This window comes from Reichenbachiella ulvae, from assembly GCF_025833875.1.
Taxonomy (GTDB): Bacteria; Bacteroidota; Bacteroidia; order Cytophagales; family Cyclobacteriaceae; genus Reichenbachiella; species Reichenbachiella ulvae.
This window is the reverse complement of sequence record NZ_JAOYOD010000001.1, coordinates 3,287,274-3,344,944: the sequence shown is the minus strand read 5'-3', so window position 1 is coordinate 3,344,944 and position 57,671 is coordinate 3,287,274. Positions and strand designations below refer to the sequence as shown.

47 protein-coding genes and 1 pseudogene (2 of these 48 cut by a window edge) are annotated in these 57,671 nt (G+C 43.4%); 32 read left to right on the top strand and 16 right to left on the bottom strand.

Annotated elements, in window-relative coordinates; translation table 11 throughout:
* Positions 1-347, top strand: partial view of a carbohydrate-binding protein gene (locus N7U62_RS13290; protein ID WP_264138469.1) — the end only. It extends 2,602 nt beyond the left edge of the window; 347 of the gene's 2,949 nt are visible here — the last part of the coding sequence; its start codon lies beyond the left edge, outside the window; its stop codon occupies positions 345-347.
* Here N7U62_RS13290 and N7U62_RS13285 read toward each other — a convergent pair whose 3' ends face one another.
* Together N7U62_RS13285 and N7U62_RS13280 are read right to left on the bottom strand one after the other, a co-directional pair.
* Positions 348-836: a DinB family protein gene (locus N7U62_RS13285; protein ID WP_264138468.1), complete on the bottom strand. Its 489-nt coding sequence runs from the start codon at positions 834-836 to the stop codon at positions 348-350.
* Between the two features lie 301 nt (positions 837-1,137).
* Positions 1,138-2,148 carry an LLM class flavin-dependent oxidoreductase gene (locus tag N7U62_RS13280; protein WP_264138467.1) on the bottom strand — a complete coding sequence of 337 codons (1,011 nt, stop codon included), beginning with the start codon at positions 2,146-2,148 and terminating at the stop codon, positions 1,138-1,140.
* 218 nt (positions 2,149-2,366) lie between these two features.
* On the opposite strand from N7U62_RS13280, the gene N7U62_RS13275 reads away from it, so the two are divergent.
* The gene (locus N7U62_RS13275; protein WP_264138466.1) at positions 2,367-3,833 is read left to right on the top strand and encodes a sensor histidine kinase; all 1,467 of its coding nucleotides are present in this window, start codon (positions 2,367-2,369) and stop codon (positions 3,831-3,833) included.
* A gap of 485 nt (positions 3,834-4,318) precedes the next feature.
* Here N7U62_RS13275 and N7U62_RS23240 read toward each other — a convergent pair.
* Positions 4,319-5,411 (bottom strand): annotated as a pseudogene (locus N7U62_RS23240) (ISAs1 family transposase).
* A 352-nt stretch (positions 5,412-5,763) separates the two neighbouring features.
* Positions 5,764-7,107, bottom strand: a complete 1,344-nt coding sequence (locus N7U62_RS13260; protein ID WP_264138463.1) for a DEAD/DEAH box helicase — start codon at positions 7,105-7,107, stop codon at positions 5,764-5,766.
* Between the two features lie 305 nt (positions 7,108-7,412).
* On the opposite strand from N7U62_RS13260, the gene N7U62_RS13255 reads away from it, so the two are divergent.
* The 11 genes from N7U62_RS13255 to N7U62_RS13200 all read left to right on the top strand — a co-directional run bounded on the left by N7U62_RS13255 (position 7,413) and on the right by N7U62_RS13200 (position 17,450).
* Positions 7,413-8,063, top strand: coding sequence for a hypothetical protein (locus N7U62_RS13255; RefSeq protein WP_264138462.1), 651 nt, complete (start codon positions 7,413-7,415; stop codon positions 8,061-8,063).
* A 691-nt stretch (positions 8,064-8,754) separates the two neighbouring features.
* Complete coding sequence (locus N7U62_RS13245) at positions 8,755-10,233, top strand: serine hydrolase domain-containing protein (protein WP_264138461.1); 1,479 nt, start codon at positions 8,755-8,757, stop codon at positions 10,231-10,233.
* A 145-nt stretch (positions 10,234-10,378) separates the two neighbouring features.
* Positions 10,379-11,170, top strand: a complete 792-nt coding sequence (locus N7U62_RS13240) for a helix-turn-helix domain-containing protein (RefSeq protein WP_264138460.1) — start codon at positions 10,379-10,381, stop codon at positions 11,168-11,170.
* 166 nt (positions 11,171-11,336) lie between these two features.
* Positions 11,337-11,540 (top strand): hypothetical protein, encoded by a 204-nt coding sequence (locus N7U62_RS13235; RefSeq protein ID WP_264138459.1) that lies wholly within the window; start codon positions 11,337-11,339, stop codon positions 11,538-11,540.
* 7 nt (positions 11,541-11,547) lie between these two features.
* A complete protein-coding gene (locus tag N7U62_RS13230; RefSeq protein WP_264138458.1) occupies positions 11,548-12,183 on the top strand; it encodes an NAD(P)-dependent oxidoreductase in 636 nt (211 codons plus the stop codon).
* Positions 12,184-12,196: 13 nt separating this feature from the next.
* A complete protein-coding gene (locus N7U62_RS13225) occupies positions 12,197-12,679 on the top strand; it encodes an anthrone oxygenase family protein (RefSeq protein ID WP_264138457.1) in 483 nt (160 codons plus the stop codon).
* 91 nt (positions 12,680-12,770) lie between these two features.
* Positions 12,771-14,567 (top strand): helix-turn-helix domain-containing protein, encoded by a 1,797-nt coding sequence (locus N7U62_RS13220; RefSeq protein WP_264138456.1) that lies wholly within the window; start codon positions 12,771-12,773, stop codon positions 14,565-14,567.
* A 103-nt stretch (positions 14,568-14,670) separates the two neighbouring features.
* Positions 14,671-15,660 (top strand): NAD(P)-dependent alcohol dehydrogenase, encoded by a 990-nt coding sequence (locus tag N7U62_RS13215; protein ID WP_264138455.1) that lies wholly within the window; start codon positions 14,671-14,673, stop codon positions 15,658-15,660.
* A gap of 64 nt (positions 15,661-15,724) precedes the next feature.
* On the top strand, positions 15,725-15,892 hold the full coding sequence (locus tag N7U62_RS13210) for a glycine zipper domain-containing protein (protein WP_264138454.1): 168 nt from the start codon (positions 15,725-15,727) through the stop codon (positions 15,890-15,892).
* Positions 15,889-16,230 (top strand): hypothetical protein, encoded by a 342-nt coding sequence (locus N7U62_RS13205; protein WP_264138453.1) that lies wholly within the window; start codon positions 15,889-15,891, stop codon positions 16,228-16,230. Before N7U62_RS13210 ends, N7U62_RS13205 begins: the two co-directional genes overlap by 4 nt.
* A 440-nt stretch (positions 16,231-16,670) precedes the next feature.
* Positions 16,671-17,450 (top strand): ABC transporter substrate-binding protein, encoded by a 780-nt coding sequence (locus N7U62_RS13200; RefSeq protein ID WP_264138452.1) that lies wholly within the window; start codon positions 16,671-16,673, stop codon positions 17,448-17,450.
* Here N7U62_RS13200 and N7U62_RS13195 read toward each other — a convergent pair whose 3' ends face one another.
* From N7U62_RS13195 to N7U62_RS13175, 5 genes are all read right to left on the bottom strand, one after another.
* A complete protein-coding gene (locus N7U62_RS13195) occupies positions 17,451-18,554 on the bottom strand; it encodes a fatty acid desaturase family protein (RefSeq protein WP_264138451.1) in 1,104 nt (367 codons plus the stop codon).
* Between the two features lie 214 nt (positions 18,555-18,768).
* Positions 18,769-19,521 (bottom strand): sulfite exporter TauE/SafE family protein, encoded by a 753-nt coding sequence (locus N7U62_RS13190; protein ID WP_264138450.1) that lies wholly within the window; start codon positions 19,519-19,521, stop codon positions 18,769-18,771.
* Between the two features lie 55 nt (positions 19,522-19,576).
* A complete protein-coding gene (locus tag N7U62_RS13185) occupies positions 19,577-22,822 on the bottom strand; it encodes a ligand-binding sensor domain-containing protein (RefSeq protein WP_264138449.1) in 3,246 nt (1,081 codons plus the stop codon).
* Between the two features lie 137 nt (positions 22,823-22,959).
* On the bottom strand, positions 22,960-24,591 hold the full coding sequence (gene pruA, locus N7U62_RS13180) for an L-glutamate gamma-semialdehyde dehydrogenase (protein WP_264138448.1): 1,632 nt from the start codon (positions 24,589-24,591) through the stop codon (positions 22,960-22,962).
* Between the two features lie 250 nt (positions 24,592-24,841).
* On the bottom strand, positions 24,842-25,603 hold the full coding sequence (locus tag N7U62_RS13175) for an SDR family NAD(P)-dependent oxidoreductase (protein ID WP_264138447.1): 762 nt from the start codon (positions 25,601-25,603) through the stop codon (positions 24,842-24,844).
* Positions 25,604-25,741: 138 nt separating this feature from the next.
* Here N7U62_RS13175 and N7U62_RS13170 point away from each other — a divergent pair, with 138 nt between their 5' ends.
* Positions 25,742-26,170 carry a thioredoxin family protein gene (locus tag N7U62_RS13170; protein WP_264138446.1) on the top strand — a complete coding sequence of 143 codons (429 nt, stop codon included), beginning with the start codon at positions 25,742-25,744 and terminating at the stop codon, positions 26,168-26,170.
* A 7-nt stretch (positions 26,171-26,177) separates the two neighbouring features.
* Here N7U62_RS13170 and N7U62_RS13165 read toward each other — a convergent pair whose 3' ends face one another.
* Both N7U62_RS13165 and N7U62_RS13160 read right to left on the bottom strand, forming a co-directional pair.
* On the bottom strand, positions 26,178-26,576 hold the full coding sequence (locus tag N7U62_RS13165; RefSeq protein WP_264138445.1) for a hypothetical protein: 399 nt from the start codon (positions 26,574-26,576) through the stop codon (positions 26,178-26,180).
* A gap of 55 nt (positions 26,577-26,631) precedes the next feature.
* Positions 26,632-27,327 (bottom strand): Lipl32 family lipoprotein, encoded by a 696-nt coding sequence (locus N7U62_RS13160; protein WP_264138444.1) that lies wholly within the window; start codon positions 27,325-27,327, stop codon positions 26,632-26,634.
* Positions 27,328-27,476: 149 nt separating this feature from the next.
* Between N7U62_RS13160 and N7U62_RS13155 the strand changes: the two genes are divergently transcribed.
* Entirely contained in the window at positions 27,477-29,462 is a 1,986-nt protein-coding gene (locus N7U62_RS13155; RefSeq protein WP_264138443.1) for a tetratricopeptide repeat-containing sensor histidine kinase, read from the top strand.
* Positions 29,459-30,103 (top strand): response regulator transcription factor, encoded by a 645-nt coding sequence (locus N7U62_RS13150; protein WP_264138442.1) that lies wholly within the window; start codon positions 29,459-29,461, stop codon positions 30,101-30,103. The genes N7U62_RS13155 and N7U62_RS13150 overlap by 4 nt, the downstream gene beginning before the upstream one ends.
* A 49-nt stretch (positions 30,104-30,152) precedes the next feature.
* On the opposite strand, the gene N7U62_RS13145 is transcribed toward N7U62_RS13150, so the two are convergent.
* The 3 genes from N7U62_RS13145 to N7U62_RS13135 form a co-directional block, all read right to left on the bottom strand.
* Positions 30,153-30,596 (bottom strand): Dps family protein, encoded by a 444-nt coding sequence (locus N7U62_RS13145; RefSeq protein ID WP_264138441.1) that lies wholly within the window; start codon positions 30,594-30,596, stop codon positions 30,153-30,155.
* Positions 30,597-30,824: 228 nt separating this feature from the next.
* The gene (locus N7U62_RS13140) at positions 30,825-31,553 is read right to left on the bottom strand and encodes a polyprenol monophosphomannose synthase (protein WP_264138440.1); all 729 of its coding nucleotides are present in this window, start codon (positions 31,551-31,553) and stop codon (positions 30,825-30,827) included.
* A 66-nt stretch (positions 31,554-31,619) separates the two neighbouring features.
* Positions 31,620-33,008 (bottom strand): type III PLP-dependent enzyme domain-containing protein, encoded by a 1,389-nt coding sequence (locus N7U62_RS13135; protein ID WP_264138439.1) that lies wholly within the window; start codon positions 33,006-33,008, stop codon positions 31,620-31,622.
* A 161-nt stretch (positions 33,009-33,169) separates the two neighbouring features.
* Between N7U62_RS13135 and N7U62_RS13130 the strand changes: the two genes are divergently transcribed.
* From N7U62_RS13130 to N7U62_RS13075, 12 genes are all read left to right on the top strand, one after another.
* Positions 33,170-34,087, top strand: coding sequence for a dimethylarginine dimethylaminohydrolase family protein (locus tag N7U62_RS13130; RefSeq protein WP_264138438.1), 918 nt, complete (start codon positions 33,170-33,172; stop codon positions 34,085-34,087).
* 1 nt (position 34,088) lies between these two features.
* Positions 34,089-35,030 (top strand): citrulline utilization hydrolase CtlX, encoded by a 942-nt coding sequence (gene ctlX, locus N7U62_RS13125; protein WP_264138437.1) that lies wholly within the window; start codon positions 34,089-34,091, stop codon positions 35,028-35,030.
* A gap of 6 nt (positions 35,031-35,036) precedes the next feature.
* Complete coding sequence (argS, locus tag N7U62_RS13120; protein ID WP_264138436.1) at positions 35,037-36,824, top strand: arginine--tRNA ligase; 1,788 nt, start codon at positions 35,037-35,039, stop codon at positions 36,822-36,824.
* Positions 36,825-36,829: 5 nt separating this feature from the next.
* A complete protein-coding gene (locus N7U62_RS13115; protein ID WP_264138435.1) occupies positions 36,830-37,726 on the top strand; it encodes a 1,4-dihydroxy-2-naphthoate polyprenyltransferase in 897 nt (298 codons plus the stop codon).
* A gap of 198 nt (positions 37,727-37,924) precedes the next feature.
* Positions 37,925-38,329, top strand: a complete 405-nt coding sequence (locus N7U62_RS13110) for a hypothetical protein (RefSeq protein WP_264138434.1) — start codon at positions 37,925-37,927, stop codon at positions 38,327-38,329.
* A 166-nt stretch (positions 38,330-38,495) separates the two neighbouring features.
* On the top strand, positions 38,496-39,362 hold the full coding sequence (locus N7U62_RS13105) for a universal stress protein (protein WP_264138433.1): 867 nt from the start codon (positions 38,496-38,498) through the stop codon (positions 39,360-39,362).
* Positions 39,346-39,696: a translation initiation factor gene (locus N7U62_RS13100; RefSeq protein ID WP_264138432.1), complete on the top strand. Its 351-nt coding sequence runs from the start codon at positions 39,346-39,348 to the stop codon at positions 39,694-39,696. The genes N7U62_RS13105 and N7U62_RS13100 overlap by 17 nt, the downstream gene beginning before the upstream one ends.
* A 104-nt stretch (positions 39,697-39,800) precedes the next feature.
* Entirely contained in the window at positions 39,801-40,040 is a 240-nt protein-coding gene (gene rpmB / locus N7U62_RS13095) for a 50S ribosomal protein L28 (RefSeq protein WP_264138431.1), read from the top strand.
* 11 nt (positions 40,041-40,051) lie between these two features.
* Positions 40,052-40,234 carry a 50S ribosomal protein L33 gene (gene rpmG, locus N7U62_RS13090; protein WP_264138430.1) on the top strand — a complete coding sequence of 61 codons (183 nt, stop codon included), beginning with the start codon at positions 40,052-40,054 and terminating at the stop codon, positions 40,232-40,234.
* Positions 40,235-40,236: 2 nt separating this feature from the next.
* Positions 40,237-40,389: a DUF4295 family protein gene (locus N7U62_RS13085; RefSeq protein ID WP_264138429.1), complete on the top strand. Its 153-nt coding sequence runs from the start codon at positions 40,237-40,239 to the stop codon at positions 40,387-40,389.
* A gap of 142 nt (positions 40,390-40,531) precedes the next feature.
* Positions 40,532-41,488, top strand: a complete 957-nt coding sequence (gene ftsY / locus N7U62_RS13080; RefSeq protein WP_264138428.1) for a signal recognition particle-docking protein FtsY — start codon at positions 40,532-40,534, stop codon at positions 41,486-41,488.
* 82 nt (positions 41,489-41,570) lie between these two features.
* Positions 41,571-43,595: an alpha-amylase family glycosyl hydrolase gene (locus N7U62_RS13075; RefSeq protein WP_264138427.1), complete on the top strand. Its 2,025-nt coding sequence runs from the start codon at positions 41,571-41,573 to the stop codon at positions 43,593-43,595.
* Here N7U62_RS13075 and N7U62_RS13070 read toward each other — a convergent pair.
* Both N7U62_RS13070 and N7U62_RS13065 read right to left on the bottom strand, forming a co-directional pair.
* Complete coding sequence (locus N7U62_RS13070) at positions 43,592-44,290, bottom strand: potassium channel family protein (protein WP_264138426.1); 699 nt, start codon at positions 44,288-44,290, stop codon at positions 43,592-43,594. The genes N7U62_RS13075 and N7U62_RS13070 overlap by 4 nt on opposite strands.
* A gap of 4 nt (positions 44,291-44,294) precedes the next feature.
* Positions 44,295-46,064 carry a TrkH family potassium uptake protein gene (locus N7U62_RS13065; protein WP_264138425.1) on the bottom strand — a complete coding sequence of 590 codons (1,770 nt, stop codon included), beginning with the start codon at positions 46,062-46,064 and terminating at the stop codon, positions 44,295-44,297.
* Between the two features lie 315 nt (positions 46,065-46,379).
* Here N7U62_RS13065 and N7U62_RS13060 point away from each other — a divergent pair, with 315 nt between their 5' ends.
* The 4 genes from N7U62_RS13060 to N7U62_RS13045 form a co-directional block, all read left to right on the top strand.
* Positions 46,380-48,380, top strand: coding sequence for a histidine kinase (locus tag N7U62_RS13060; protein WP_264138424.1), 2,001 nt, complete (start codon positions 46,380-46,382; stop codon positions 48,378-48,380).
* Between the two features lie 70 nt (positions 48,381-48,450).
* On the top strand, positions 48,451-50,355 hold the full coding sequence (locus N7U62_RS13055) for a tetratricopeptide repeat-containing sensor histidine kinase (RefSeq protein ID WP_264138423.1): 1,905 nt from the start codon (positions 48,451-48,453) through the stop codon (positions 50,353-50,355).
* 6 nt (positions 50,356-50,361) lie between these two features.
* Positions 50,362-51,114, top strand: a complete 753-nt coding sequence (locus N7U62_RS13050; RefSeq protein ID WP_264138422.1) for a LytR/AlgR family response regulator transcription factor — start codon at positions 50,362-50,364, stop codon at positions 51,112-51,114.
* Positions 51,115-51,416: 302 nt separating this feature from the next.
* Positions 51,417-57,671: the 5' portion of a LamG-like jellyroll fold domain-containing protein gene (locus N7U62_RS13045; protein ID WP_264138421.1), read on the top strand. It continues 39 nt past the right edge of the window; 6,255 of the gene's 6,294 nt are visible here — the first part of the coding sequence; its start codon is at positions 51,417-51,419; its stop codon lies beyond the right edge, outside the window.

Sequence of the window (57,671 nt, the reverse complement as noted above, 5' to 3'; positions counted from 1 at the left end):
TGAATGCAGGTGTGCAAGACATTGCACTCGCTTTTGCTTCCGGAGGATTTAACCTCAACTGGTTCGAAATCAGCAATAGCAGCGGAGCAAGGATTGCAGGCTCGACTGTTGTAAGCCATGAATTGCAATTGGCCGCCTATCCAAACCCCGCCAATCACCTTTTGAATATCGAAGGGGTTGACGAAAGCAGTAAACACATGGCCATATTCGGAATAGATGGTAGGTTGAAATATCGTCAGCAGCTGGCGGGAGAAAAGCGATTGGTGCTGGATGTTTCTTCCCTGGATCGAGGGGTGTACCTCCTTAGGTTCGATGGAGGTCAGAGCCTTCGCTTTGTCAAGAATTAATCATACATAGTTTAGAGTACCGGGCTGTCTCATTGTTGGGGCAGCCTTTTTTTTAATCTGCCTGAGATGATGCTCGAAGTGATCGACATAGTCCTGATTCCAGAAACGAAGGTCTTCGGTCTGGCCTTTTTCGATTTCAATCTCATAAGCTAGCATCTCTTCTGTTTGCTGATCCATCACTCGGATGATGCGGGTGTTCAAAGCGATCAAGAGCTGTAATATTTCCCTGGTATCCGCATGTTGATAGTCGTTGGCTCGCACCAGGTCATCCTGTGCATATTTTCGAATCACGTAAGGTCTGGGCGTGAACTGGATCTCAGTGAAGCGCTGCAGATTGTTGAGTGCTGAGTCGACCAGATGTCCCAGTATTTCTTTATTAGACCATTTGTCTGGAGCGGGTTTCTGAGATAGCTTTTCCTCTGGAATTTGTTGAATGTAGTTTTCAAGTTCACTGAGTAATTGGATGAGTTTAGATTGAGCAGACAACATTATTTAAAATAGATTTATGAACAATTAAAGTTAACCTGAATGCATTTGTCGCAATAAATTATAAAAATGCAGGTGTATAATTAATTGTTTCTTACTTTCTTCCTTGATGAAGAAAGTAAGCAAAGAAATCATGGCTACTATTCATTTTTCAACGCTTTTAGTGTCGTAATATCAGGAAATAAAAGAAACTCGTCCATTTGGATCTTTCACTATATTCTAAATTGTCGGGACTCAAACAGCCTTTTATTTCTTTTCTGATTTTTCACCTCTAAAAACTAAAATGAATAAAGGCCAGCAGCACCTATACTAAACAGTTGAGTTCTAAAGCTTCAGCTAGTAGATCGAAGGATTTGAGTCGGGCCTCCTGATCGTAGATGTAGTTGGTGGTGATCAGCTCGTCGGCTCCTGTTTGTTCCAGAAATTCATTGATCTTCAGTCTTATAGTTTCTTTTGATCCATCGAAGGTAAAGGTGCTCAGTCGGCCCAGTGCTTGCTGCACTTCGGGGTGATAAAATATCTCTGGCATCTCATCTACCGGAGGAGAAAGCTTGCCTCTCTTGCCGGTGACCATGCCTAGTGCCATCAAGTCGAGGCTAGTGCGAAGGTGGGCCGCTTCTTCGTCAGTATCTGCAGCGATCACATTAACGGCCGCCATCACGTAGGGCTCCTTTAGAACCTCCGAAGGTTTGAAATTCTGCCTATAGATCTCCAGTGCTGGAAACAACTGAGTGGGAGCGAAATGTGAAGCAAAAGCATAGGGCAGTCCCAGCTCAGCTGCGAGATAGGCACTATCCGTGCTCGATCCTAATATATACAAAGGCACCTTTCGTCCCTCTCCGGGGAATGCTCGGACGTTGGACTGGCTGTTGTCGGAGCTGAAGAACTGCTGCAAGGCCTGAATGTCGCGAGGGAAGTCGTTTTGACTGGCGAGATTGCCTCTGCGAAGCGCGGCAGCTGTAGGCTGATCTGTACCCGGTGCACGTCCCAGACCCAGATCGATGCGGCCAGGGTAGAGGGTGTCCAAAGTCCCGAACTCCTCAGTCACGGATAGCGGACTATGATTGGGCAGCATGATGCCGCCCGCTCCTACGCGGATGCGTGAGGTCCGACCAGCGATATGACCTATCAATACTGCGGTGGCAGCTGTGGATACAGTCGGCATGTTGTGGTGCTCGGCGAGCCATATGCGATGAAAGCCCAGCTCCTCTACTTTCTGGGCATTGGTGGTGATGTCTGCCAGCGCGTCTGCAATTTCTTTTCCCTGCTTCACTACTCCCAGATCCAATAGGGAGACTTTTATTTCTTTGTTCATTCCTTTCGTCCTCTTGTTATCATTTGGGGATGGGGTTTATTACGGGGAGAAAGACCAAGAGTTCAAGGTTGTAGCTGCAAAGTTTAGGGTTTAAGTCCCTGGCCGTCCTATTCTCAAAAAAAGAGCAAAGCCCTCCTCGTTTCTATGCGCTACATATTACCATCTGCCTTTTATACAATAGATGTAGGGCATTAGAGATAAAAAACTATATTTAGAGGATGAACACTGTGGATCTGCTATTCGAGCAATCGAAGAAAATCATTGAGATTACAGACCAACCCTCACTTATCATTAATGCTCAGTCGGCCATACTGGCTGCCAATGCTGCTTTTAGACATTACTTCGACGATAGCGCGGATTTTGGGTTGCTCCTGAACGACCCAGAGCGCCTGCAAATTCAGGTAGCCATGGAGGAAATGAAGCATGATACCACTGAGCTATTGCTGACCTTGACGTATCAGGGCAAGGTGCTTTCGTCCAAATGGAAATTTCAATACCTGAAGGAGATAGATGCTTTCGTAGGATTTGGGGAAGTGTACGCCAATGAGACAGCATCTGTGGAAGAGGTCGCGGACTTGTTGAAGTCATCACCTACTGCCATCACGGATATATCCAGTCACTTGTCGGCCAATATGGACAAGTTTCAGTTGATCACGGATCATATCTCGGATGTCGTATGTCTGCATCACCCTGAGGATGCTCGCTACCTCTATGTATCTCCATCAGTCAAATCTCTGGTAGGGTTTGAACCTCACGAGATGGAAGGAAAGACGCCCTATGAGTTTTTTCATCCGGATTTTATTCAACTATTGGAACGAGACCATCAGCGGAGTGCAGAGGGCAAATCGGAGGGACCACCCCCGCAAATGGATGTAATGCTGGTGACCAAGACAGGGGAAAAGATCTGGGCTTCTGTGCATAGCGAACCGCTTTTCGATGAAAAAGGAGAGGTGGCATTGATCATCAGTTCGTCCAGGGATATCTCGAAAAGAAAACTGGCCGAACAGGATCTGATGCTGAAGAATACCGAATTGAATGCATTTTCTTATAGGATTTCCCACGACCTCAGGTCACCCCTGACTTCAATCATGGGGCTGATCAACCTAATCGTGCATGAGGACAATATCGAAAAAATCAAAGAATACACCGGGATCATCAGTAGTCGGGTGGATGCCATGGACCGACTGATTCACTCGATCATGGACTATGCCCGCAACATGAACAATCGCAAGGTGATCGAGGAGGTGGAGCTCAAAGAACTGCTGGATAGCATCAAGCGGGACTACCGTTTTCATCCGAACTATGGGATTTTAAAAGTAAGATGCGAGGTAGAAGAATCCCTTTCGGTGAGGCAGGATCCAGAGCGACTAAAGATCATTTTCAATTGTCTACTGTCCAATGCCTACAACTTTTTGGATCGAAATAAGGAGGAAAGTACGCTCGATATTCGTCTGGCGATAAAGGAGGGTGAGCTATCGATCGAGTTCGATGACAATGGGATCGGAATCAAGGAAGAAATCCAGCCACAGGTCTTTGATATGTTCTACCGGGGCACCTCACTCTCTCAGGGTGCAGGACTAGGGCTCTATTTGCTGAAGCAGACCGCCAAGAAACTGGATGGGCAAGTAGGTTTTACCAGTCAGGAGGGACAAGGGTCGAGTTTTCGTGTGCAGGTGGCGGTTTGAACCACCCCAAAAGTAATTAAGCACCACCAAAAAACGGCCTCTAAAGTGCCCAGAACGGGTCATACTCTCTCTAGAACGATCACATGCACCCAAGGAAGGGTCATCCACTCTCTAGAACGGGTCACATGCACCCAAGGAAGGGTCAACTACTCTCTAGAAGGGGTCACTAGCACCCAAGAACTGGTCAATCCTACTCTAGAACTGCTGCCATACAGTCCAGAATACCGAGATGTTTGTCAAGAACTGCTCCATGTAACTCTAGAACTGCGAGAAACTTGTCAAGGGCTGGTCAACCTTTGTCTAGAGGCGAGAGAAAACCGTCAAGGACTGCTCACTTGGTTTCTAGAACTGTGAGAAAAGAGTCAAGGGCTAGTCGCTTTCTGTCTAGAAGTGTGAGAAATGAGTTAAGGACAGTTTGGTGTATAAAAAAGAGTTCGAGGTTCAAATCCCCCTAGCCCCCTTTCGTAAAGCAGGGCTGTTGCATTCTAATTGATTAGTTTGTTTAGAGTCTCAATATCATTGGCTACCAGTCTGGTGGCCTTTGCTATTTGATTCATGCCTTGTTTTCTAAATATATTCATTGCACCATTTTTAAGCGTGGATATAATTGATGGAGCGTTGCCTAATCTGATTTTAGAGGCATCTTCTTTCATCGTTACATCTTTGGTCCAGTGTAGACTGTTTTCAATGTGCCAATGATTCCTTATCCCATAGTTGTATAATAATGCACTTCCATTCTTTATGCTGCTTAAATAATACGCGTTTTCTTCCCTGTAGCGTCCATTGACTTTTACTTCTCTTCTAATTTTGATGCCGTGTTGTGCACCAGTCCATTGTTTTTTTATTTCCTCTGGCAAATTGAACACTGTTACATCTCTATTTTCTATTCTTCCTTTGTTTCTCTCTAGCTGAGAATAATAACCTATAGGCTTTTCTTGGGCACACTTTTCGATGCTCTGGTAGAGTGTCTTTTGATTTTTCTTCACTCCAATTACATAATTATTTCCACTAGCTATAATCACTTCTACCGTTTTTTTGACAATGAAGAGCATCCATAGTAAAGACCACATCTTTGAGATCCAGCATCTCTATTAATTGACGAACTACAGGTATTTCACTCTCTTTTGAGTTAATGACTTCTCCATTGGCTAATACCATTTTCTGTCTGGAAACGAATACGGTCACTAGATTGATGAAATTCTGATACGACTTTGAATAATCACTCATTGTACCACCGATGGCCTTGCCATCTACACTAAGCCACTCTCCAGACTCTATCGAAACATAGGCTTTACTCCACTGATAGAATTGATGAGAAAAGGAATCAAAATCCAATCCCATCAACACTCTTCGAATAGTATAAAAAGTCGGTAATCTGTCTTGTTTGGGCTGAAAAGTAGACAATAAGTTCTCTCTATTTCTTTCTATAAAATCTCCAATAGCACGATAACCATAGTAGCCGCTCATTACCGACATCAGCACGATGACCAGTACCAATTCCAGAGAATGTCGCTGACCCGCACCACGCCTGTGATCCTTCACTTTTCCTAAATACCAAATGATACTTTCTGATGCCATTTTTAATTTTCAAGTTAATCCATTTTTTAGAATGCAACAGCCCTGCTTTCGTAAAGGGGGAATTCATAGCCTCTATTGAAACTGGTATCCGGACTGTTGACTTTTTAATTTTACATTTAGCCTTTAGCCTTTTACATTTTTAATCATCAAGGATAATTTAATCTAGTATCTAGCCTCTAGCGAATACCCCTTCCGCCTATCGGCACCTTCCCGTGGGGAAGGATTAATGGAGCATGAATCTACTAGTTGATGGTACTCTAGGTATTTGGTAGTATTGCTTGAATCCCCCTAGCCCTCTTTCGTAAAGGCGGAATAGCTATTGACTATTGACTCCCGACTATTGACCAACCAACTACCTCCTCTTCCTCTTTTGAATCTTGTCGCCGCGGGTGATGGGCTTTTTGTGCTTGGCAGCTATCTTTCGCTTGTAGGAGCCCCCTTGGTTTACCTTTTTATTCTTTTCTAATTTTTCCGCATCCGGGATGATCTCTTTGGGTTTGGTGTTGCGGTTGTAGTTGTTCTCACGGACACGGGTACGCTCCTCGGGGATCAGCTGGTCGGTGACTTCCACCTCTTCGGGGAAATCCAGCAGCGGGATCTCATAGTTCATCAGTGCCTCGATGGCTTCCTTTTGGGGGACTTCCTTTTCGGTGAAGAACAAGGTGACCTGTCCCTGCTCGGTGGCACGGCCCGTACGGCCGATGCGGTGCATGTAGTTTTCGGGATAGTTGGGTACGTCGTAGTTGATCACATGCGAGATCTTGTCGAGATCCAGTCCACGGGCGATCACGTCAGTGGCGATCAGTATCCTTATGCGCCCTTCTTCGAAATCCTGAACGGTGCGGAGGCGATAGTTCTGCGTCTTGTTGGAGTGGACGATGCCCACCGATGAGCCGTAGGCTTCCTCTACCAAATCGAAGAGTCGGTCGGCCTGTTTCTTTTGGGAGACAAATACCAAAACCTTGTGGTAGGTCTTGTGATCGGACAGCAGTTCGTTGAGCAGTCGGGCCTTGGTCAGAAAGTTTTTGACAGGGTAGGCAGTCTGCTTGATGTTTTCCAGTGGAGTCCCGCTGACAGCTATAGTGATGCGCTCCGGGGTGGTGAAGTAGTCCACGATGAGCTCGTCTACTTCGTCGGTCATCGTAGCGGAAAACATGATGTTTTGTCGCTTGGTAGGGAGTAACTCGAAGAGGTTGGTCAGCTGGGTGCGAAAACCCAGGTCCAGCATCACATCTACTTCGTCGATCACCAGTTTGTTCAGGTTTTTGGGCTGGAGGGAGCGGTCTATGATCAGGTCGTAGAGACGGCCCGGAGTGGCCACTATCACATCCTGTCCTTCGGCCAGCGCAGCACGCTGTAGTTTGATATTGGATTCGCCATATACCCCCAGGACCCTGAGCGTCATGTAGGCGGCATAGGACTGGATCTGCTCGACCACCTGTACCACCAGTTCGCGAGTCGGTACGAGTATGAGTATGCGCGGATGCTTTTCTTTGGAGAACTTGAGCTGCTGTAGCAGGGGCAGCATGTAGGCAAAGGTTTTACCCGTACCGGTTTGTGAGATACCGATAACATCCGATCCCGAGGAGATCACTGGAAAGGCCTCCAACTGAATGGGAGTAGGCGTATCGAAACCTAAGTCTTCGATGGCACGAAGCATGGCTTTGTTGAGGGAAAGGGATGCGAATGTGTTCATGTCCTGATGCATCCGGCAAAGCTAGATAATAGTAATTGCTTTTGCCATTGGGCTGTTGGCGATTGGCTGTTGGCTTTTGGGAAGATTAGATTTTATGCTAATCAAATGTAAGCCTGCCGAATAGGTGCCGAATCTCACTATTAAGTTCGGAATTACATTTTAGAACGATTCACCTTCATCTCTACTCCATCTTCGCATTATCAATTCGATAAAGTAGAATCTATAATGAGTCCTTTCTCCTTTACTAGATGAACTAGAGATAAAGAAAGCTGCTTTGTTGAAATCGGTTTTAAAAAAATACAATCATGAAAAATCTATTTACAATTCTTTTATTTCTATGTGCATTTAGTGCTTTTGCTCAAATGCCATCACGTTCAGACAAAGTGGTTGAAGTAACCCAAAAGTGGAGGGTGAGTATCCCTTATTTTGTTCCTGAATCACTTATTTTTAGTTCTTGGGACGATCATACTAGTACACAACACATAGAGCTTCATGTCAAAAGAAACCTAGATAATAAGAACATCATAGGTGTGAAGTTTGCCCACTTTAGATTGTTTCAGCCGATGGGAATCACATGGTGGGATGGTCTATTGGATAAAATAGAAACAGAAAGTGAATACTATCCAGGACATGTGCGAACCATGGGATTAGGCATGTCCTACCAACGTATGCTATGGAAAGGGTTATTTGCAACTGCTGAAGTTTTGCCTCAACTTCAAACCTATTTGGATCTAGACGGTAATAAAATCAAAAATGGCTTTAAACTTTATACTTCCTATCATTTGGGCTACCATATCGCATTTGGCAAGAAGAAGCATTTTTTCGTAGAACCACAGATTAATTGTATGCTCTGGACGTCTGATAACAATGCTCCTAATGGATTTAAGCAGTTGGACGATAAGTGGAGGAACTACTTTCTCTTTGAGCCACAGATTTACTTAGGGTGGAAATTTTAAGCCTTAGTCTGACAAGTCAGGATCCATTGTTTTTTGGGTTGTGAGACTATTTGATTCTAATGGACTGGAATAATTAAATGAGTCAAACACACAAGGTGCTAATTTGAATTTATCTGATTACGTAAAAAGAAGAAATGGGGTACCATTAGGTCACAGTGATTCACTTCGCAACATGTTGGGTCGGTCTCTGGGAGCCGGAACGTTTGCTATATTTTGGCAGTACTGGAATCCGATATGGGGATATTATCTTGGGAAATATATCTTCAAACCGCTTAAGCTCATCTTTCCTCCAGCATTGTCCCTGATAATCACATTTGCTGTTTGTGGATTGATACATGATTTGGCCATCATGATATTAAAATGGAAAGTCACATTACTCCTCACACCATGGTTTTTATTTATGGGGCTCAGTGTGATTGTAAGCGACTATGCGAAAATTGATTACTCGAAGTTTCCATGGGCAATCCGAGCTACTATAAATGTAGTCATCATCCTGGGTTGCTTATTTATAGCCTATCAAGTTAGAATCTAAAAAAAGAGAAATGCCAATTTGAATAAACTAATTACAATAAGATAAATATATAATAGCCGCCTACCCTTCATATACCAGGCGCTGGCAATAATTTGAATAAAAACTGTAACAAAATAGAAATCTGTCAGACTTACTTGTCATCAAACAATTAATCAAAAAATGAATCTATCTATTAAAGTACTGATTTTCGCATGCACCATCTTTTCAACCATAAGCTGTTTTTCTCAAAACACGAATGAAGAGCTAGTCAATAGAATTGACTCTTATTTGGAAGCAAGCGTGGCGAATGGCTTTTCTGGAGCTGTCTTGGTTTCAAAAAAAGGTGAAATTGTTTTATCCAATGGATATGGATGGGCTGATAGAAAAAATAAGATACCTAATTCACCATCAACCGTTTTTAATATTGGCTCTGTAACTAAACAATTTACCGCATCGGCTATTTTAAAACTCGTAGAGCAGGGACGAATTAAAACATCTGATAAGATAGGTTCATACTTTGATCAGGCACCAAAAGACAAAAGAGGTATTACTATTCATCAACTATTAACCCATACATCTGGGATATCCAATAGGACTGGAGGATTTAGATACAATGAAGCAAGTAAGGAGCAGTTCTTAAAAGAATTTTTTGAATCAGAATTACAATCTAAACCTGGGACAAACTACCAATATGCAAATGCCAACTATATCATACTCACTGCAATAATAGAATCGGTTTCAGGTCAGACCTATGGTTCTTTTCTAAATGAGTATCTATTTGAACCTGCTCAAATGGAAAGCACAGGCTATAAGAGTATCAATTTTAGTTCGGAACGATTGGCACATGGATACTACTATAACAGAGATGAAGAGCAATGGGCAGATTGGGGAACGACTCAACAGCACCTCCCTTACAATGACAAGCATTGGTATAGTATAGGCAAGGGAGATATTCATTCTTCCGTAGAGGATTTGTACAAATGGCACCTTGCTTTAAAAAACAATGCAGTTTTAGCATCAGAAACAAGACTGGCTCAAGAAACTCCCTATGTAGCCGAAAATGATAAAAATACCTCATTTTATGGATATGGTTGGGCCATATCTCAAAGTAGCAGAGATACTAAAATCGTTGCTCATAATGGTAGTAACGGGCTGTATTTCGCTGACTTTGTTAGGTTCATAGATGACGATGTAGTTGTCATCTACATAACCAATGCGTTTTTGGGTCGTGAATCAGAAAATGTTGCCCGAGAAATAGGTGAAATGATTTTCGACTCGGACTACAACTGTACAGCTATTTCCAAAAATATTTATGAATTGATTCATGATTTTATGAAGGTGAACCCTTCTACCCATGCTGATGAATTGCCAGATTTTTTAAATAAGGAACTTAAGGATGAATTTAATGACCCTGCCATACTCAATCGACTTGGATATAGCAGAATGAAGAAAGAAAGCGAGCCTGATTGGGCATTAGCATTGTTTGAACTTAATGTGAAACTCTTTCCAGAGGATGGTAATCTATGGGATTCGCTAGGTGAGGCTTATCTAAAATACAACCAAAAAGAAGAAGCTGTAAAGTGCTACACAAACGCAGTTGAATTGGGCAGCGAAAGTTCCAAAAAAGCCTTGAATGAATTGTTGAATGAGTCCAAATAGTTCATTTGGCTTGGTAAACCTTAGGAATCAAAAAAAGGATAACAGTCCTGTTTTTAGAGAAGCTTACACCTGGATTTCACTATTTGCCAACATTAATTCATAGGCTTACGTACATTTTTCGAGTGTCCACGATCCGTTGTAACCATTGGAAGAGATTCAGTACATATTGAGAGAGAGTATCAGACCCTATGTCAATTGCATCATGGTCAGTGAATCCTCGAATCAGAAGGGGCACTACGAACTGCCTATCTATGCCGATGGCTATCCGGGGATTATGTTTCAGCAATCTGCTAAGGGTTTTTATCTTCAGCCTAGAGATAAGAAGCTTTCCGAACTTTTTCTTTATGGTCAAACATTGGAACCCATTACTTTGGAGTCGGAGGGGGAGTACCAGTTTGTGGTTCTGCAGTTATACCCATTTGCATCCAAATACCTATTGGGAGTAGATCCGCGAGAACTCAATGATGATTGCTACGATCTCTTGCAACTCAACAACCTAGATGCGAAAAAATACCACCAAAAGTTGCTCAGCGCTAATGAACTGTCGCAAAAAATAGAAATCATTTCTGATCTGGTCGAGGAGTTGATTGAGGTGCATCAAGTTCCTGAGGATGATCGCATTCAGCAGGCCATCAAGTTGGTCGTCGAGTCGGAAGGGAAAGTTAGGGTGAAAGAAATTTGTGACGAAATATATCTAACCGAAAGAACCCTCGAACGCAATTTTCAGCAGCAGATTGGGCTCAGCCCCAAGCAATTTGCAAAAATCATTCAGTTTCAAACTTCGCTTAACAAGCTGAATCAAACAGAGTACGACAACCTTACTCATGTAGGTCTGGACAGTGGCTTTACTGATCAGTCCCATTTCATTCGTGTGTTCAAGCACTACACGGGGCAAACCCCTTCATTTTATCTTAAAAACACGGCATTGGCTCAGTAGCTTTTGTCGGTTTTGTTCAATTTTCCCTTTGATCCTACTGCTTTCTTTGTCTCATAATTAATTGACAAATGAAGCTACTTTTTGCCTTGGCCATTTTTGCGCCACCACTTGTTGTTTATGCCCCAGCGGGGCTGATCCCTCTATCTCCGAGGAGAAGAAATCTGCAATGGAAGTATTAGAATCCAAATGCAACGTCTGCCATGCCCGACGCAATCCCAGCAGGGTGTTCACAGAGGAGAACATGGATGCCTATGGGTCGAGTATCTACGAGCAGGTGTTCGTGAGGAAAAGAATGCCACGAGGCAGCAGCATTAGATTGTCTGAGCAAGAAAGCAACGCATTGAAAAACTGGTTGAACACTTTAAAATAAATGAAACATGAAAAAAGTAATCGTTTTTGGTCCCACTGGGACGATTGGCAAGCACGTCTTGCAGCAAGCTTTGAAAGGCGATATCGAAGTGACTGCATTTTGTAGAGATCGATCGCGTCTGGACTATCAAGCGCATCCTCAACTACAGATCATCGAAGGAGATGTCTATGATCAAGAAGCAGTATCTGAGGCAATTGCGGGTCATGATATCGTGATCATCGCACTAGGCTCGGGCAACAGTCGCAAAAGCACGGTGAGGTCAGAAGGCACCAAACACATTATCCAGGGACTGAAGGAACATGGCGTGCGTCGTTTGATTTGCCAAAGTACGCTTGGTGCCGGCGATAGCAACAGCAATTTGAATTTCTTCTGGAAGCGAATCATGTTCGGTTGGTTTCTGAAACAGGTTTTTCTGGATCATGAACTGCAGGAAGACTATGTGATGAACAGTGGACTGGATTGGACGATAGTGAGGCCAGGGGCCTTTACTGATGGCAGTTTGACGGGTAGGTATCAGCATGGGTTTGGCCCGCAGGAACGACAACTCCAGTTGAAAATCTCTCGGGCAGATGTAGCTGATTTCATTTTGAAGCAGCTGTCTTCGAACCAATATTTATTGAAAACTCCAGGTCTATCCTATTAAGAAAATGGTAACTATGAAATCAATATCAGTAGTTCTGGCCTTATTCTCCACCGGTCTCATGGCCGGTATATTTTTTACCTGGACCAATGCGGTAAAGCCTGGGATCGGGCAATTGGATGATTATATCTATCTCAGTTCGCTGCAATCCATGAACCGAGAAATCCTGAACCCTATGTTTTATTTCGCTTTTATACTGCCGATTGTTTCTCTGCCGGTTTCCGCAGCGCTTAATTATGGTAGTCACGGGACTTACGATTTTAAAATCCTTCTGCTCGCCACAGCGATTTACTGGATAGGGGCCTTTCTGGTGACTATTCTGGGCAATATTCCACTCAACGAAATGTTGGATGCCGTGGATCTGGAAGAATTGAAGACGGAAGATTGGTCTGTCATGAGAAAGAAAATAGAGGATAAGTGGAATCGCTACAATCTGATCCGTACGCTGGCTTCTATTGCTTCCTTTGCGCTGATCATCTGGAGCCTGCTACGCAAGTAAAATAGAGCACGCACTATTTGCTGGCTGCAAATCAGGATACTTTAGAATATATTTACCTGACGAGCCAACTTGAATTTAGACTACAGGTAGTATGACAAACAGTTTTGAAAAATCGATAGCAGTACTGCCATTCGTAAATATGAGTGCGGATGGAGCCAATGAATTCTTTTGTGATGGCATCACGGAGGAAATTATTACGGCATTGGCGCAGATCGATCAATTGAAGGTGACCTCTCGTACCTCCAGTTTCTATTTCAAGGGGAAGCAGATTCCGATCAGTCAGATTGGGGAGCAGTTGCAGGTAGGGAATATACTAGAGGGGAGCGTACGAGTGGCTGGCGATCGATTGCGGATTACTGCTCAGTTGATTCATGTGGCAGATGATTCTCAGTTTTGGACCGAAAGCTGGGATCGAAAACTGGAGAATATTTTTGACATCCAGGATGAGATTAGTCTACTGATAGCGGATAAGCTGCGCGAGCACTTTGGGCATTTGGAGATAGAGGATCAATTGGCCGAACGACCTACGCAAAACCTCAATGCCTATGAACATTTGCTCAAAGGCAAGAAGCTTTTCAACAAATGGAATCCGGAAGATGTGAATTTGGCCATCGGGCACTTCGAGGAGGCACTGAGGTCTGATCCACAAATGATCGATGCGCATACGGGATTGGCAGATGCTTATAGTTTTTTGGCTGTCGCGGGTTTTGCTCCCAGGGAAGAAGCCTGGACCAAGTCTATATCTTCCATCCAGCAGGCTGAGTCCATAGATCCAGATAATGCGCCGCTCAATTATCTCCTGGCCAATCAGGCTTTTTTTACGGAGGCCAACTATGAGAAAGCCTTGCAATATGCTCAAAAGGCAATTGCCAGTAAGCCCAACTATTCTGAGGCACAGCAATTCATGTCTTTCTTGTATATGATGAGGAGTGACGGGAAAAAGGCGGAGGAACATTTGCTATATGCCAAGTCCATAGATCCGCTCAATGAGGAGACGAAATTTTTTGAGGCCTATTATTACTACCGGATGGAGGAGTACGAAAAATCCAATGCTCTCCTTAAGGAACTGTTAACTATCAACCCTCGGAATCTTCCAGCCTTGCTCGTGAAGGCTTATATATTGATCCTTCAGGATGAGTCTGAACAATTCGAGCAATTGCTGGATTCGGTACCTACGGAGATGATCATGCCTGATGAACGTTTGGGACTGAAATGTCTGAACCTGCTGAAGCATAGGACCAGAGAGGAGTTCACTACCACATTGGCAGAGCTTGAGAAACAGTCACAGTCGAATACCTCATTTCAGGCTCATGCTTATCTGTACATGGTCTATTCAACTCTGGAGAGGTACGAGGATGCTTTTGCAGTCTTAGAGAACCTGTTTGATAACCAATCGTCTATTTTACTTTTGGCCTTTGCTGATCCGTTGGCAGGGAGCATTCATGAGCACCCCAAATTCGAAGGCTACAAGGAAAGAATTTTCAAAATCCCTCAAACTCCCATCATCAACAAAAAGGCCAATAGCTCTGCTTTGGATGAAGCTACTTCTAAAGCTGTCATGCAGGTGTTGGAGGCATTTGTTTCCCAGGATTGCCCTTATCTCAATCCTTCATTGAGTTTGCGATCTCTGGCTGAGCAGATCGAGATTCATCCGAACCAATTGTCCTGGTTGCTCAATGAGAAGTTGAATAAGAATTTTAATGAATACATCAATGAGCGTAGGATTGAGCATTTCAAAAAGCTGGTGGTCGACCCTACCAATTCTCATATTTCCCTCATCGGTCTGGCTTACGAAAGTGGCTTTAGTTCAAAGACCGTTTTTAACACCGCATTCAAAAGATTCACTGGGATGACCCCCAAAGCCTATCAGAAAAGCCATCAGTCATAGACAAATAAGTACGGATTTATAATTCGGAACCTCTTCCTTTTATTCAGAACAAATGCCTGATGTAGTTGTTGTCTTTTTGCTATGAATCAAAAAATAAAAAGACATGCAAACGAATAAAATGAATGCGATAGTGGCCAATGGATACGGATCTCCAGAGGTGTTTCAGTATCAGGAAGTAGAAAGACCAGAACCTAAAGCTGATGAGGTATTGGTAAGGGTAGTAAGTACATCGGCGACCAGAGCGGATACCATGATGCGAACAGGAAAGCCTTATTTTGGACGCTTGTTTGTGGGATTGACTAAGCCCAAAAGTCCTATCCCAGGAACTGGATTTGCAGGCTATGTCGAGGAGGTAGGCTCAGCTGTCTCCAGATACAAGAAGGGAGACCGGGTATTCGGCGAGACCACTTTGGGATTTAGTGCCAATGCAGAATTTTTGGTCATCAAAGAGGAAGGCGTTATTCTCCCATTGCCAGAAAATCTTGATTTTGCTGAGGCAGCTGTCTTTTGCGATGGCCATTTGACTTCATTCAATTTCCTCTATCAGATTGCTCAAATCAAGAAAGGCCAACATTGGTTGATCAATGGGGCTTCTGGGAGTCTGGGGAGTTCGGCGGTGCAATTGGCTAAGTACTTTGGTGCAGACGTGACTGCCGTGACCAGCACCAAGAATGTGGGGTTGGTCAAGTCGCTGGGAGCCGATCATGTGATTGATTACAGCCAGGAGGATTTTCATCAGTCAGAGACAAAATTCGATTGCGTTTACGATAGTGTTGGCAAAAGTTCATTTGGTGCTTGTAAATCGATTTTGAAGGAGGAGGGAAGTTATTTGTCTCCGGTATTGAGCTTTTCCTTGCTGGGACAGATGCTTTGGACTCAACTATTCGGTAAAAAGAAAGCGAGGTTCGAAGCGACCGGATTGAAATCAGATGATCAATTGAGAGAGCTTTTAGAAAAAGTTGTCGAGGTGCAACAATCTGGCAAGTTGAAAACTATCATAGATAGACAATTTCCATTGGCCAAGTTGTCTGAGGCCCATCGATACATTGATACCGGGCACAAAAGAGGAAACGTGGTTTTACTGACCGCCTAATTCGTTACTTTTATTGAAGAAAGGCATTAGGTTTTATACATGCATAAATTCATAATAGATAGAAATGAAAGAGCAGAACTTTAATACCACTTATCTTTTCATAGGCGTAGTGTTGGGCGTTGTTATTGGTGTTCTTACTGATAATATTGGACTCTGGTTAAGTCTGGGTGTGGCCCTTGGTGCTGGACTAGCCTCTGTTATCAAAGACAAAAAAGACAAGGAAGAAAAATGAATAAGGTACTGAAGGTAAGTCTTATTCTACTAGGATCTTTCATCCTGGTATTGATCGGAGTGGCTTCAGGTGCCATTGTGTTGGATCAATTCGAAACTCGTTATTTGAAGCTTTCCAATATTGCCGATGCAGAAACAAATAGCTACTTAATCAAAAATGTTAATGTCATCGCTATGACGGCTGATACTGTCATGGCTCAGCAGATGGTGCTGATACAGGATGGCAGAATTACCGATGTGTCGCCAGAGATTTCTATAGATGAGGTAGAAGTGGTAGATGGGTTTACATTAGTGACTAATGTACTGGTCACTAATTTGTGTTTGGATAGCACAAAGTAAGAATCATTTTTGTGCAGTAGTTCAAAGAAAAGGTCAGTTGTTTTTCCTGTTGAAGGCTCGAAGTATGGAAGGACATGAAAGCTGCGTGTTTTTCCTTTGACTACTATTTCAAATGAAGAAATGGAGTTAGCAGTGTGAATTTTTATTCCATCTTCTGATTTTAGCCTAAGGTTGTTCAGTGCATAGTTGAAATTGATTTGCCCTTTTGTTTTGTTCCCATCAACATCATAAACAGCACCATCAAACCAATTGTCTTCCTGTATGATGTTGTTGGTTTGAGCGCTGATTGTCAGCGGTAAAAGGATTAATAGCGATGTGAAAAGTTGTTTCATATATGGTTAGTTAAAGGCTGTAAATTAACTTGCCTTCGACTTAATTGCAAAGCAGAACGTCAAGGAGGTTTTAACCCTCGTCGATGTTGATCAAATGACCATTCAAAAATGCCCCAATACACAGACCAACTCCAGCGTAGTATCGATATTCCTTCCACACCCCAGCGGATCATTAGCCTTGTGCCCTCATTGACCGAATTGCTATTTGATTTGGGCTTGGGTGATCGGGTGGTAGGGATTACCAAATTTTGCATTCATCCGGAGGAGTGGTTTCGTAGCAAGACTCGTGTGGGAGGTACCAAGCAGTTGAAGCATGAGGTGATTGCCCAATTGCAGCCTGACCTGATCATCGCCAACAAAGAAGAAAATACCCGTGCCGATGTGGAGGCGCTGATGCCTGACTACCCTGTCTGGGTCAGTGATGTGAATACACTGGAGGAAGCGCTGGATATGATGCAAAGGCTGGGTGAGATCACCGAGACGAGGGAAAAGGCGGGAGCTCTGGTGTCTGAGATCCAGGAGAGTTTTAAGCAGCTAGCGACTTTGGGATCTCAGCGTGTGCTTTATCTGATTTGGCAGAAGCCCTGGATGGCAGCTGGCAGGGACAACTTTGTACATGAGATGCTGGAGTGCTGCGGTTGGGAAAATGTGGTGCAGGATACCCGGTATCCTGAGCTAAGTGACCAGGAGATTCGAGAACTAGATCCAGAGATCGTGATGTTGTCTTCCGAGCCTTTTCCTTTCCAGGAAAAGCACATCGATTCCATGCAGACTCTGCTGCCCAATGCCAAGGTGATTCTGGTAGATGGAGAAATGTTTAGCTGGTACGGGAGTCGGTTGAGGTACAGCGCGGCGTATTTTCAGCAACTTTTGCACTCCACAAAGTAACTAGGCTCCCTGGACTTGTAGCTTTTGAGTCGATCTCCCCATCTCTTTCAGGTGACCGAAGTGTCCTGCTACCGCTGCGCGGAAGCTTGGGAAGCTGTGGTAGGGCAGTCCATACTCTTTACTCGTCTTCTGGACGATTGTCGCTAACTGAGGATAGTGAATGTGGCAGACATCTGGGAAGAGATGATGTTCGATTTGAAAGTTGAGCCCACCGACCAGCCAGGTCAGGATTGGGTTGTACATGCCAAAATTAGTTGTGGTGTAGAGCTGATGAGAAGCCCAGCAGCTTTCCATGTCTTCTTCTTCTTGCTTTACGAAATCCGTAAGCGGGACTACATGGGCGGGTTGGAATATCAATGCAAGCATGATTCCTGCTACAGCATTTGATCCTATTATCATTGCAATGCTTGCACCAATAGGAATATCTATCATCAAGATTGGAATGATTATAAAGACGATGTAGTAAAGAAGCTTGCGACCTATGATTTTGGTAAATTCTATTCTGAACTCTCTTCCTTTTTTGATGAAACCACGTTGCCTGTATTCTATGGCCTTGGCGAAATCTTTAGTTGTGAGCCATTCCAGCATGGGTACACAATAGAAGACGGGTGCATATATATGCTGAAAGCGGTGAAACCACTTTTTGGGCTGGTGCTCAGAGAATCTAAAAAAGAAGCGAGGTAGGATGTCTTCGTCCGTATCTTCTATATTAGTGTAGGTGTGATGGATCACGTTATGTTGTATTTTCCAGATCAGCTTGTCTACACCAATTAGAGTGGCTGACCAGGTGATCAACCAGTTGCGGTTTTTATTTTTGTAGTAGGCGCCATGGACCGAATCGTGCATGACGGCAGTGCCAATGAAAGCTTTGCCCAGTCCCATCACGACCCAAAGGGCCATTAGGATCCAGTAGTTGGTGATGCCTGCAAATATCAATAGGAAGTAAGGGGTGAGGTAGAGTGTGAAAAGAGCAATGGTTTTTCTTTCCATCAATGCATTGGCATCTTTGTCTAGTTCATTGTCTTTGAAATACTCATTGACTCTGGATCTGAGTGTATCCCAAAAGTCATCCTTTTCTTTCCTTTTAAATTTGTATTTAATCATAGTTTTTCCTGAACACGCTTTAATAACAGCAATAAGAATGGGTCAAGCTTGATCAAGGGAGATACGGTAGGCTTATGGTTTCTCCTGAAATGGTCGACCACAATCTTAATCATTCTAGCCGGGATTCTGGTGTGAATCGAAGTAAAATATTGGTTTTCAGTTGATCTTATTCAAAAGGTGAACTGAAATATTGGATGAATCCAAATTGGAGATATCAGATGATCATAAATACGGCTGCCACACAGGTCATGAGTATGATGAACCAACGGAAATAATTGTCTGAGATTTTCTTGATGATGTGAATGCCCAGATAGGCACCAATGGCGATGAAAGGGAGGAGTAATAAATCCAGAGCAAATGACTGCCAACTGATCGTGTCCCAGACCCAAATATGAAAAGGAACTTTGAAAACATTGACACATAAGAAGAACCACGCGGCTGTACCTATGAATTCATTTTTGGGCATGCGCATGGACAGGAGGTAGAGTGCCATGGCAGATCCTGCGAGGTTGCCTACCATGGTGGTAAATCCGGCGATGATCCCCATCAGCGCTGCAAACCAGAGGTAATCGGGTATGTTCTTTTTGTTGCTTTTCTCCATCCACACCATCACCACCAGGCTGACAAAAATGATCACACCCATGATCGTACGAAACATCTGATCGTCGATCATTTGTCCGAAATAAGTACCCGCCAAAATGCCGAGAATGGCCCAGGGAAACAACTTCCAGAGATAGCGCCACTCTGCATGACGATGGTAGTGCTTGACGCCAAAAAAATCAGCCATGATTAATACCGGCAACATCAATCCACTGGATGCTTTGCCACCAAAGATGACAGCCAACAGAGGTACTGCGAGCATGTTCGCGCTATGCACGCCCGTTTTGGACATACCAATAAGGATGCCTACAATCAGGAAAAAGGCAAAAGACTGGTAGGTGAGACTATAGCCGAAGAGTTCTATCATGGAAGGCAAATCTGCGTAATTATCCTAATTTCTTAAGGTACTATCTTCAAAAATGCTAATCAGCCAGGGGGAATTCCACTATGAAGGTACTGCCTTTGCCCACTTCGCTTTCGCACCAAACTTTCCCATTCATGGCAGTGACGTATTTTTTGACGATATAAAGTCCCAGGCCACTGCTTTCTTCGCCAGCAGTAGGTTTTGCGCTCAGGGGTTTGTAGTTGGCGAAGAGCTTTTTCATGTCCGATTGGCTGATGCCTGGGCCTTGATCAGTGACATGGATTTGTATTTTTTCGCTGATTTCGTGGGTGGTGATTTTAATCTGTGTGCCAGAATTCGAAAATTTGATGGCATTGGAAATAATGTTTTCGAAGATCTGGATGCAATAGTTCTTGTCCAGGTGTACCTGATACTGATTAGTGCTTTGTTCTAATAGGATTTCGATTTTTTTGGATTGCGAAATAGGTCGAAAATTGTAGGCGACTTCTTTCAGCAGTTCATTGATTTCGAAGTAGGATTTTTTAAGGTTGATCGTCCTGGCTTCTATGGCGTTTACATCCAGCGTTTTGGTGATCATACCACGCAAGCGATCGGTCGATTCATGGATCAATTGTATGCTTTCCTCTGTTTCCTCACTGAGGGAGTCTTCGGATATTTCGATCAGCGATACCAGTCCTTTGATGTTGTTGAGAGGAGTGCGGAGATCATGGGCGACCATGCCGATCAGGTCATTTTTTTCTTTGTTGAGCTGGCGGAGTTCCAGATTTTGACTGGCTAGCATTTCCTTTTGTTCGGCGATTTCTTTGGTTCTCTCCTTGATTGTGTTTTCTAGTGCTATGTTCTTCTTTTTGATGGCGTGAGTGCGATAGCTGTAACCTGACCAAAGCAGTCCGAAAATGGATAGGACGCAGAGCCCCATGAACCATTCTTTTTTCCACCAGGGCGTCAGTATCGTCAATCGAATCTGATCGGTCGTATAGTTTTCGAATTGTCCATTGAGTGTACTCCTGACTTTGAATGTGTAGTTGCCCGGGGGTAGATTGGTGTATTTGGCCGTTCGGTCGTTGGATGCTTCGACCCATTGCTTGTCAAAACCGATGAGTTTGTATTGGTATCGGCTGTTATTGGCATTGACATAGTTGAGTGCTACGAACCTAAACGAAAGGTAGTTTTGGTTGTGGTCCAGAGTGATCTGATGATCGAATTCGATCAAGCTATCCAGTACGCCGCCTTTGCCAGGTTCGACTTCCTTGTTGTACAACGAAAACTGGTTGATCATGACCCTGGGTAGGTCTTCGATAGATTCTAATTTGTCTGGGTTGATCATCAATAAACCCTCCATTCCACCAAAAAGCATTTCATTGTCATGGGCTTTGAAATAGGCAGAGGAGTTGAACTCATGGCCAAAGAGACCATCGTCTTTGCTGTAATTGGTAAATTTTTTGGTTTCCGGATCGAAAACGGATATGCCCAGGTTGTGACTCATCCAGAGATGTCCTTTCTCGTCCTCGAGTATTCCATAGAGCGCGGTATTGGCTAACCCTTCGTTGCGGGAGTAGTGCGTGAATTTTTCGGTCTCAGGATCAAAATAGTCTAGCCCACCTCCATAGATGGCTACCCAAATTCTGTTTTTGGAATCGACGAAAACTTCGGAGACACCATCGTTGGCCAGACTGCTGGGATCATTGACGTCCTTTTCAAAATGAGTGAAGGTGTGACTTTTAGGGTCGAATATGTCAAAGCCTGCTGCGTAGAGCCCAATGTAATATTTGCCATTCTGGTCTTCACGAATTGACCAGGTGGCATTGCTGTGGAGGCTAGACCTGTCATCTTCTTTTTCGTAGTGTGTGAATTTTTTCGTGTCAGGATCGAAATGAAAGAGCCCGTTGAAGGTGCAGAACCAAAGGTCATTTTTACTGTCTTCAAATATTTGATTGACAGAGATCTTTTGTCTTCCCATGATGGGATAAGGGATCATCTTTTGAGTTTGCTCATGATAGAGATAGAGGCCATTTTCTCTGGTTCCTGCCCAAATATTGCCCTGAGAATCCTGAAAGAGGCTTCTCATTTTGTCTCCTTGCAGCCCACTTCCAGATGATTTCGTGAACTTGAGGTTCAGTCTATTTTTTTCATCGATCAGAGTCAAGCCCTTTTCGAAGGAGCCGATCCAGTAGCGGTCATCAGTGTCCTTTAAGACTGTGAAAATACTGTTACTGGTGAGTAGGTTAGGATTGACTTCCGAATTTCTATAATGACTGAATTTTTGTTTTTGACGGTTGACTTTGTTGATGCCCCATCGGGTTCCGATCCATAGGGTCTTGCTTTGATCCTGATACAGTGTCCTCACATTGGGCGAGATGACTTGCAGATTTTGAAAACTGTTTTGCTCAGGATTGAAAAGATTGAGGTGGCCCCCGTGAGTTCCCACCCATAAATTGTGATTGTCATCTTCGAGTAGCGACATGATCTGATTGCTACTAAGGCTTTTGGGGTTGTCGGGCTGATGTAGGTAGCTGCTGGACTGCCCTGATTCACGATTGAACAAAATGAGACCCTTGCCGAATGATCCGATCCAGAGACGTTTCTTGTGGTCCTCTATGATGCCTCGAATGTAGGTCCCCGGTAGATAAGTGATAAAGTTGTCATTGCTCTCCTGGTACCGATTGAGACCCTGACTTGTTCCAATCCAGATGACGCCTTTTTGATCTTCGAATAGACAGTAAACCTCGTCACCCGCAAGGGAATTAGGATCGTCGCTATGCCTGTAGCGAGTGAAAGTCTTACTTGTCGGATTATACCTATTAAGTCCGCCTCCTCTGCTTCCGATCCAGATATTTCCTTTTCGGTCTACCAGCGTTGTTCTCAGTCGGTTGTTGCTGATGGAATTGGAGTTGCTCGGGTCATGTACGTAGTGTGAAAACTTTTCGGTGCGAATGTCAAAGAAGTTGAGTCCGCCCCCTCGAGTAGCGATCCAGAGATTGCCCCTTGCATCGGCATCTATACCCAGTACAAAATTGTCGCTAATGCTACTGCTATCAGCTTCATCATGTCTGAAAATTTCGAATTCATAGCCATTGTATCGGTTGAGGCCATCCTGAGTACCGAACCAAATGTAACCGAGTTTGTCCTGTATGATGCAATTGATGGTGTTTTGGGAGAGACCTTCATCATCGCCGAGATAGTCTAGTTTGAAGGTTCGGTCTTGGCTCCAGCTGTTCTGAGCGAAGAGCAGAGATAGTATAAACGAAAAAAGTATGGAGTTTAATTTGCCTGTTTGTATCGTATCGATTGTGCTCTTTCCCAATTGCCTCACCCTGCGTTGATTTGAATTCAAATCTGAATATAAAGGGTAAAACCTACACCTGCCAAAAGAAGGTCGGAAAGATTGTCTGTAAAAGTAAATAAAATAAAAAAGGCCGCATCAGCGGCCTTTTTCTATCATTATTTTTCTTCCATAAACGGATATCTGTAATCTGTCGGAGGGTTGAAGGTCTCCTTGATCGTACGAGGAGATACCCATCTCAACAAGTTGAGTACGGAACCTGCCTTATCGTTGGTACCAGAACCTCTGGCGCCTCCGAATGGTTGCTGACCTACAACAGCACCTGTAGGCTTGTCGTTGATGTAGAAGTTACCTGCGCAGTTGACTAGTTTCTTAGTCGCCAGCTCGATGGCATATCTGTCATCCGAGAAGATCGCACCAGTCAGTGCATAGTCAGAAGTTTTGTCCACTAGCTCTAGCGCTTCTTCGAAATGCTCAGGGTTGTAAATATAAATCGTGATCACTGGCCCAAAGATTTCTTCACACATCGTCAGGAACATCGGGTCCTGAGTCACCACTACTGTTGGTTCGATGAAGTAGCCTTTAGACTTGTCATATCCACCACCAGAGATGATTTCAGCCATGTTGCTTTCTTTCACCTTGTCGATGAATCCTGCGATTTTGTCAAAAGCACGTTCGTCGATCACAGCATTCACGAAATTGGTGAAATCTTCTGGTGATCCCATTTTGACTGACTTCAAGTCCTCAACGATGTAGCCTTTGGTCTCTTCCCAAATGTTGTTAGGAATGTAAGCTCTGGATGCGGCACTACATTTCTGTCCCTGAAATTCGAATGCACCTCTGACGATACCAGTAGCCAAAGCTTTTGGATTGGCAGATTTGTGCGCGATGATAAAGTCTTTACCGCCTGTTTCCCCTACGATTCTTGGGTAGGTTCTGTACATAGAGATGTTTTCTCCGATGGTTTTCCATAGATGTTGGAATACGGCCGTACTACCTGTGAAGTGAAGGCCAGCAAAATCTCTGTGTTTGAAGATTACCTCTCCAGCTACAGGCCCATCGGTATAAATCAAGTTGATCACACCGTCTGGCAGACCTGCTTCTCTCAGTACTTCCATGATGACTCTAGCAGAATACACTTGGGTATCTGCTGGTTTCCATACTACGGTGTTACCCATCATAGCCGGAGCACATGGTAGGTTCCCTGCGATGGCAGTAAAGTTGAATGGAGTGATAGCAAATACGAATCCTTCCAATGGTCTGTGCTCCAAACGGTTCCACATACCTGGCGCTGAGTTAGGCTGTTCGCTATAGATCTGCGTCATGTAGTGCGCGTTGAAACGCAAGAAGTCGATGAATTCACAAGCTGAATCAATCTCTGCCTGGAAAGCATTTTTAGACTGAGCGAGCATAGTTGCAGCATTGATTTTGGCTCTGTAAGGACCCGCTAACAAATCAGCTGCTTTCAAGAAAATACTTGCACGGTGCTCCCATGACAGGTTTTGCCAGGCTTCTTTAGCGCCAAGAGCCGCGTTTACCGCTTGCTCCACATGACCTTCGTCTCCACGGTTGAAATAACCCAGCGTATGTTTGTGATCATAAGGAGGGGCCATTCTCACTTTTTCGTCGGTAGTGACTTTTTCAGCTCCGATGTACATCGGTACATCTATTTCTTCGCTTCGCATCTGAGCTACTGCTGCTTTCAATGCGATTTTTTCCGGGCTACCGGCCTGGTATGACTTTACAGGTTCATTTATAGGTGTAGGCACCTGAAATATTCCTTTGGGCATATCTTTTTTGTTTAATGTTTGTTCCTTATTGGACTGCAAAGGTAAAAAAGTAAAACCTATCCCAAATTTCTATACCAGATATAATTAAGCTTGCATATCAAAGCGTCAAACTATTGTTAGCGAAAATCTAATAGCAATTGAATCTGAGAGAATTTTATAGCAAGTACAAAAAGTACTTTAGAAACGACCTGTTCCTTTATGTTTTTATGTTGGTCTTATTGCTCTTTTTGTTTTTGGTGATAGGAGTAGATTAGTGCACGTAGCTGCCGGCATTTACATCTATGGTGCTACCGGTAGCATGATCTGCCATCCCACTTGCCAAAAAGGTTACTAAAGGCGCAATGTCTTTTGGTTCGGTCATTCGCTCCAGTGCGATGTCCGAAGAGGCGTGCTCTGTTCCATATTTTTCCATGATCCCGATGGCCATATCTGTTTTGACAAACCCTGGTGCGATATTGAAAGCTTTGATGCCTTGTTTGCCATAAGCCCGCGCGATGGTGCGAGTGAGGGCTACCAGGCCAGCTTTGGATGCAGCATAGGCCATGTACTCTGCAGTATCTCCACGAAAAGCCGCTCTGGAGCTGATGTTGATGATTCTACCTGCCGAATTTCTTTTGAGGAAGTGCTCGATGATTTTTTTGCAAAGAATACCGCTGGAGGTCAAATTGACCTGGATATTGGTGTTCCAGCTATTGATCCAATCAGATTCTTTTGCATCTATGTCTGCGGGGATGGCGACACCTGCATTGTTGACCAATATTTCGATACTTCCCATCTCCAGAATCACCCGATCAAAAAGGTTAGCGGCATCATCGGGCTGGGATAGATCCGCCTGAAAAGCTCTGGATTCATTGCCGAGGACATGTGCGAGATTTTCAGCTTCGCGCATGTTTTTGTTGTAATGAACAGCAATGGTAGCTCCAGCCTCTGCCAGTTTAGAGGCGATGGCTTTGCCGATTCCTCGACTGGCACCTGTCACGAGTACGTTGAGTCCGGAAAGATTGATGTACATAAGCTTGAACGATTCAGAGTGTTAAATTAATCGCTTGGGAGCGAAAAATACGACCGATTGATGGATTTTCGGATTTTCATTCGAACTTTATCAATAGAAATGCAGTTGCAACGTTATTCACCCAATAAAATAAGAAACATGAAAAAAGTATTAATGAGCCTTACTCTACTGTTAGGGTTGACATGGGCTACTCAGGCTCAGGAGATGAACTGGTACACGCTGGAGGAGGCGCAAAAATTGAATACCTCAGATAGTCGCCCGATTTTTATCGACTTCACTGCTGAGTGGTGCGGATGGTGCAAAAAGATGGACAGAACCACCTTTTCGGATAAGGAAGTGGCTGAGCGAATGAACAAGGAGTTTTATGCTGTGAAGTTGGATTTTGATAGCCCGCAACGTTTTGTTTTCGGAGACAAGGCTATCACAGCAAAGGAACTGGCTCAACAAGTGGCCATAGAAGGACTTCCAACCATGGTTGTATTTAGTTCAGATCTTCAGTCCCATCAAAAGATCGTAGGCTATCTGAAAAGCAATGATTTTATGAATTCTTTGGATGAACTGAATTGATCCAAATTTAGATCGCATAAACATCATATAGTCCTGCCAGCACGCAAGCAATACTCAACATGAATTGTTTGGTTTTGAACATCCAGTGACTGGGTTGGTTCTCCAAATTAAGTTTTTGATAGTTCATGGCTAATATGGAGTCGTTGAGTATGACCACACCTAGCGCGATGACCAATATGTCGCATAAGTTGGCCATCAGGTCTTGTTGGGTTAGGGCAAGTCCTGAAATTTGATAAGCCATGATGTCTGCTAAAAAATGGTAGAGTCCAATGGCACAAAAGCAAACACTGATGATGCCCTGACAAAGAAGTAAAATGTTGTTTTGAATAGAAGGAAAGAGTCTTTTGGCAAGTAAAACGAGAATCGTCAAAGTTCCCAATACGATAGAAATGGTGCTTTCGGTCATGTCAATAAATGAAAGAGGGCCTGACCCCAGAGGATCAGGCCATATTTGTTGGAAATTATTTCAATTGCTCGTTTAGCTCATCCAGGGTCTTAGCCATGGCTACACCTGGGAGTTTGATAGGAGCGGCTACTTCTGCAAGGAATGTTCCGTTTACTTCACCTCGTTTGTAAGTGGTGAATCCAACTCTGTACAGACCAACAGTCAGCGCTTTTGCCGGATTGCTGGCTTCACTTTTATATCTCAAAAGAGAATTATAGCTGCTTCCGCTTGGCTGCTTTGGCATTTCGCTACTGTCATCGTTTCTTTCCAAAACAACCCAGTTTGCATTGTCTACTGCATTTTGATTGATATTGTCTTTTGACACGATATCAGATCTCTCCAATGTGATGTATGTATCAAAGTAATCCTTGCTGCCCTTTTGGTCTTGAAAGTCTGCAGACTCAAGTGCATTTTTGATTTTTGTATTTCCAACTGGAGACATCATTCTGACTCCTAATTCTGGTGCCACAGCCGGAACCCAGATGTAGATGTAATAGAATTTTTTGTCGTCTACTACTGCGTCTTCGTTGCCCGGAGCTGCGTATCCCAGATATGAGATCACATCTGTATAAGGTACTCTGATGGTTTTGGGACCTACTGATTTTTCAGTAGAGCTACCGAATTTGTCTAATTTCTGTGCCTTTGATTCTGACAATAGTGCTAATGTCAAAACCACAATCGTTAAGCTGATTTTAGTAATTTGTTTGATCATTGTTTTGTTTGTTAAATAATACAATGCAAGGTTAGCGGCCAGCCCCATCTTATGCATCGCCACAAAATGGTAAATGAAAGATTCACCATTTTTAGTGATGTCAATGAGCGTGCTTCATGAACTTGGGGCTGTTATATTTGCTGCCAGCAATGAAGAGAGAGTTAATCAGCAAGTGGGCAATTGGTTTGGTAGTTGTGTTAATCAGTATGGTGAGCCGTGTGGAGGCTTTGCCGTACGACTTGCCTCGAATGGTCGAATCCCTGGTAGATTCCTTCATTGAATCATCAAAGCAAGAAGGGGTCCATTCGGATTCTTCTCTTCTTTTATTGGATTCAGCTTTTCGACTGAGTCAAAAGGTTAGCTACAAAGCAGGAATGGCTAAAACTGCCTTTCAAAAAGGGGAGGTGTACCTGACAACTGGACAAGGGCAAAAGGCAGTGAAGGCCTTTGTTCTATCCAAAGAGGTATATGAGCTTTTGGGCAACCCACATGGATTGATGATGAGCTACAAACAGCTCGGCTCAACGTTTAGATTCCTTGGAGATTTGGTGGCTAGTCTAGATAATTATTCCAAAGGACTGGAAATTGCGGAATTGGAGGGTTTCGTGGAGCAAGAAATAAGGATTAGCAATAACATTGGTACCATACATTTCGAGCAGGATCATTACGAAATGGCACGAGATTATTACTTCAAATGCCTGAAACTGGAACCCTCAGATTTTATCAAAGCCGTGGTTTTGGGCAACCTTGGGATGCTAGAATCCAAACGAGAGGCCTATGACAAATCCCTGGGTTATTTCAAACAAAGCCTCGAGCTACAAAGGAAAAATGAAGATTGGGACGGGTTTACTTATACCATGGGAATGATCGCCTCTCTATATCTGAATATGGGGAAACTTGACAAGGCTTTGGAATATGAAAAGGAAGCCTTGAGGTCATTACAGAAAAAGGAAGCCTGGCCATTGTTGCTGGTGTCTTACAACAAACTTGGCTTGATTTATTTCGAAATGGGGCAATATGATTCTGCACGAGTCAATCACAAGAAGAGTCGTGCCATTGCCGAGCAAATCAATTCTGACGACCTCTTGTTTATCATCGCCAATCTGGCCTTTAATGAAGCCGGAGCGGGTCGGTATCAGCAAGCCTATGACTATCTTTTTCAGCATTTGCAGATGAAGGACAGCCTTTTTACGCTGGAGAAGAATTATCAGATAGAAGAACTGCTGGCTAAATATGAGGCAGAAAAGAAGGAAAAGGAAATATCTATGCTGCAATCCGAGCAAGCCTTGAATGACGCTGTAATTGAGAAGGAGAAATTGATTCGAAATGTAGCGGTTTTTGGTAGTGCTCTGCTTTTGATATTGGTAGTGGTAGTGATTCAGAATTATTCTCAAAAGTTGAAGAATAAGGAGATTCTGACTCAGAAGAATGAAGAGATCAATCAGAGAACTATCCAGGAAATTCTGAAAGAGGGAGAGATACAAAACATAAGGTCGAGCCTGGAGGGCCAGGAAAATGAGCGTAAGAGAATAGCCCGAGAGCTGCATGATGGCGTGGCGGGAACACTGGCCGGAATCAAATTGCAATTGAATCAGCTAAAGGGTCAACAAACAGGCATAGAGGAATTGATTCAAGAAGTAGATTCGACCTACAATGAAGTGAGAACCCTGTCACATGACCTGAGCACTACCAAAGTACTGAATGCACCATTTGTTTATTTACTAAGGGATTTTGTCGAGAGTAGATCTAGTGCGTTAGAAGGTCTGGAGATTAAGTTTATTGCTTCGAGGGATTTGTCACTCAACTATCTGCCTGACCAATACAAAATAGACATGTATCGCGTGTTGCAAGAATTGGTATCCAATGTGATGAAGCACTCCAGAGCCAGCTATGCAGAAGTAGCTCTGACGCAAAATGAGGAGGAGATCAATATGATGGTTGAGGATAATGGAAGAGGTTTTGATAGGTCCAGGCGCTTGAACGGCATTGGATTGGACAATATCAAACAACGGGTGAAAGTGCTGAATGGACGGTTGCACATCGACTCACAGATAGGAAGAGGAACCATCGTGAGCGTAGACTGGCCATTGCCACAACCTCTGAATACAAAGGAACCAAACGCTATGATGACATGAAGGAAGGAATTAGGATACTGATAGTAGATGATCACAAAATGTTTTTGCAAGGGCTTCATTCCATTTTGAAAGATCAGGAGGAAATAGAGGTGGTTGATACCGTTAGTTCAGGAGAAGAGGCCATTCAATTGTTAGAAGGACAACCCATCGATGTGGTCTTAACGGATGTCAGTATGCCGGGAGTGGATGGGATCCAACTCAGTCAGTACATCAAAAAAGAATTGCCCAACACGAAGGTACTAGTACTTAGCACCCATAGCGATCCGGCTACTATTCATCAATTGATTTCTGCACAGGTGGAGGGATATGTATTGAAAAATGCTGAAAAAGAGGAGTTGGTTCATGGGATAAAAAAAGTGTTTCAGGGGGAGAAATATTTTTCTGAGGAGGTTCAGGAAAAATATACCAGGAGTTTGTTTGCAGTGGTTCCGGATGAGAAGCCAAAAGTAGAATTGAGCAAAAGGGAAAGGGAGATACTAGCACTGATAGTGGAGGAGTACACAGCTCAACAGATTGCGGAGGAACTATTTATCTCTCAGCATACGGTCAATACGCATCGAAAAAATTTGCTATCAAAACTGCGAGTAAAGAATACAGCCGGGTTGGTGAAGCAGACCCTGATGCAAGGATTGTTACAATAAAAAAAGCCACTCCTTCGAGTGGCCTTTCTGAATTTGAAGTTATGTGTTTTTATTTCAACCACGCTTTGTACATCCAAAGCGTTTTTTCTTGCTCTTCTATAAATGCGGACATTTGATCTTCTGTACCACTATCATCTACTGATCCAGCCAGCTCCTTGATGTCTCTTTCTTTTTCGATGATTTTTTCAAGGTTTGAAATTATGGTTTTGACAGCCGTCTCATCATCGTGGACATTTTTTACTGGCACGATCTCGGCAGTGTCCAGATAATCCTGAAACCCATGCATGGGGGTGCCAGAGATGGTGAGGATACGCTCTGCGATTTCGTCTACTTTAGCTGCTGCATCTACATACAATTCTTCGAATTTGGCATGTAGTTCAAAGAAGTTTTTACCCTGAATATTCCAGTGAAAGCCTCTTAGGTTTTGGTAAAAGATCTGAAAGTCTGCTAGTAATTCGTTTAGTTGTCCTATTATTTCTGTGTTCTTTTTCATGTTCTGTATCGATTAAATTCTCTACTTCAATGAACGCAAATGGCATGCCGAAGGGTGATTCAATCTTATCTATTTGTACAATGAACTGATAAGGATCATCTATGGGGGATACTGGTCTTCTGGTGTTCTGGTCTTCTGGTGTTCTGGTCCTCTGGTGTTCTGGTCTTCTGGTCTATTGGTCCGCTCGTTTTCTGGTCTCTTGTCAGAGGGATGTTAGATAACTGATGCTTATCTAATGTACTTGCGAAAGAGGCTCTTGATTTTCATTTGGATCACGCCGAAGACGGCTTCTTTGAAGATGCCTCTGCTCATTTTGGAAGTGCCTTTCGTACGATCTGTGAAGATGATAGGCACTTCTTTAATCTTGAAGTCATATTTCCAGGTGAGGAATTTCATTTCGATCTGGAAGGCATAACCCACGAAATGGATGTTGTCCAGGCCGATGGTTTCCAAAACCTCTCTTCTGTAGCATTTGAATCCGGCCGTGGTGTCTTTGATAGGGATGCCTGTGATGAATTGTACATAGATACTGGCAAAGTAAGACATGAGTACACGGTCCATGGGCCAGTTGACCACATTGACGCCAGATATGTACCGCGATCCGACTGCCAGGTGATAGCCTTCCTCTTTACAGGCTTTGCGCAAAAGAAGAAGATCAGCTGGATTGTGAGAGAAGTCCGCATCCATTTCGAATACATAGTCATAGCCATGTTCGATGGCATAGGCGAATCCACGGATGTAGGCGGTGCCTAGGCCAAGTTTTCCCTCACGTTCGATCAAACGAATTTCAGGATGGGCCTCCATCATCGATTGTACAATGGCCGCAGTCCCATCCGGGGAGCCATCATCCACGATCAAAATATCAAAGCCACTATTCAGCTCTAAAACTGCTTTCAATATGGCTTCAATGTTTTCCTTTTCATTGAAGGTAGGTATGATGACTAGACTATCGTTCAAAGTATGCAGACAATTAGGATAATGAATGAAGCGCTAAAATAAGTAGGCTTTCCATTTTTCAAAGCTTTAGTAGCCTAGTATATTCAGCATTTGTTCGCTGGTTTGTTCTTCTGCAAACAACCTGCTTTTCATTTCACCATTTTCGTCTTTTTCGATGATCACATGTTGGGGTGCTGGGATCAGGCAATGTTGGATCCCTCCAAAACCGCCTAATGATTCCTGATAGGCTCCCGTATTGAAAAAGCCAAAATATAGCGTTTGATCTTTCTTGACCTTAGGAAGGAAGACCTCTCCAATGTGTGCTTCAGAATCGTAGTAGTCCATGCTGTCGCATGTCAGACCTCCGACATTCACGCGGTGGTAGTCGTTGTTCCACAGGTTGACAGGCAGCATGATGAATTTCGTGTTTAGTCCCCATACGTCTGGCATATGCGTGATGAACGATCCATCCATCATGTACCAAAGCTCTTTGTCGTTTTGCAATTTCGCATCCAACACGGAATAGATATTAGCGCCACTTTCTCCCACTGTATAGCTACCGAACTCAGTGAAAATATTTGGAACGGGCACGTCATGTTCTGCACAGATCAATTGGATCTGCTCTACGATGGCCTCTACCATGTATTCAAAATCATACTCGAAGTGCAGAGAGTTTTTGATAGGAAAACCGCCTCCGATATCGATCGCTTCGATCTCTGGACAAACCTTTTTGAGTTCGCAGTATTTGTTGATGAAGCGGCTCAACTCGTTCCAATAGTAGGCAGTATCTTTGATGCCGGTATTAATGAAATAGTGGAGCATTTTGAGCTCACCTTTTGTTTTGCCCTTGATTCGGTTTTCGTGGAAATCCACAATTTCGCTGTAGCGAATCCCCAAACGTGAGGTGTAAAAGCTAAAGTTCGGCTCCTCATCAGAAGCCACTCTTAGGCCCATTTGATACTTCTCCTTGACATTGGCTTCATAGTATTCCAGCTCCTGCATGTTGTCCAGAATTGGCATACAGTTTTTGAATCCAGAGTTCAAAAGCGAAGTGATTTCCTCTACATAAAGTGGGCGTTTGAAGCCATTGCAGATGATATAAGTGTCTTTACTGATGAGTTTTTGCTCTGCCAGTCTTTTGATGATGGCTATATCATATGCCGAAGAAGTTTCCAGATGGATGTCATTCTTAAGTGCCTCTTCTACCACAAACTGAAAGTGATTCGATTTAGTACAGTAGCAGTAGGTATAGGTTCCCTGATAATTTTTTTTCTTCAGTGCTTCGCTGAACCATTTCTTGGCTTGCTGAATCTTTTCAGAGATTTTAGGTAGGTAGGTGATTTTGAGAGGCGTGCCATATTCATCTATGATGGCTTGAAGGTCCACACCATGAAAGTGTAGTTTTTCGTCTTTTACCTCAAAGTCTTCAGTTGGGAAATAAAAAGTTTGGTCTATCAGATCTATGTACCTGTTCATCTCATTTTCAAGTCAAATGGTTCGGAAAAATCGCGCAAATATCACAAAGATTAAAAAATATCAAAGACTTATTTATGTTTTCGAGCATTGAATTGATTTGGTTAAAATCCGATTAAATTTGCTGACCCAAAAAACAACGACCCAAAATTAATTGATAACCAATGATAGAATTGATGATCAGGGATGAGACGGCAAAGCTCGAAGCGGTAGTCCTGGGGACTGCCAAAAGTCTGGGAGGAACCCCAGATTTGGAGCATGTCTATGATCCTAAGTCTCGAGAACATATTCTCGATGGTACTTTTCCTAAGGAAGAGGATTTAATTGTAGAAAATGAAGGCTTTCGTGCCGCTTTGGAAAAGCATGGAGTTAAAGTCTATCGACCAGAAGTGCTAGAAGATACCAACCAGGTTTATGCACGTGATATCGGTTTCGTGATATATGATAAATTCGTGATGCCTAACATTATCGAAGATCGTGAGCATGAAAAGGATGGGATTACTTTTCTGGTCAATCAAATTGAAAAGGAAAATATTTTGATCATGCCTCGTGAGGCGCATGCAGAAGGAGGGGATGTGATGCCCTGGAAAGGAAAACTGTATGTCGGTTATTCTGAGGAGGAGGATTACAATACCTATAAAGTCAGCCGTACCAATCGAGCTGGAGTAGAGTTTTTGCAAAAGAGCTTTCCGAATTATGAAGTGAAGGCTTTTGAATTGAAGAAATCGGATACAGATCCAAGAGAGAATGCCTTGCACTTGGACTGCTGTTTTCAACCTATCGGTTCTAATCAGTGCATCATATACAAAGGAGGGTTTAAAAATCCTGCTGATTACGACTATATGGTGGAGGAGTTTGGAGCAGAAAACTGTATAGAAATCACCAAAGAAGAAATGTACGAGATGAACTCGAATGTTTTTTCTATTTCACCAGAGGTGGTAGTAAGCGAGGCGGGGTTTACTCGTCTCAATGCTGAATTGGAGAAGCGAGGATTTACTGTGGAGCGCGTGAAATATTCTGAAATAGCCAAGATGGAAGGGCTGTTTCGTTGTTCAACTTTACCCCTAAAAAGAACCTATTAGTATGGGAGCGAATACGACATCCACACTTTTGATGATACGTCCGGTCAGTTTTCATTTCAATGAAGAAACGGCCGTCAATAATTACTATCAGAAAAAACCTGAAGGGGAAAGCGAGACTGAAATTCAGTCTCAGGCTTTAGAGGAGTTCGATAATTTTGTTGAGAAACTGGAGGCTAAGGGGATCGAAGTGATCGTAGTGAATGATACTTTGAAACCAGAAACGCCAGACAGTATTTTTCCTAACAACTGGGTGTCTTTCCATCATGACGGCACGGTGGGCTTATATCCCATGTATGCCGAAAACAGAAGACTTGAAAGAAGAGAGGATATTTTTGATCTATTGGAGGACAAAGGCTTTGTCATATCTCAAGAGATCCACCTTACGGATTTTGAGCATGTGAATAAGTTTTTGGAAGGGACGGGTAGCTTGATTTTGGATCGTGAAAACAAACTGGCATATGCGGCTCTTTCTGAGAGAACTGATCCAGATGTCCTTCAGACATTCCGTGAGCAATTCGGGTTTAGGATTGTGGATTTTGTGGCCAATCAGAGTGTGAACGGCGAGCGTCTACCTATCTATCATACCAATGTGATGATGTGTCTGGGAGATGGTTTTGCTGTGATATGTCTGGATTCGATTGATGATTTGGATGATAGAGCTAAAGTCATCGAGAGCCTGGAGGAGTCTGACAAAGAAATCATCGAGATCACCGAGGACCAAAAAGAGCAATTTGCAGGCAATATGCTGCAAGTAGAAAATCAGGAAGGTAAGAAGTTTATTGTGATGTCAGAGTCTGCTTATCAGTCACTCGAACCCGAACAAATCGATCGATTGTTGGACCATAACGAAGACATCATCCATAGTTCACTTAATACAATTGAAAAACTAGGAGGAGGAAGCGCTCGCTGCATGATGGCAGAGGTTTTCCTTCCAAAAGAATAATAAGAAATGAATATCGCATCTGACATACAGCTAGGCATACAGTCTGCACTGAAGGAACTTTACAGCCACGAGGCAAACCTGGAGGAATTGGGTCTGCAACCGACCCGAAAGGAATTCGAGGGGACTTATACATTCGTGACCTTTCCCTATGGTCGCATTTCTAAAAAGAGTCCGCAAGATACCGCCCAGGAGATCGGGCAATATCTAAAGGATAAGACAGCTGCAGTTTCTGGCTTCAACGTGGTAAAGGGCTTTTTGAATATCGAAATCGCTGATTCGGCCTGGTTGTCAGTATTGAATGAGGCATTGTCAGATGAGCGATATGGTCTGGGAGATAAAAAGGATAGTGCGGTGATGGTAGAGTATTCCTCACCTAACACCAACAAGCCTTTGCACCTGGGGCATTTGAGAAATATTTTCCTGGGGTACTCAGTGGCAAAAATCTACGATGCCCTGGGCTATGATGTGGTCAAAGTCCAGATCATCAACGATCGTGGTATCCACATCTGTAAGTCGATGATCGCCTGGCAAAGATTCGGCAATGGAGAAACGCCTGCTTCTTCTGGAATGAAAGGAGACAAACTGGTAGGCAAATACTATGTCGAGTTCGACAAGGCATATAAGAAGGAAATAGAAGAACTGGTCGCAGCAGGTAAAACCAAAGAGGAGGCTGAAAAGGAAGCGCCAATACTACTGGAAGCCCAAGATATGCTGCGCAAATGGGAGGCTAAAGATGCTGAAATCTACCAACTGTGGGAAACCATGAACGGGTGGGTGTACGAAGGGTTCGATGCGACCTACGAGCAAATGGGTGTCGATTTTGACAAGCTTTACTATGAATCTGATACCTATCTATTGGGTAAAGAAGAAGTGGAAAATGGTTTGAAATCAGGACATTTCTTCGAGAAGGAAGATGGGTCGGTATGGATCGATCTGACGGATGAAGGTCTGGATCAGAAAATCGTGCGCCGAAGCGACGGTACCGCAGTTTACATGACGCAGGACATCGGTACTGCCATCCAGCGATTCAAAGAATACCCAGGATTGGAGCGCCTGGTCTATACGGTGGGCAACGAACAGGATTATCACTTCAAGGTGCTTTTCCTTATCCTCAAAAAATTAGGCTATGAATGGGCGGATGGATGTTTTCACCTTTCTTATGGTATGGTGGATTTGCCATCTGGTAAAATGAAATCTCGTGAAGGAACGGTAGTAGATGCCGATGACCTGATGGCAGAGATGATTCAGATCGCAGAGGATCATACCCGTGAGTTGGGTAAAATCGATGGGTTCAGTGAAGAGCAGGCCAAAGAACTTTATGACACCATTGGTTTGGGTGCTTTGAAATATTTCTTGCTGAAGGTTGATCCTAAAAAGCGTATGCTTTTCGATCCACAAGAGTCAATCGAGTTTCAGGGTAACACCGGGCCGTTCATTCAATATACTTTCGCCAGAATCTCTGCGATTCTTCGACGTGCTGCCGAGCTGGGTGTGAGCAGCGATCAGGTAGCTACAGACATTGCTTTCAAATCGAATGAGGCGGAACTGATCTATTTGATCTCCGAGTGTCAAAACAAGTTGAAGGCAGCAGCAGAAGAATACAGTCCATCAATCATAGCGCAGTACGTTTACGATCTGGCCAAGGGCTATAATAAATTCTACGCGGATCAGGCGATATTCACCGAAGAGGAAGATGCTTTGGTAGCTTTCCGAGTGGCATTATCACGTCAGGTAGCGGATACGATCAAGTTGGGCATGTCGCTGCTCGGTATCAACGTGCCAGAAAGAATGTAATTCCTATGAGTATCAAACCCTGGTTAGAAGCCTTTCGCTTAAGAACTTTGCCTCTGGCATTGTCCAGTATTTTTATGGCTGGCTTTTTGGCCTATGCCAAAGGGATATTCTCATGGTCGATATTTGGTCTGACTGTATTGACGACAGTGCTGCTGCAGATCCTGTCCAACCTAGCCAATGACTATGGGGATTCTATCCACGGGGCGGACAGCGAGCATCGCGAAGGACCTCAAAGAGCCGTACAAAGTGGCGCGATCAGTCCGCAAGCCATGAAAAGGGCAATGGTGGTTTTTGTTGTGTTGTCGTTGATCTCAGGGGTGAGCTTACTTCTAATCGCTTTTGGTGATGATTGGTACTATGCACTGGCTTTTCTGGGATTAGGATTGTTGGCTATATATGCGGCCATTACCTATACATCTGGCAGCAATCCTTATGGCTATGTGGGGTTGGGCGATCTTTCTGTTTTCCTCTTTTTTGGTTTGACGGGAGTGCTTGGGTCATACTTCCTCTATGGCCGGAGTATGGATTGGTCGATTGTTTTGCCAGCCATCAGTTGTGGATTGCTCGCTACAGGAGTACTCAATGTTAATAACATTCGTGATATCGATTCTGATGAAAAAGCTGGAAAAAGGTCGATACCAGTTAGGCTAGGAAGGTCTGCTGCTGTCAAGTATCATTTGATATTGTTAGTGGGAAGTTTAATTGCAGCGGTTGTTTTTGTGCTGATGTCCTATCAGTCCTGGTGGCAATTTGCTTTTGTCCTGGTCACACCTCTTTTATTAGCTAACTATCGTGCGGTAAGAAATAAAACGGTTGCCGCTGATTTAGATCCCTTCTTGAAGCAGTTGGCTCTAAGTACGCTACTCTTCGTTATTCTTTTCGGTCTGGGCCAAATCCTCTGATTTTTCGCAAGTACGAAACCGAAAATAAAAGGTTTCCTGTCCGGTAGCGTTCGTTTTGGGACACTTTTCTGTTCGGTTTTTGGCGAATAATATTTTGTGAAATGTTTAAGTGTTTGTTTTTCAGTAGTTTATGTTTTTTGGCACATCATTCGCCAATAGAATGGTCAGATGTCAAAAACTTTTAAAATAAACACAGTCATGAAAAACTTAATAAAAACTACAACATTCGCAATCGCAGCTATCTTATTAGTAAGTACAACTTCATTCGCTTTCGGAACTAAAGAGAAGGCCATCGAAAAAGCCACAGAGGCAGTAGAAAATGGTGCTCCAGATGATTGGAAGCTTTTAACCAAACAAGCAGAATACCTAATCAAAAAAGATGCAGGATTGGCTACCGCCAAAGAGTGGTTGGATCAGTCAATGGAGATCAAAACCAATTCGTACAATTTGGAAGTAATGGGTGACTACTATGCTAAGTGCCACTTGCCAAAAGAAGCCGCTAACTATTACATCAAAAGTATCGATGCTAGAAAGGCGGAGTTGAAAGATGCTACAGCAGATACATCAGATATCCAGGATAAGCTGGTTGCCTTGATGAAATAATCAAAAGAAAAGTAGAATCCTCTGTGGAGGAAATAAGGGGTGACTTAGGTCGCCCTTTTTTTATGTGCTAGGGAATGTATCTGTTAGCGCTCCAGATCGTATACTTTTTCGGATACTATGGAAAAGTTCTGTAGATTTAGAAGAAAATCAACAAAACACAATAGATATGAATACGATACTCGTGCCTACCGATTTCTCACCAGTTGCCGAACATGCCTTTGATTTGGCGCTACAGGTAGCGAACAAGGAAGGCGGCCAAATTGTATTGCTTCACATTATAGAACACCCCTCCAGTTCGTCAGTACATTATATGGGGGTGGTAGATGCAGACCCAATGGAATCCATCTTCATCAAAAAAATGATTGAGCAAGCTGAGGCCAAAATGGCTGATTGGTTAGCCAAAGCGGAAGGCAAAGGGCCAGAAGTGAAATGGAAGATTAAATTAGGAAATCCATACATCGAAATAACAGAGCAAATTACTGAAACCAAGTGCGACATTGTGATCATGGGCACCGAAGGTACAGAAGGTATGACTCAGGAGCTGACAGGTTCTAATGCTGAAAGAGTGATCAGAAAAAGTCACGTTCCTGTTGTGACCATGAAAAGCAAGTGCGATGTAGACAAGATCAATAAGATAGCAGTGGCATCCGGTTTTAAAGATGCAACACCAGATTTTATCAAGCATTTGATGCAGTTGCAGAAGTCTCTCAATGCGGAGCTTCATTTCGTGAGAGTCAATTCTCCGGGTGATTTCCAAAGTACAAAGTATGACAAGAAGCTGATGGGGCAGTTTGTTTCGGACTATGGTTTCGAAAATTGCAGCACACATATTTACAATGATTTTTCAGAAGAGGATGGAATTGTTTCCTTTGCAGAAGAAATCGATGCAGATATGATCGCCATGGAAACGCACGGACGTACAGGTATCATGCATCTGCTGATTGGATCCATTGCCGAAGATGTCGTGAATCATGCGAAGCGTCCGGTATGGACCTTGAATGTAAAACGTGAATCAAGTGTCAAAGAAAGCTAAGTTTAAGAATAGAATAGGAGTCGTCTACTCAACGGACGACTCTTTTGATTACCAGGAAGAGGGAGGTTTTGAACAAGAAACTCTCGCTCCTGATGAGCAGAACCTCAAAGTGATGCTGGACAAAAAGAACAGAGGAGGAAAGCAAGTGACTCTGGTAACAGGTTTTGTCGGTAGTGCAGAGGATCTGAAAGATCTCGCCAAAATGCTAAAATCCAAGTGCGGAGTAGGTGGGAATGCCAAAGACGGCGAAATCCTGATTCAGGGCGATTTTAGAGACAAAGTGCTACAGGTTCTGGCCAAAGAGGGCTACCCCGCCAAAAGAGTAGGAGGATAAGTGCATAATTTCCAGAGTTTTTATGGCTCTGTTATGGTTTTTATCAAAAAGCACCTATATTTGCACTCCGATTTTTTTCACGGATCGATAAAAGACGAGAAATCATGTCAAGAGTTTGTCAAATAACTGGTAAGAGACCACAGGTAGGAAACAACGTTTCCCATGCGAATAACAAAACAAAGAGAATGTTCTACCCGAACCTTTTCAAGAAGAGATTTTATATCCCTGAAGAGGACAAGTGGGTAACATTGAAAGTTTCATCTACTGCATTGAAAACCATCAACAAGCATGGTATATCTGCAGTGTTGAAAAAAGCCAAGCAAAAAGGAAATATTGTACTGTAAATTAGAATAAGATGGCTAAGAAAGGTAATAGAGTACAAGTAATACTAGAATGCACTGAGCACAAACAAAGTGGTCAGCCAGGTACTTCTAGATACATCACTACTAAAAACAGGAAGAATACTCCTGACAGAATGGAATTGAAAAAATTCAATCCAATTCTAAAGAAATATACTGTTCACAAAGAAATTAAATAACCATGGCTAAGAAGGTAGTTGCAACGCTGAAGAAAAAAGACGGAGTAAAATTCGCAAAAGTGATCAAAGCGGTAAAGACTAAGTCAGGTGCTTACTCTTTTCGTGAGGAGATCGTTACTGAAGACAGAGTAAAAGACGTACTCTCAGCTAAGTAAACGATAAGAAAGAAATTGGAAAGAAGTCTCCTGTCAAACGCAGGAGACTTTTTTTGTTTCGTAGTGGGCATACATGTCTGGCAAAATGTCCCATATCTCGCTGAATCCCATTACTTTTGGCGCTACTTGATAATTATTCCCAATGAGTCTATTCAATATTTTTTCGAAGGATAAAAAAGAAAGCCTGGACAAAGGCCTGGAAAAAACGAAAGAAAGCTTCTTTCAGAAACTGGGCAAGGCAGTTGCTGGTCGATCTACAGTAGATGCAGATGTACTGGATGAGCTGGAAGAGGTGCTCATTAGTTCGGATGTAGGGGTAGATACCACAGTCAAAATTATCGATCGAATCGAAGAACGAGTAGCCAAGGATAAGTATTTGAATGCGGATCAGCTCAATCTGATTCTGCGAGAAGAAATCGCAGGCCTGCTAGAAGAAAACAATACCTCAGACGGAACGGATTTTTCTCTCCCAGAGGAAAAGAAGCCCTATGTCCTATTGGTGGTAGGCGTAAATGGAGTGGGGAAAACCACTACAATAGGCAAACTTTCGTCTCAATTTAAGAAAGCGGGTAAGTCAGTGATACTGGGTGCAGCGGATACCTTTCGTGCAGCAGCAGTTGATCAGTTGAAGCTTTGGGGTGAGCGAGTAGGTGTGCCAGTGGTGGCACATGGTATGAATACAGACCCGTCAGCAGTGGCTTTCGACGCAGTGAAAAAGGCTGTTGATGAGCAAGCGGATATCGTGATCATCGATACGGCGGGTAGATTGCATACCAAGGTCAATTTGATGAACGAGCTGACCAAAATCAAAAAAGTAATTCAGAAATTCATTCCGGATGCACCCCATGAGATTATGCTGGTGCTGGATGGTAGTACTGGACAAAATGCCTTTATTCAGGCTCAGGAATTTACCAAAGCCACGGATGTGACTGCATTGGCCATCACCAAATTAGACGGGACTGCCAAAGGTGGTGTAGTCATTGGTATCTCAGACCAATTCAAAATCCCTGTGAAATACATCGGAGTGGGCGAAGGTGTCGACGATCTCCAGCTTTTCAATAAAGTGGAGTTTGTAGATTCGTTTTTTAAGAAGGTGTAACTGTCTCTCCATAATTAATACTCGTTTCCTTTTCAATCATAAGTAGGGAATCTTAACTTACCAAAAGCAAAGAGACTCTACTATGAAGAAAAAAATCGGCTTGATTCAAGATGATCCCTGGCTCGCACCCTACGAGCAAGATGTGATGCAACGCTACCAGTATTATCTGGATCGATTGAAGCAAATTAAAGAGGAAGCAGGCTCTCTCAAAAAGTTCGCATCTGCTGATGAGTACTTTGGTTTCAACTATGACAAGAAATTAAAAGGGTGGTGGTACCGCGAATGGGCACCTGCTGCAGATGGATTGTCTCTAATTGGTGAGTTCAATGGCTGGAATGCAGATTTGCACCCCATGACTCAGGACGAACAGGGCGTTTGGGGCATTTTTGTAGCCGATGATTCGGAGCATCCCCTGTCTGATCAAACCTTGCTCAAGGTGAAAGTCCAAAATGGATTTCAAGAAAGAGATCGAATCCCCGCTTATATCAAAAGAACTGTTCAGGATCCGGAAACCCACGATTTCAAAGGGCAAATCTGGGCACCTAAAAAAGCTTTTAAATGGACTGATCAAGGCTTTGATCCGAGTGTAATAAAGAATCCGGTGATTTATGAATGTCACATCGGGATGGCTCAGGAAAAAGAAGGGGTAGGCACTTACCGTGAATTTGCGGATGAAGTACTGCCAAGGGTAGAGAAAATGGGCTACAACTGCCTGCAGATGATGGCTGTACAGGAGCACCCATACTATGGTTCTTTCGGCTATCATGTCTCCAATTTTTTCGCAGCTAGTTCTCGTTTTGGCACACCGGAAGATCTGAAATATCTGATCGATCAGGCACATAAGATGGGAATCGCCGTAATCATGGATGCGGTGTATTCTCATGCAGTTAAAAATATAGCAGAAGGGCTGAATGATTTTGATGGCTCGGACAACCAGTATTTTCACAAGGGTGGCAGAGGCTATCATGGAGGCTGGGATTCTAAGTTGTTTGACTATGGTCGAACTGAAGTAATGCAGTTTTTGCTTTCCAGCGTACGTTATTGGATTGAGGAGTTTCATTTTGATGGTTTCCGTTTCGATGGGGTGACCTCCATGCTCTACCATCATCATGGCGAGGGAGTGGCTTTTGATCACTACGACAAGTATTTCAGACATATGGTGGATTGGGATGCGATATGTTTTCTTCAATTGGCCAATGAGCTAACTCATGAGATCAAACCGGGAGCGATTACGATTGCAGAGGATATGAGTGGCATGCCGGGTATGTGCCGAAAGGTAGATGAAGGAGGAATTGGTTTTGACTATCGACTGGGCATGGGGATACCCGACTATTGGATCAAAACCCTAAAGCACAAAGCAGACGAAGATTGGAATATCCACGAGATGTGGGATGTGCTAACCAATCGTCGCTATAAGGAAAAGACGATTGCCTATGCTGAGTCGCACGACCAGGCGCTGGTAGGGGACAAAACCCTGGCCTTTTGGCTGATGGATAAAGAGATGTATTGGCACATGTCCAAGGGGGATGAGCATCCAATAATTGATCGAGGTATAGCTTTGCACAAGATGCTGAGACTTTTTACTGCTGCGCTGGGAGGTGAGGGCTATTTGACCTTTATCGGAAATGAATTCGGTCATCCGGAATGGATTGATTTTCCACGGGAAGGAAATGACTGGAGCTACAAATATGCGAGACGACAATGGTCATTGGTGGATAATCAGGATTTGAAATATCACTACCTGTCAGATTTTGATGGTGCTATGGTGCATCTACTGAAGGAAAATAATGTCCTGAATGCCATGCCTGCACAGCAATTGAATATGGATCCTATCAATAATGTAGTTGTGTTTGAAAGGAATAATTTACTCTTCGTTTTCAATTTTAGTGTGTCGAGTTCTGTTGTGGACTATAAGTTCTTTGCCAATCAGACTGGGATTTTTGAGTTGATCCTGGATAGTGATGCAGAGGCCTATGGAGGGCATGGTCGATGTGATGCCTCTGTCGAACACCATACTATGTTGGTTGAGGAAAAACCACAGTTAAGTTTGTACACACCTTGTAGATCTGCACAGGTTTATCGAAAGAAGGCGGAAGTGAAGGCTTAGTCTTCCTGGTAATGATCCATCATGTTTTTCAAATCTTTGATTTTTCCAAAGAGCATGAGGGTGTCTCCTTTGTTAAATTCAGTGGTGCCACTGATGACGCCCTGGACTTCTGTTTTATCAATCTCTCTACCCAGTAGGTTTTTGCTTTTGGTGTGTCGTATGAGAGTGATAAGAGAAACTTTCCATTTTTTGACAATGTCGACCTCCTGGACAGTTTTGCCAATATAGCTTTCTGGCAGCTCGAACTCGACTAGTTCATATTTGTCGTCCAGCATGTAGGTGTTGAGGCTGCCTGTGATCGTGAGTCGGTTGGCGAAGTTGTCGGCAAATTCTGCTTCTGGATTGACGAGTTCTTCAATACCCATTGCCTCCAAGATTGTTTTTTGGATTTCGGTCGTGTATCGCGCTACAATTCTACAGTTAGGCGCATGTTTTTTGAATAAGGCGACTGTCGTGATGGCTGCTCCCGAGTCCTCACCTATACAAATAATGATTGCATCTGTGTCCGACAAAGGAAGTTGGCTGACTGCCAGTTCGTGAGCACTGTCCATTTTGAGAGTATGGGTCAGCTTGTCCTTGTGCTCATTGATATGGTTTTCGTTGTTGTCAACTCCGATCACATCATGACCACCTTCTGCCAGTTTGAGTGCCAGCGAGGAGCCGAAGTTGCCTAATCCTACTATTATATACTTCATGTGCTTAATTGATCAAAATTTCTTCTTCTGGATACTCTATTGGTTGAAATTCATAGCTGTGAATTTGTCTGACTATACCCGTAAGTAAGGTGAGTAAACTGACACGTCCTACAAACATAGTGATGATCAGAATCAATCTGCTTGCTTCACTCAGTTCACTCGTAATCCCCATGCTTAACCCTACGGTACTAAAGGCAGAAAAGCATTCAAAGGCGATAGGCATGATGCCCAATTGCTCATCAAAAAAGATCAGCAGAAAGGTAGAGGCTCCAATTACTATTAGGGACAGGGAAATAATCGCTGTAGCTCGTTGCAAAGCTTGTGGAGCGATTCTCCTGAAGCCTATTTTTATTTGTTTGTAACCAAAAACTTGCTGAACAATATTGAAAGTGGCTACCGCAAAGGTGGTCGTTTTAATACCGCCTCCAGTCGAGCCTGGCGAGGCACCAATCCACATCAATAGTAAGACTATCATCAAAGTGGACATGTGTAATGACCCGGTATCGATGGTGTTGAAACCGGCTGTTCGTGTAGTGATGGAACCAAAAATGGCGGTAATTAATTTGCCATAGATTGAGTGCTTTTTCAATGTATTGTCAAATTCCAGGGCGTAGAAAATTATACTTCCAACTACAATTAAAATGAGTGAGGTGTAAACCACAATTTTGCTGTTGAGAGAGGTTTGAGGTTTTATCTTTTCTGCCTTTACCCCCCAGTGAAATCTGAAAATTCGGTGCGAACCGTAGAGAAACCACCTTTGGAGGTATTTGGTGAGATTGATGACGACTCCATAGCCAAGCCCACCAGCTACGATCAGTATCGCTATGATGATATGCAAATTGTAGTTGTAGCGGAAGCCCGTTTCGTAAAGCGAATGGCTGAGTGTAGAAAAACCAGCGTTGCAGAAGGCCGAGACGGAATGGAAAATGCTGAAGAACAGCCTTTGATTGAACGAGTCGAACTGATCCCCCAGTGTCAAAAAAATCAAAAAAGCACCGAGTCCTTCTACTACAAATACAAAGATTATAATTTGAATCAGTCGTTTAAATGTGCCTTCCAATGTCTCGGCATTGATCATGTCTTTGATATTGAGGCGAGATTCGAAAGAGCCAAAACCTTTGAAGAACAAGGCAAACAAGGAGGTGAAACTGAGCATGCCAAGTGCACCTAATTGGATCAGGCCTAGTATGGTGAGTTGACCCATCAGTGTGAAATCCTTTCCTGTATCCAATACTGCCAGACCAGTGACGCACACTGCGCTAGTGGCTGTGAATAGCGCATCGGTAAAATGAATTTCGTGTGCTGCTGCCCTGGGCGTCATGAGTAATAAGGTGCCTATACATATCAAAACCACAAAGCTGAGTGCAAAGACGAGTGCTGGATGCAGGGTCTGGCGATTGAGATTATACAGTCGTCCGGAAAGTTCTAAAAGTGTGAGAATGAAAACCAGGCCTGCAGTATATATGTTGAAGGATACCGAATCGTTGATGGCAAAATTGACTGTGTTGGCCAATGCAATCAATGACAGGAGAAACGATAAACTAAAAGCAACATAATATCCAAAAGGGCGTTGTTTCAGTTTTCTCCAACCGGGGAATTGTTGAAAGAAAAAGGAAGAATAAACCAGCCCGAAGAGCAAGTAAAATACATCGGTGAGTAGATGCATCCAAAAGCTGAATCGATAGCCAAAGTCCAATACCAGTGCAACCAGAGCAACTAAACTGGTAATGAAAACCAGGGAATCATTAAAAATAGAAGGAGTGGTTTTTTTCATGTACGAGGGTACAAGGTAATTCTCAATTATAGTATTGAATATACAATGCTAAGCTAAGTATAGCCCTAGTGATCTTCATTATTTCATGGTAGGTTTTCAAAAATTGCCTTGAATTTCTTATCTGGATCTTCAAAAGTATTTGCGAAGGTCTATTTTCTTTTGAATTTTGTTGGAAGTGATATTTATTAATTCAACTTTAGGCAAGTTATACATCTAGCCAATTGTTGGATTTCTAATGAATAAATTGTGAAAAGATATGAGCTGTCGGTTTGTTTATATTGAGGCGAAAGGCCTCTTTTTTTTATTTTAATCATCTTGTTTGCCCACAATAAGGTGATTTGTCAGTCGGAGGTTTCAACTTATCAAAAGCAACTCGATGCAGCCCAATCCTCCATAGATAGTATAGATGCCCTGGTTCAATTTGCAGATTGGTATTTGTATAATGATCACGATTCATGTTTGATGTATTTGGATAGGGTAAAAGAGATTTCAGATCGTGTACAAGATCCGTACGGATTGGCTACCTATTATTTGATACTAGGTAAGTTCAAAGAAAATGAACTTGAGTTCGAATTATCTTCTCAATATCTTAAGCGGTCTTGTCAAATAGCTGATAGTATCGATTATGATATGGGAAAGGAATACGCATATACTTCCTTAGGGTATTTATTCAGAAGGCAAGGGCAACTTGATTCATCTAATTTCTACTTTAAAAAAGGTTTTGAATCAGTAGTTGATAGCTTGGGAAGGGCATCCATTTTAAATGGGATAGCGCTCAACTATAAATCTGTTGGGGCATTTGAGGAAGCTACAGAAGCTTTTTTTGAGGTGTTACGTTTGGTGGATAACGACATGTTGTTGTATCGAAGCACGGCCAATAGTAATCTGGGGCTTTTAGCTGAGTCTCAGGGTAAATTGGAAGATGCTGCTGGTTACTATGACGTTGCTTTAAAACAAGCTGAAGTGTCTGAGAACAAAGAGCAAATTACTACTGTTCTACAGTATTTAGGGGATGTATTGACCAAAATGGGGGATTATGAAGAAGCGGAAAGAAACTTAATTAAGGCGAAAAGAACATTAGAGGACAATGGCGCAGATTATTTGTTAGTATCTGTGTGTGTCAAACTTAGTAAGCTCTACATTATGCAGGAGCGGTGGACAGAAGCTGAAATGGAGCTCGAATTATGCAAGGAAAAACTGGTAGATGTCAATTCGGGCTCTCATTATAATCAATTCAATTTTGCTTATGCTAAGTATTTAGCCAGTCGTCCAAATGCTGATTTGGTTCAGGCTAATAAAATTTTGGAGGAGTTGAAGACTTTACTTCTTAGCTCCAGTAACATGGAGGCTTTTATGCAGTTACTTCAGGTGAGATCTGAAATCAATAGGAATGAAAACCCGAAAGTAGCTTTGGATGATATTACCCGATATCAAGAACTCCTCGATAGCATTAGTAATGAAAAAAACAAAAACTACTTTTCCATGTTGAATATGGAATTTGAGACTGAAAAGAAGGAACAGAAAATATCTGAATTGGAGCAAGCATCGATGATTCAATCTTTACAAATCAGTAGACAACGAAATCAACTGGTGATAGGCGCTTTGGTAGCTGTGGTGTTGGTGCTGGGTGGCTTTATCTTTTACAGACAGGAGAAAGTGAGAAAAGAAAGGTCTGCAGCAGAACTAGAGCAGCGGTTTTTACGCTCTCAGTTGAATCCTCATTTTATCTTCAATTCTATGACCGCCATCCAGCAGTACCTGGAAGAAAACGAACCAGAGGGCGCGAGTCATTATATGGGGATGTTCAGTACACTGATGCGGCAGATATTAGAAAATTCCAGACAGGAGTTTATCAGCCTGGCGGAGGAAGTGTCTATGCTGGAGAACTATCTGCAACTTCAGCAGATGAGATTTCGGGATCAGTTCGAGTATGAGATTGAAATCGATGAAGATCTGGATGAGGACTATGCAGGTGTACCGCCGATGTTTGCTCAGCCTTTTATCGAAAACTCGCTGGAGCATGGGCTATTTAGAAAGGATGGACTAAAAAATCAAATTAGGATAAGGTTCAATAAGATTGAAGAAGGTTTGTTGGGACTTGAAATTGAAGACTCTGGCGTGGGCACGCAGCAAGGAAAAGTCCGAGTGAATCATCAATCACTTGCTACCAGGATAACTCATGAGCGTCTGAATAAGCTTAGAGCATGGAGTCATAAGCAGGTAGGTATGAAAACCCAAAATATCCGAAATGAACAGGGGGATGTATATGGTTATAGGGTAAATTTGAGACTGCCGACTCAATTAGTCAATGTCTGAGGAAGTAGGTGAAATTTTGTTATAGTTCGTCAGATGATTCGATGATTAATTTAGTGAATTGAAACTAGCTATGTTAAAAAAAATATTTCTGATTGCCTTTCTGCTGTATCTGCCCTTCTCTTCTTTATTCGCTCAAAGTAAAATAGACAGTCTGCGTCTTCAATTGGATAAAGTACCCTACGATTCCAGCTTTTTGGTGCTCATCAATTTGTCCAATGAATACAGTACCATTCGCAAAGGTGACTCAGCGATTTATTATGGAGAATTGGCACTTGAACTTTCTGAAAAACTAGGAATTAGAAGGGCATTGGCACATCGTCAGCTAGGGTATGCGTATTTCTTAGAAGGGATAAATGACAGGGCATTTACAATTACAAACGAGGGAATGCAGTGGGCAATTAAAGAAAAAGATACACTCAATATGTCCTGGCTCAATGTTCATTTAGCATCGATGCATTTGGATGAATCACGATTTGATAGCTGTATTTACTATGGGATGAGAGCGATGGAGTTAGCCATGCTGCCCAAGCAAAAAACGAAGGCATTGAGAATGATTTCGCTGGCTTACATGTACAATGGTGATGTTGATCATGCGATTCTTTTTCAACAAGACGCTCTGAAGATTGCTGAGGGTAATGAAGCTGAGATGCTTTCCATCTCTGAGTTATTGGCAGGTTTGTATTTCTATAAGCAAGCGTATGATTCGTCTCTGGTAATGTACAGAAAGATTTATGACCACTATGTCGAGAGGGGCTTGGATTTTAGAAGACTTAGGGTGATGGCTAATATAGCTTCAGTCCAATATGGAATGGGGAATTATCAATTGGCGGCAGATAGCTATTTTGATCTCCTTGAGGAGTATCGATCCTTCGATTTTCCCAAAGAGGGACACTTCAATTTGTTCAGTAATCTATCGATTAATTTGAAGATGCTGGGAAGGATCCAAGAAGCTTATCAATATCAGGATTCGGCAGAAAGGTATTTGCAATATGCCTCTCTGAATGAGGAAAAGAGGCACATGGAGCATCAGTTCGAATTGGATTCGATCTCTGGAAATTATGAGGGTATGCTGAAAGACCTCAAGGGTCAGATTGTGTTTTATGATTCGCTCGGGAAAGCGCAAAATGAGCAGAAGTTAGAGGAGCTTCAGACTAAGTTTGAAACTGAAAAGAAAGATCAGGAAATAGAGAGTTTGAGTCAGCAAGCGGCCATTCAATCGCTGGAGATCAGCAAACAGCGAAATCAACTGGTGATAGGCGCTTTGGTAGCTGTGGTGTTGGTGCTGGGTGGCTTTATCTTTTACAGACAGGAGAAGGCGAGAAAAGAACGGTCTGCAGCAGAGTTGGAGCAGCGGTTTTTACGCTCTCAGTTGAATCCTCATTTTATCTTCAATTCCATGACAGCCATCCAGCAATACCTGGAAGAAAACGAACCAGAAGGGGCGAGTCACTACATGGGGATGTTCAGCACGCTGATGCGTCAGATTCTGGAGAATTCCAGACAGGAGTTTATTACACTGTCAGAGGAGGTATCTATGCTGGAGAATTACTTGCAGCTGCAGCAGATGAGGTTTCGGGATCAGTTTGATTATGAGATAGTGATTGATGAGGATCTGGATGAGGACTATGCAGGCGTACCACCGATGTTTGCTCAGCCTTTTATCGAAAACTCGCTGGAGCATGGGCTATTTAGAAAGGATGGACAGAAGAATAGAATCCGAATCCATTTCGAAAAGATTGGGGATTCGCTGGTCGGGCTGGAGATAGAAGATTCGGGAGTCGGAGTGGAAGAGAGCAAGGTAGTCGTAGATCACAAGTCATTAGCCACAAAGATCACCAATGAACGTTTGAGTAAATTGCGTGCCTTTGCGAATAAGAAGGTCGGAATGGAAAGTCAAAATATCCTAAATGAAGCAGGAGATATCCATGGATATAGGATAAATTTGAGACTACCGACCCAACTGGTAAGTGTCTAATAAAGAATGAAAATATTGATTCTCGATGATGAGTCGTCGGCTCGTCAAACCATACAATCCTACATCCAAAAAAATATTCCGCAAGCCGAAATTAAGGAGGCATTTTCGATAGACTCGGCTTTTGAGGTACTGGAGGGTTTTCAACCTGATGTGGCTCTGCTGGATATTAATCTGGCCGAAGGGGTAACCAGTTTTGATTTTCTTGCCCACCTGACTCCAGAGCAACGTGGGTTCAAGATTATTTTCGTTTCTGCACATGATGAATATGCGGTAAAGGCCTTCAAGTTCAACGCGATTGATTATATCCTAAAGCCAATTAATCCTTTTGAGTTCAAGGCGGCCATTACCAAAGTACTGGATGAGCCCAGCCCAACGGATGAAGAACAGATCGAGAGTCTGAGTGAAAGTTTGAAGTCCAGAAATCAACAACTGAGACGAATCGTATTGAAGGATCAAAACTCTATTCAGATTGTAGATGTAGATGAAATATTGTATTGCAAGTCAGATAGCAACTATACGGTTTTTGCTCTTCAGAACGGGCAAGAGGTGGTTATTTCTCGAACACTCAAGGATTACGAATCGATTCTACGAGAGTTGGGCTTTTATCGTCCCCACAGATCCTATCTCATCAATATGAATCACCTGAGAAAGTATGACAAGAGAGAAGGAGGAGCGATCGAAATGGTAGATGGTACTTCTATTCCTTTGGCTCGGGCCAAGAAGGATTCTTTTTTGGCCGTGCTCAATTCTTTGTCCTAAAAATAATCAAACGGTCAATTGAGGCCTTTTAACGATACGATCCCTATCGCCATGCCGATACGATCTGTATCGGGCTAAGGGGACATTGTCTATCGGGATAAGAGGAGAATCCCTATCGGGTACCCGATGCAAAGCATATCGTAGCAATGAGCAAATTATTTTCATAATTACCTGGCATTTTCATTCCCTCAAAAGAATGAACCATTCGTCCTGTGAGACGGTCGATCACTCAAGTCCCAAAGTTTTTTAAGTCTGTCTGTAGATGTTTGGTGGATTTTATTTTTCAATCAACATCTACTACTATGAAAAGAGATTCATACACCTTAACTCAAAAGGAGGAGAGTTGCCGCCCCTGGGGTCAACAGCTGTCATCCTTTAAGAGAACTTTGTTAGGGCTATGTGTAGTCATGTTAGCGAGCATGTCTTCATTTGCCCAAAATTGTAATATCAACACCAATGTCAACGGTAACGGAGGCACGGCCTGGTCTGGCAGTGGAGTAGGTCAATCATTTACTGCCTGTGCGACAGGTAAGCTAAATTTTGTAAGACCAACTGCAATCAACAATACTGTGGCGACCGCCTACGTGATCATCTACTCTGGCGAAGGCTTTACCAACGAATTGGGAAGGACCGGGAATATTCAGGTTGGAGCAGGCAGAACCAATCAGTTTGATTTGAGTTCGCTGAACATCCAGGTGACGAGTGGTCAGAAGTATACGGCACGTTTCATGGGATGGTCGGGATCTCCGCAATTTCAATATGGGACCTATGCTGCCGCAGATTACTATGCTGGTGGACGAATTCTTGGCGCTGGTGCCAGCAACAATGACATGTTCTTCTCAGCTCAGATTTTGTCTCTGGGAACGCCAACTTTATCGCCAGTTCACAATGCTACGGAGGTTTCTAAAACCAGCCCGATCCTAATCACTTTTGGAGCTAATGTGGAAGCAGGAACGGGTGATGTGGTCGTCAGAAATGAGACCGATGCTGTGGATTTGGTAACGATCCCCGCCGCTGATTTGATCTTCGATGGCGGAGAGGTGACCATTGATCACGGACAGACATTTGAAAGTGGTAAACAATATTCAGTATCTATCGCCTCTGGTGCGATAGTAGGAACCAATGGGGTCAGCTATACCGGAATTAGTGCAGCGAATTGGACTTTTACTGTCACTGATAGACCCGGTTTGACTTTGTCTACTTCAGAAGGAGAACTTACCAATAACTCCCCTTTCCAGGTAACGGCTACATTCACAGCGGCTGTGACCGGGTTTGAGCTGACGGATTTTACTGCCACCAATGCTACCGTTTCTAACCTGAGTGGAAGTGGAGATACTTATACGGTAGATGTTACGCCGGATGCTGATGGTGCGATCACTCTTTCGGTCGCAGAAAATCTTGCTCAGGATGGAGGAGCGCTACTGAATACGGCATCTAACGAGATTGCCTTGACTTATGATGGCACATTCAATGCGCCATTGGTCGAGTCTTCTACCCCTGAGCCCACCTACAACGCACTGGCAGAAGTAACCATCACGGTAGACGAGGCGGTAACTGGACTCGAAGAGTCTGATGTCGTATTGACCAATGCTACTATTCGGTCATTTGACATCACAGGAATGGTAGCTACGGTATCCATTGTTCCTTCTGCTGAAGGAAGCTTTGGATTTGATATAGCTGCTGATGCGTTTACGGATTTGGCTGGAAATGGCAATGCAGCTATTTCTTATACCAATACCTATGAAGTGGATTTGACTTTTGGAATGACGGCTTACTACCCGATTTCGGATGGAGTAGTTGAAGATTATACAGGTAACAACAGAGATTTGTCTAAATACAGCAGCAGTACCCTACCTACGGCTTTCGAAGATAGATACAGCGATGCGGCTGGTGCGATGCTATTCAATGGCACGGACATGTGGACGACCAATTTGCCTAATGGAAGTACCATCGAAAGCTATACCTACAATGATGACAATGGCGGTGTATCTGCCAGCATCTGGGTGAAGCCAGAAACGGATTTGACCTCAGCTACCTCAGGAATTAGAACTTTCTTCGAAACTTATGGAGGTAGCCAGGATCTAAGGTTGGCCTACTATTCGGGGAGCATTTCGATTAAAGTAGGATCTTCGATTTACAATCACAGCGTTTCCCTGTTTTCAGATCAGTGGTATCATATCGCTTTTTCGATTCAGAAAAGTGGAGCAGTTATTTTGTATCTAGATGGTACGGCTTATGAATTGGCCACTACAGGTCCTGCCAGTATGCCAGAGTCTAGTTCAGACATGATCATGTTCGGTAGTACCATCGTGGGTGGCTATGGCTCGATCATTAGCCCGGCTAATGCTGCTTTGGACGATTTCATGATGTACAACAGAGTACTTTCAGCAGTAGAAATGGGCTACCTTAATAGCAACTATCCTAAGTTGGAGCAGCTAGCTATCTGCGATGGAGAAACCATTGCTATCAATGGCACAGACTATACGACTGCAGGTTTCTATCCTTATTCTAAGGCAGGAACGAGCGTCGATTCTTTGATCTTTGCAAATCTAACTGTAAATGGAGCGCCAAGTGTTTTTGCTTCTGCATCAAGTTTACAAATATGTGAAGGAGAAAGTGTAACCTTAACAGGTCATGGAGCGGTTAGCTATGCCTGGGACAATGATGTTGTCGATGGAGTGTCTTTTGTTCCTACAGCAGATGCTACCTACACAGTGACGGGTACCGACGAAAATGGCTGTACGGCTGATGCAAGTGTCAGTGTTACTTTGTCGACTACTACTCTTGAAGAAGTGACTTTGACAGCTGGTCAGACAGATTTTTGTCAGGCGGATGCTGCTGGTACGACCATCACTACGTCTGGATCAGTGACTGGATTTGATTACTACCTATTGAATGCTGATACCGGAGATGAAATCGCTGGACCCATAGCAGGTACAGGTAGTCCTTTGGTATTCCAAACGGGAGAGTTAAACGAAGACATTACTTACGAAGTATATGCAGAGGAACCCGTATCTGGAACTTCTGGATCATTGGAGTTTGATGGTACAAATGATAGGTTGACCATTCCTTTCGATTCAGCTAGCATGGCGATCAGCAATGAGTTTACGATCGAAACCTGGATTTATCCAGAGGGAACAAGTAGTAGAAGAATCTTTTCTAATTTCTCAGGTACTGGATATGCTGCTGTTGGATCTATTGTTTTTGATCTGGTCAATGCTGAAACGGGCGTGCATGATGGTGATGATTTGAGATTGTATGTGAGAAAGGATGTCAATACGCCTGAGTATATTTCTGCTGGTGATGTGTTGACATTAAATGCATGGAATCACGTGGCTGCCACTTTTAAGGATGGTGTGGCGAGCATATATGTGGATGGTGAATTGGTTGCCAATGGAACATTTACGGCTACTTCTGTAGTTTACAACTCTTCTGTTTGGGGAATTGGCGAAGACTACAGCACTAATAATGATAATGCCGAATTCTTTGATGGTAAGATGGACGAATTCCGTGTGTGGAGATATGCTCGTACGCAGGACGAATTGAAATCTACCATGAACAAAGGTCTAGCAGGAACTGAAGATCGATTGGCCGTTTATTTCAAATTTGATGATGGGACTGATGCTACGATAGCAGCAGATGCCAGCGGCAATGGCAATGACGCGACTTTGGTCAGCATGAACCCTGCGACAGTATGGGTTGATGGTTTGATCGGTTCTAATCTGAGCTGTTCGCGTACGATGCAGCAGACAGTAGCTCTGACTGTCGGAGACAGCGAAGCTCCAAGTATTCTGACTCAGGATATCACTGTACAGCTGACCGCCGAAGGTTCGGTTGCGATCACCACAGCTGATATTGACAATGGAAGCAGTGATAATTGCACTGCTACAGAAAGCCTTGCGATGAGTTTGGATATTACTTCTTTCACTTGTGATCAGTTGGGAGAAAATACAGTGACACTAACCGTAACGGACGAAGCGGGTAACAGTGCAGACGCTACCGCCGTGGTGACAGTGACTAGCTATGTAGAGGATAGAACTGTGACGGCAATGGATACTGAAACTTGTCAGGGTGGAAGTGCTGCGATTGCTGTAGCAACTTCTCAAATAGGTGTGAACTACTATCTGGTTAACAACGATGCGGGCACGGATGTCCTGGGGCCAGTAGCGGGAACAGGAAATGATATCGTATTCACTGCCGAAAACATTACTGCAACTACTAACTATTCAGTTAGAGCAAGCCTTGCAGCTGGAACAGCTTCATGCGATTTGACGCTATCTAATGTAGTGACTGTAACTGTTGGTGCCGATACATCAGCTCCAACTTTAGTTTTGACTGATTTGGCTTTAGATCTTGACGCCAATGGTGCGGCTAGTATTGCACTGGCAGATGTTTTAAGCAGTGTTTCTGATAACTGTACTGTAGAAGAAAGTCTGGTGATGACCCTGGATGTTACAGGTTTTGGTTGTGATAACCTTGGGGCTAATACTGTGACTGTCACCGCCACGGACGAATCTGGAAATGTAGCCACTGAAACAGCGACTATTACGATTTCGGATAATACTGATCCAGTGGTGCTGGTTCAGGACATAGTGGTTGTCTTGGACGAAACCAATAATGCTACCATCTCGGTAACGGATATTGACAATGGCTCTTCTGACAACTGTTCGATAGCAAGTATGACACTAGATGTGACCTCTTTCACAGAGGCAAATTTGGGAGATAATACAGTGACCCTAACAGTAACAGACGCAGCTGGCAATGTAGTAACTGCCACAGCCAATGTGAATGTGAGCCCCAATAACCAGGTGCCTGTGGTTCAAGTAGAACCTGGGGATATAACCATTGATGAAGACACTCAGATGAATGGTGTTAACATCACGGGATATTTTTCAGATCCTGATGGAGATGCTTTGACATACAGCGCCACTTCAGATGTGTCTGCAGTAGCACTGACGCTGACTGAGGGTATTTTAGATATCGTCCCAGATGCAAATTACAATGGTAGTGCTACGATTACCTTGACAGCAGAAGATACAAAAGGAGCGACAGCTTCAACTAGCTTCTTGTTGACGGTAACACCAGTCAATGATGCGCCGGTTGCCAATTATGCTTCTGAAGGGTTGGTTGCCACAGAGGGGCAGGTATTTGATTTTAGTGAGAATCCAGGTTTGATGTTCTCAGATGTAGATGGTGATGACTTGACTTATACAGTGGATTTAGGTGCTGCGGCTTCCTGGTTGTCGCAGAGTGTTACAGCAACTAATATCACATTAAGTGGCACTCCGACTTTCACAGATGGAGGAAATGTAGTGATACTAACTATTACTGCTACGGATGGCGTGTTTGAGGCAAGCGTGACTTTGCAGTTGACTGTGCAGAATGTGAATCAGGCACCGACTGACTTGTCACTGTCTGCTACTTCAGTATTAGAGAATGCAGCGATAGGGACTGTGGTAGCTACGATTAGTACCACGGATGCGGATGTAGATGACAGCTTCACTTATAGTCTGGTAGCTTCTTCAGGAGATGTAGTTGCATTGGGACAGGATGAAATCATCGTAGAGGTTGACAATGCTTTACCTTTTGTAATCTCGGGAGATCAGATTGTGACCAACGCAGAATTGGATTTTGAAACGAGAAGCAGTTACGATGTAGAGTTGACCGTAAGTGATGCGGCGGGTGATTCTTATACCGAAAGCTTTACACTGACTGTTGAGAATGTAGCGGAAGCTCCAGTAGCCATCTCTTTGAGTAATAACACAATTGCGGAAAACAATGCACTGCAAGAAGTAATCGGAGAGCTCTCTGTAGAGGATCCAGATCAGGGTGAGACTTACACATATTCAGTGAGCGTGATTTCTGAAGCTATCGAAGTTGGATTGCGTCAGGCTGAAGGAGGAGCTTTTGCTATCAGCGGAAGCCAGCTAGTGGCCAATGAAGTCTACAATTTTGAATCTCAAAGTAACTACAGCATCGAGATCACTGTTAATGATGGTAATGGAAATAACTTCACAGAGAGTTTTACCATCCAGATTACAGATCAAAATGATGCGCCATTTGGATTGGCTTTATCAGCCAATGTAGTACAAGATGGTGCTCAAGCAGGTGCTCTAGTAGGAACCTTGTCGGCTAGCGACGAAGACGGTGAGGAAGTGTTGACCTTCAGCGAAAGCTCAGATATGTTCGAAATTGATGGTACAGATCTGATATTGTCTCAGGCCGTAGATCTTTCGACGATGGAAGGCAATGTATTGAGTGTGGAGGTAACCGCAACGGATGCTTCTGGCGCTAGCATCACCGAGACATTCGAAATAACCATAGAAGCTGAAGAGGTGCTATCTGCAAAAGATGAAGCAACCCCAAGTATAAAACTTTATCCAAATCCAACAACAACACGACTCATGATCGAGGGCTATGCTAAGGACTATAGTCAATATCAGATCATTGGTTTGGATGGTCAAATTCTGGATGCAGGTGTATTGATCGATGGTGGATCCAGCATCCCGGTATCGGGCCTGAAATCAGGAGTTTATCTGATTCGACTGCAAGGTGAA

Excerpts from the sequence above, each read along its gene's own strand:
- N7U62_RS13285 (WP_264138468.1), bottom strand. The coding sequence starts at position 836 with ATGTTGTCTGCTCAATCTAAACTCATCCAATTACTCAGTGAACTTGAA.
- N7U62_RS13280 (WP_264138467.1), bottom strand. The coding sequence starts at position 2,148 with ATGAACAAAGAAATAAAAGTCTCCCTATTGGATCTGGGAGTAGTGAAG.
- N7U62_RS13275 (WP_264138466.1), top strand. The coding sequence starts at position 2,367 with ATGAACACTGTGGATCTGCTATTCGAGCAATCGAAGAAAATCATTGAG.
- N7U62_RS13260 (WP_264138463.1), bottom strand. The coding sequence starts at position 7,107 with ATGAACACATTCGCATCCCTTTCCCTCAACAAAGCCATGCTTCGTGCC.
- N7U62_RS13255 (WP_264138462.1), top strand. The coding sequence starts at position 7,413 with ATGAAAAATCTATTTACAATTCTTTTATTTCTATGTGCATTTAGTGCT.
- N7U62_RS13245 (WP_264138461.1), top strand. The coding sequence starts at position 8,755 with ATGAATCTATCTATTAAAGTACTGATTTTCGCATGCACCATCTTTTCA.
- N7U62_RS13235 (WP_264138459.1), top strand. The coding sequence starts at position 11,337 with ATGGAAGTATTAGAATCCAAATGCAACGTCTGCCATGCCCGACGCAAT.
- N7U62_RS13230 (WP_264138458.1), top strand. The coding sequence starts at position 11,548 with ATGAAAAAAGTAATCGTTTTTGGTCCCACTGGGACGATTGGCAAGCAC.
- N7U62_RS13225 (WP_264138457.1), top strand. The coding sequence starts at position 12,197 with ATGAAATCAATATCAGTAGTTCTGGCCTTATTCTCCACCGGTCTCATG.
- N7U62_RS13220 (WP_264138456.1), top strand. The coding sequence starts at position 12,771 with ATGACAAACAGTTTTGAAAAATCGATAGCAGTACTGCCATTCGTAAAT.
- N7U62_RS13215 (WP_264138455.1), top strand. The coding sequence starts at position 14,671 with ATGCAAACGAATAAAATGAATGCGATAGTGGCCAATGGATACGGATCT.
- N7U62_RS13210 (WP_264138454.1), top strand. The coding sequence starts at position 15,725 with ATGAAAGAGCAGAACTTTAATACCACTTATCTTTTCATAGGCGTAGTG.
- N7U62_RS13205 (WP_264138453.1), top strand. The coding sequence starts at position 15,889 with ATGAATAAGGTACTGAAGGTAAGTCTTATTCTACTAGGATCTTTCATC.
- N7U62_RS13200 (WP_264138452.1), top strand. The coding sequence starts at position 16,671 with ATGCCCCAATACACAGACCAACTCCAGCGTAGTATCGATATTCCTTCC.
- N7U62_RS13195 (WP_264138451.1), bottom strand. The coding sequence starts at position 18,554 with ATGATTAAATACAAATTTAAAAGGAAAGAAAAGGATGACTTTTGGGAT.
- N7U62_RS13190 (WP_264138450.1), bottom strand. The coding sequence starts at position 19,521 with ATGATAGAACTCTTCGGCTATAGTCTCACCTACCAGTCTTTTGCCTTT.
- pruA (WP_264138448.1), bottom strand. The coding sequence starts at position 24,591 with ATGCCCAAAGGAATATTTCAGGTGCCTACACCTATAAATGAACCTGTA.
- N7U62_RS13175 (WP_264138447.1), bottom strand. The coding sequence starts at position 25,603 with ATGTACATCAATCTTTCCGGACTCAACGTACTCGTGACAGGTGCCAGT.
- N7U62_RS13170 (WP_264138446.1), top strand. The coding sequence starts at position 25,742 with ATGAAAAAAGTATTAATGAGCCTTACTCTACTGTTAGGGTTGACATGG.
- N7U62_RS13165 (WP_264138445.1), bottom strand. The coding sequence starts at position 26,576 with ATGACCGAAAGCACCATTTCTATCGTATTGGGAACTTTGACGATTCTC.
- N7U62_RS13160 (WP_264138444.1), bottom strand. The coding sequence starts at position 27,327 with ATGATCAAACAAATTACTAAAATCAGCTTAACGATTGTGGTTTTGACA.
- N7U62_RS13155 (WP_264138443.1), top strand. The coding sequence starts at position 27,477 with ATGAAGAGAGAGTTAATCAGCAAGTGGGCAATTGGTTTGGTAGTTGTG.
- N7U62_RS13150 (WP_264138442.1), top strand. The coding sequence starts at position 29,459 with ATGAAGGAAGGAATTAGGATACTGATAGTAGATGATCACAAAATGTTT.
- N7U62_RS13145 (WP_264138441.1), bottom strand. The coding sequence starts at position 30,596 with ATGAAAAAGAACACAGAAATAATAGGACAACTAAACGAATTACTAGCA.
- N7U62_RS13135 (WP_264138439.1), bottom strand. The coding sequence starts at position 33,008 with ATGAACAGGTACATAGATCTGATAGACCAAACTTTTTATTTCCCAACT.
- N7U62_RS13130 (WP_264138438.1), top strand. The coding sequence starts at position 33,170 with ATGATAGAATTGATGATCAGGGATGAGACGGCAAAGCTCGAAGCGGTA.
- ctlX (WP_264138437.1), top strand. The coding sequence starts at position 34,089 with ATGGGAGCGAATACGACATCCACACTTTTGATGATACGTCCGGTCAGT.
- argS (WP_264138436.1), top strand. The coding sequence starts at position 35,037 with ATGAATATCGCATCTGACATACAGCTAGGCATACAGTCTGCACTGAAG.
- N7U62_RS13115 (WP_264138435.1), top strand. The coding sequence starts at position 36,830 with ATGAGTATCAAACCCTGGTTAGAAGCCTTTCGCTTAAGAACTTTGCCT.
- N7U62_RS13110 (WP_264138434.1), top strand. The coding sequence starts at position 37,925 with ATGAAAAACTTAATAAAAACTACAACATTCGCAATCGCAGCTATCTTA.
- N7U62_RS13105 (WP_264138433.1), top strand. The coding sequence starts at position 38,496 with ATGAATACGATACTCGTGCCTACCGATTTCTCACCAGTTGCCGAACAT.
- rpmB (WP_264138431.1), top strand. The coding sequence starts at position 39,801 with ATGTCAAGAGTTTGTCAAATAACTGGTAAGAGACCACAGGTAGGAAAC.
- rpmG (WP_264138430.1), top strand. The coding sequence starts at position 40,052 with ATGGCTAAGAAAGGTAATAGAGTACAAGTAATACTAGAATGCACTGAG.
- N7U62_RS13085 (WP_264138429.1), top strand. The coding sequence starts at position 40,237 with ATGGCTAAGAAGGTAGTTGCAACGCTGAAGAAAAAAGACGGAGTAAAA.
- ftsY (WP_264138428.1), top strand. The coding sequence starts at position 40,532 with ATGAGTCTATTCAATATTTTTTCGAAGGATAAAAAAGAAAGCCTGGAC.
- N7U62_RS13075 (WP_264138427.1), top strand. The coding sequence starts at position 41,571 with ATGAAGAAAAAAATCGGCTTGATTCAAGATGATCCCTGGCTCGCACCC.
- N7U62_RS13070 (WP_264138426.1), bottom strand. The coding sequence starts at position 44,290 with ATGAAGTATATAATAGTAGGATTAGGCAACTTCGGCTCCTCGCTGGCA.
- N7U62_RS13065 (WP_264138425.1), bottom strand. The coding sequence starts at position 46,064 with ATGAAAAAAACCACTCCTTCTATTTTTAATGATTCCCTGGTTTTCATT.
- N7U62_RS13055 (WP_264138423.1), top strand. The coding sequence starts at position 48,451 with ATGTTAAAAAAAATATTTCTGATTGCCTTTCTGCTGTATCTGCCCTTC.
- N7U62_RS13050 (WP_264138422.1), top strand. The coding sequence starts at position 50,362 with ATGAAAATATTGATTCTCGATGATGAGTCGTCGGCTCGTCAAACCATA.